49 protein-coding genes are annotated in these 56,828 nt (G+C 68.5%); 23 read left to right on the top strand and 26 right to left on the bottom strand.

Annotated elements, in window-relative coordinates:
* The coding region (locus VF612_RS08095) for an exodeoxyribonuclease VII large subunit (RefSeq protein ID WP_408659347.1) at positions 1 to 496 on the bottom strand (496 nt) is incomplete at its 3' end.
* On the bottom strand, positions 493 to 1,290 hold the full coding sequence (locus VF612_RS08090) for a hypothetical protein (RefSeq protein WP_408659346.1): 798 nt from the start codon (positions 1,288 to 1,290) through the stop codon (positions 493 to 495). The genes VF612_RS08095 and VF612_RS08090, both read right to left, overlap by 4 nt.
* Positions 1,291 to 1,398: 108 nt before the next feature.
* Here VF612_RS08090 and VF612_RS08085 point away from each other — a divergent pair, with 108 nt between their 5' ends.
* A complete protein-coding gene (locus tag VF612_RS08085) occupies positions 1,399 to 2,382 on the top strand; it encodes a 4-hydroxy-3-methylbut-2-enyl diphosphate reductase (RefSeq protein WP_408659345.1) in 984 nt (327 codons plus the stop codon).
* Positions 2,383 to 2,502: 120 nt separating this feature from the next.
* On the opposite strand, the gene VF612_RS08080 is transcribed toward VF612_RS08085, so the two are convergent.
* Both VF612_RS08080 and VF612_RS08075 read right to left on the bottom strand, forming a co-directional pair.
* The gene (locus VF612_RS08080; protein ID WP_408659344.1) at positions 2,503 to 3,021 is read right to left on the bottom strand and encodes a DUF6542 domain-containing protein; all 519 of its coding nucleotides are present in this window, start codon (positions 3,019 to 3,021) and stop codon (positions 2,503 to 2,505) included.
* A 5-nt stretch (positions 3,022 to 3,026) separates the two neighbouring features.
* The gene (locus VF612_RS08075) at positions 3,027 to 4,163 is read right to left on the bottom strand and encodes a DNA recombination protein RmuC (RefSeq protein ID WP_408659343.1); all 1,137 of its coding nucleotides are present in this window, start codon (positions 4,161 to 4,163) and stop codon (positions 3,027 to 3,029) included.
* Between the two features lie 152 nt (positions 4,164 to 4,315).
* On the opposite strand from VF612_RS08075, the gene ychF reads away from it, so the two are divergent.
* From ychF to VF612_RS08050, 5 genes are all read left to right on the top strand, one after another.
* Complete coding sequence (ychF, locus tag VF612_RS08070; protein ID WP_408659342.1) at positions 4,316 to 5,389, top strand: redox-regulated ATPase YchF; 1,074 nt, start codon at positions 4,316 to 4,318, stop codon at positions 5,387 to 5,389.
* Positions 5,390 to 5,537: 148 nt separating this feature from the next.
* A complete protein-coding gene (locus VF612_RS08065; protein WP_408659341.1) occupies positions 5,538 to 6,041 on the top strand; it encodes a DUF5336 domain-containing protein in 504 nt (167 codons plus the stop codon).
* A gap of 106 nt (positions 6,042 to 6,147) precedes the next feature.
* Positions 6,148 to 7,056: an MSMEG_6728 family protein gene (locus VF612_RS08060; RefSeq protein WP_408659340.1), complete on the top strand. Its 909-nt coding sequence runs from the start codon at positions 6,148 to 6,150 to the stop codon at positions 7,054 to 7,056.
* Between the two features lie 288 nt (positions 7,057 to 7,344).
* A complete protein-coding gene (locus VF612_RS08055) occupies positions 7,345 to 7,698 on the top strand; it encodes a histone-like nucleoid-structuring protein Lsr2 (protein ID WP_408659339.1) in 354 nt (117 codons plus the stop codon).
* 109 nt (positions 7,699 to 7,807) lie between these two features.
* Positions 7,808 to 8,164, top strand: coding sequence for a YciI family protein (locus VF612_RS08050; protein WP_408659338.1), 357 nt, complete (start codon positions 7,808 to 7,810; stop codon positions 8,162 to 8,164).
* 64 nt (positions 8,165 to 8,228) lie between these two features.
* On the opposite strand, the gene VF612_RS08045 is transcribed toward VF612_RS08050, so the two are convergent.
* Together VF612_RS08045 and VF612_RS08040 are read right to left on the bottom strand one after the other, a co-directional pair.
* Positions 8,229 to 8,705 (bottom strand): hypothetical protein, encoded by a 477-nt coding sequence (locus tag VF612_RS08045; RefSeq protein ID WP_408659337.1) that lies wholly within the window; start codon positions 8,703 to 8,705, stop codon positions 8,229 to 8,231.
* Positions 8,706 to 8,768: 63 nt separating this feature from the next.
* Entirely contained in the window at positions 8,769 to 9,221 is a 453-nt protein-coding gene (locus VF612_RS08040) for a nucleoside deaminase (RefSeq protein WP_408659336.1), read from the bottom strand.
* 179 nt (positions 9,222 to 9,400) lie between these two features.
* On the opposite strand from VF612_RS08040, the gene VF612_RS08035 reads away from it, so the two are divergent.
* The 4 genes from VF612_RS08035 to typA all read left to right on the top strand — a co-directional run bounded on the left by VF612_RS08035 (position 9,401) and on the right by typA (position 17,091).
* Positions 9,401 to 10,876, top strand: coding sequence for an MFS transporter (locus VF612_RS08035; RefSeq protein ID WP_408659335.1), 1,476 nt, complete (start codon positions 9,401 to 9,403; stop codon positions 10,874 to 10,876).
* Positions 10,877 to 11,211: 335 nt separating this feature from the next.
* Complete coding sequence (locus tag VF612_RS08030) at positions 11,212 to 14,469, top strand: S41 family peptidase (RefSeq protein ID WP_408659334.1); 3,258 nt, start codon at positions 11,212 to 11,214, stop codon at positions 14,467 to 14,469.
* Positions 14,470 to 14,553: 84 nt separating this feature from the next.
* On the top strand, positions 14,554 to 15,060 hold the full coding sequence (locus VF612_RS08025; RefSeq protein WP_408659333.1) for a hypothetical protein: 507 nt from the start codon (positions 14,554 to 14,556) through the stop codon (positions 15,058 to 15,060).
* A gap of 132 nt (positions 15,061 to 15,192) precedes the next feature.
* Positions 15,193 to 17,091: a translational GTPase TypA gene (typA, locus tag VF612_RS08020; protein ID WP_408659332.1), complete on the top strand. Its 1,899-nt coding sequence runs from the start codon at positions 15,193 to 15,195 to the stop codon at positions 17,089 to 17,091.
* Positions 17,092 to 17,169: 78 nt separating this feature from the next.
* Here typA and VF612_RS08015 read toward each other — a convergent pair whose 3' ends face one another.
* From VF612_RS08015 to VF612_RS07980, 8 genes are all read right to left on the bottom strand, one after another.
* Positions 17,170 to 17,832 (bottom strand): hypothetical protein, encoded by a 663-nt coding sequence (locus tag VF612_RS08015; protein ID WP_408659331.1) that lies wholly within the window; start codon positions 17,830 to 17,832, stop codon positions 17,170 to 17,172.
* Positions 17,833 to 17,954: 122 nt separating this feature from the next.
* The gene (locus VF612_RS08010; RefSeq protein WP_408659330.1) at positions 17,955 to 18,974 is read right to left on the bottom strand and encodes a TauD/TfdA family dioxygenase; all 1,020 of its coding nucleotides are present in this window, start codon (positions 18,972 to 18,974) and stop codon (positions 17,955 to 17,957) included.
* A 109-nt stretch (positions 18,975 to 19,083) separates the two neighbouring features.
* On the bottom strand, positions 19,084 to 20,454 hold the full coding sequence (locus VF612_RS08005) for a cation:proton antiporter (protein ID WP_408659329.1): 1,371 nt from the start codon (positions 20,452 to 20,454) through the stop codon (positions 19,084 to 19,086).
* On the bottom strand, positions 20,451 to 21,575 hold the full coding sequence (locus VF612_RS08000; RefSeq protein ID WP_408659328.1) for an NAD(P)/FAD-dependent oxidoreductase: 1,125 nt from the start codon (positions 21,573 to 21,575) through the stop codon (positions 20,451 to 20,453). The genes VF612_RS08005 and VF612_RS08000 overlap by 4 nt, the downstream gene beginning before the upstream one ends.
* Before the next feature lie 6 nt (positions 21,576 to 21,581).
* Entirely contained in the window at positions 21,582 to 23,225 is a 1,644-nt protein-coding gene (locus VF612_RS07995; RefSeq protein WP_408659327.1) for a class I tRNA ligase family protein, read from the bottom strand.
* Positions 23,222 to 23,599: a cupin domain-containing protein gene (locus VF612_RS07990; RefSeq protein WP_408659326.1), complete on the bottom strand. Its 378-nt coding sequence runs from the start codon at positions 23,597 to 23,599 to the stop codon at positions 23,222 to 23,224. The genes VF612_RS07995 and VF612_RS07990 overlap by 4 nt, the downstream gene beginning before the upstream one ends.
* A gap of 2 nt (positions 23,600 to 23,601) precedes the next feature.
* On the bottom strand, positions 23,602 to 24,927 hold the full coding sequence (locus tag VF612_RS07985; protein WP_408659325.1) for a SidA/IucD/PvdA family monooxygenase: 1,326 nt from the start codon (positions 24,925 to 24,927) through the stop codon (positions 23,602 to 23,604).
* Complete coding sequence (locus VF612_RS07980; protein ID WP_408659324.1) at positions 24,914 to 26,182, bottom strand: cytochrome P450 family protein; 1,269 nt, start codon at positions 26,180 to 26,182, stop codon at positions 24,914 to 24,916. Before VF612_RS07980 ends, VF612_RS07985 begins: the two co-directional genes overlap by 14 nt.
* Positions 26,183 to 26,633: 451 nt before the next feature.
* On the opposite strand from VF612_RS07980, the gene VF612_RS07975 reads away from it, so the two are divergent.
* Positions 26,634 to 27,977, top strand: a complete 1,344-nt coding sequence (locus VF612_RS07975) for an MFS transporter (RefSeq protein WP_408659323.1) — start codon at positions 26,634 to 26,636, stop codon at positions 27,975 to 27,977.
* Positions 27,978 to 28,145: 168 nt separating this feature from the next.
* On the opposite strand, the gene VF612_RS07970 is transcribed toward VF612_RS07975, so the two are convergent.
* From VF612_RS07970 to VF612_RS07915, 12 genes are all read right to left on the bottom strand, one after another.
* The gene (locus tag VF612_RS07970; protein WP_408659322.1) at positions 28,146 to 28,499 is read right to left on the bottom strand and encodes a hypothetical protein; all 354 of its coding nucleotides are present in this window, start codon (positions 28,497 to 28,499) and stop codon (positions 28,146 to 28,148) included.
* Between the two features lie 31 nt (positions 28,500 to 28,530).
* Positions 28,531 to 29,841: a SidA/IucD/PvdA family monooxygenase gene (locus VF612_RS07965; RefSeq protein WP_408659321.1), complete on the bottom strand. Its 1,311-nt coding sequence runs from the start codon at positions 29,839 to 29,841 to the stop codon at positions 28,531 to 28,533.
* A gap of 37 nt (positions 29,842 to 29,878) precedes the next feature.
* The gene (locus VF612_RS07960) at positions 29,879 to 31,165 is read right to left on the bottom strand and encodes an ATP-grasp domain-containing protein (protein WP_408659320.1); all 1,287 of its coding nucleotides are present in this window, start codon (positions 31,163 to 31,165) and stop codon (positions 29,879 to 29,881) included.
* Between the two features lie 128 nt (positions 31,166 to 31,293).
* Complete coding sequence (locus VF612_RS07955; RefSeq protein WP_408659319.1) at positions 31,294 to 32,643, bottom strand: glutamate synthase-related protein; 1,350 nt, start codon at positions 32,641 to 32,643, stop codon at positions 31,294 to 31,296.
* Positions 32,640 to 33,650 carry an asparagine synthetase A gene (locus VF612_RS07950; RefSeq protein WP_408659318.1) on the bottom strand — a complete coding sequence of 337 codons (1,011 nt, stop codon included), beginning with the start codon at positions 33,648 to 33,650 and terminating at the stop codon, positions 32,640 to 32,642. Before VF612_RS07950 ends, VF612_RS07955 begins: the two co-directional genes overlap by 4 nt.
* A complete protein-coding gene (locus tag VF612_RS07945; RefSeq protein ID WP_408659317.1) occupies positions 33,647 to 34,975 on the bottom strand; it encodes a methylaspartate mutase in 1,329 nt (442 codons plus the stop codon). The genes VF612_RS07950 and VF612_RS07945 overlap by 4 nt, the downstream gene beginning before the upstream one ends.
* Positions 34,972 to 35,457: a cobalamin B12-binding domain-containing protein gene (locus VF612_RS07940; protein ID WP_408659316.1), complete on the bottom strand. Its 486-nt coding sequence runs from the start codon at positions 35,455 to 35,457 to the stop codon at positions 34,972 to 34,974. The genes VF612_RS07945 and VF612_RS07940 overlap by 4 nt, the downstream gene beginning before the upstream one ends.
* Entirely contained in the window at positions 35,447 to 36,304 is an 858-nt protein-coding gene (gene ddaH / locus VF612_RS07935; protein ID WP_408659315.1) for a dimethylargininase, read from the bottom strand. Before ddaH ends, VF612_RS07940 begins: the two co-directional genes overlap by 11 nt.
* Positions 36,301 to 38,124 (bottom strand): ABC transporter substrate-binding protein, encoded by a 1,824-nt coding sequence (locus VF612_RS07930; RefSeq protein ID WP_408659314.1) that lies wholly within the window; start codon positions 38,122 to 38,124, stop codon positions 36,301 to 36,303. The genes ddaH and VF612_RS07930 overlap by 4 nt, the downstream gene beginning before the upstream one ends.
* Before the next feature lie 2 nt (positions 38,125 to 38,126).
* Positions 38,127 to 39,419, bottom strand: coding sequence for an ATP-grasp domain-containing protein (locus tag VF612_RS07925; RefSeq protein ID WP_408659313.1), 1,293 nt, complete (start codon positions 39,417 to 39,419; stop codon positions 38,127 to 38,129).
* Between the two features lie 62 nt (positions 39,420 to 39,481).
* Positions 39,482 to 40,990, bottom strand: a complete 1,509-nt coding sequence (locus VF612_RS07920; protein WP_408659312.1) for a PqqD family protein — start codon at positions 40,988 to 40,990, stop codon at positions 39,482 to 39,484.
* Between the two features lie 94 nt (positions 40,991 to 41,084).
* A complete protein-coding gene (locus tag VF612_RS07915; RefSeq protein WP_408659311.1) occupies positions 41,085 to 41,726 on the bottom strand; it encodes an RNA polymerase sigma factor in 642 nt (213 codons plus the stop codon).
* Positions 41,727 to 42,205: 479 nt separating this feature from the next.
* Here VF612_RS07915 and VF612_RS07910 point away from each other — a divergent pair, with 479 nt between their 5' ends.
* The 12 genes from VF612_RS07910 to VF612_RS07855 all read left to right on the top strand — a co-directional run.
* Complete coding sequence (locus VF612_RS07910) at positions 42,206 to 43,519, top strand: AfsR/SARP family transcriptional regulator (protein ID WP_408659310.1); 1,314 nt, start codon at positions 42,206 to 42,208, stop codon at positions 43,517 to 43,519.
* 117 nt (positions 43,520 to 43,636) lie between these two features.
* The gene (locus VF612_RS07905; protein ID WP_408659309.1) at positions 43,637 to 44,401 is read left to right on the top strand and encodes a carbon-nitrogen family hydrolase; all 765 of its coding nucleotides are present in this window, start codon (positions 43,637 to 43,639) and stop codon (positions 44,399 to 44,401) included.
* A 52-nt stretch (positions 44,402 to 44,453) separates the two neighbouring features.
* Positions 44,454 to 45,113, top strand: a complete 660-nt coding sequence (locus tag VF612_RS07900; RefSeq protein WP_408659308.1) for a (deoxy)nucleoside triphosphate pyrophosphohydrolase — start codon at positions 44,454 to 44,456, stop codon at positions 45,111 to 45,113.
* Positions 45,114 to 45,134: 21 nt separating this feature from the next.
* The gene (locus VF612_RS07895; RefSeq protein ID WP_408659307.1) at positions 45,135 to 46,112 is read left to right on the top strand and encodes an ABC transporter permease; all 978 of its coding nucleotides are present in this window, start codon (positions 45,135 to 45,137) and stop codon (positions 46,110 to 46,112) included.
* Positions 46,113 to 46,123: 11 nt separating this feature from the next.
* Positions 46,124 to 47,068 carry an ABC transporter permease gene (locus tag VF612_RS07890; RefSeq protein ID WP_408659306.1) on the top strand — a complete coding sequence of 315 codons (945 nt, stop codon included), beginning with the start codon at positions 46,124 to 46,126 and terminating at the stop codon, positions 47,066 to 47,068.
* On the top strand, positions 47,065 to 49,143 hold the full coding sequence (locus VF612_RS07885) for a dipeptide ABC transporter ATP-binding protein (RefSeq protein WP_408659305.1): 2,079 nt from the start codon (positions 47,065 to 47,067) through the stop codon (positions 49,141 to 49,143). Before VF612_RS07890 ends, VF612_RS07885 begins: the two co-directional genes overlap by 4 nt.
* Before the next feature lie 181 nt (positions 49,144 to 49,324).
* On the top strand, positions 49,325 to 51,013 hold the full coding sequence (locus VF612_RS07880; protein ID WP_408659304.1) for an ABC transporter family substrate-binding protein: 1,689 nt from the start codon (positions 49,325 to 49,327) through the stop codon (positions 51,011 to 51,013).
* A gap of 307 nt (positions 51,014 to 51,320) precedes the next feature.
* Positions 51,321 to 52,319 carry an ABC transporter permease gene (locus tag VF612_RS07875; RefSeq protein ID WP_408659303.1) on the top strand — a complete coding sequence of 333 codons (999 nt, stop codon included), beginning with the start codon at positions 51,321 to 51,323 and terminating at the stop codon, positions 52,317 to 52,319.
* A 116-nt stretch (positions 52,320 to 52,435) separates the two neighbouring features.
* Complete coding sequence (locus VF612_RS07870; RefSeq protein WP_408659302.1) at positions 52,436 to 54,250, top strand: ABC transporter substrate-binding protein; 1,815 nt, start codon at positions 52,436 to 52,438, stop codon at positions 54,248 to 54,250.
* A gap of 104 nt (positions 54,251 to 54,354) precedes the next feature.
* Entirely contained in the window at positions 54,355 to 55,362 is a 1,008-nt protein-coding gene (locus tag VF612_RS07865; protein WP_408659301.1) for an ABC transporter permease, read from the top strand.
* A 16-nt stretch (positions 55,363 to 55,378) separates the two neighbouring features.
* Complete coding sequence (locus tag VF612_RS07860) at positions 55,379 to 56,452, top strand: ABC transporter ATP-binding protein (protein WP_408659300.1); 1,074 nt, start codon at positions 55,379 to 55,381, stop codon at positions 56,450 to 56,452.
* A 23-nt stretch (positions 56,453 to 56,475) separates the two neighbouring features.
* Positions 56,476 to 56,828 (top strand): ATP-binding cassette domain-containing protein (locus tag VF612_RS07855; protein WP_408659299.1); only part of this gene is annotated, 353 nt, incomplete at its 3' end.

Genomic DNA, 56,828 nt, shown 5'->3' with positions numbered 1-56,828 from the left:
GCCAGCGTCGACGTGCGTTCTCCACCACATCCCGTTCGGCGGCGCTGGCACGTCCGGTGATCAGGCCGATCGTCCGGGGCAGGAACGGCAACCGCTTCTTGCGGTGAGCCGCGAACAGCCCCTCAGCGGCCAGCAGCTGCTTCAGCCGCTCGATCCGGGCCAGCAGCTCGCCCAGCCCGACCTGCCGGATCTCGGTCGCCCGCAGGCTCAAGGCGCCGCGCTCGGCGTAGAAGTCCGGCCGCGCCCGCATCACTACCCGGGTGCCCTCGACGAGCGGCTCGACCAGCACCGACCGGTGACAGGTCACCTGGATGGAGATGTTGGCATCGACGTCGCGCAGCGTGAGGAAGTGCGTCGAGACGCCAGGACGGCGGACGAACTGGGCGACCTGGCCCTCGACCCAGACCTCCCCGAGCCGGCCGATCCAGTCCGAGATGGCCTGGCTGATCCGCCGTAACGGCAGCGGCGCTTCAGGACTGGACTCGAGCTTGCTCACTCGTCGTCGGCAGCCGCTTCGTGCGCTTGCAGGATCTCAGCGGCCATGGTGGCCGGGTTGGGCGTCGCGGAGGGCTTGGCCTTCTTGGCCGCCACCTCCAGCGGCTCGTGATCAGGACCCTTGCGCCCGCCGCGCTTGGCCGCCTTGGCCGGACCAGCCTTGGCCGGACCCGCCTTGGCCGGGGCCTTCTTGGCCGGCGGCGCCTTCCGGGCGCCGGCCTTGGCCGGGGGAGCCGCCGGCAGATCGGGCGCCGACACGGCTTCGGCCAGGCCAGCCGGTGGCGGGGTCGGGCCGGCATCGCTCGGCGGGGTCGCCGTGACGTCGGATTCGGTGTCGGGTGTGCCGAAGCCGGCTGCTGACGGGCTGGAATCGAGGTAGGACTCCAGAGCCGCGGCGGCCTCCGGCTGGGTGCCGCCGACCGCGTCCCAACGGCCCTTGCCCTCGTCGTCCCCCGCTCCTTCGGCGAAGCCGGTGTTGTCGTAGTCGATCAGGTCGAAGGCCGCCTTCGGAGTCTGTGCGTCATCGCCCGTGGCGGGCAGGTCCTCGTCGAAGGTCGCCCAGCTGGGAGGCTCGGTCGAGCTGCCCCGCAACTGGCTGAGAACCTCATCACCTCGGGCGGCCAGCGTCGCGATGTGCTGCTGCACCTTCAGCGACGCCTGCATGGCGCTGGATACCGCCATCAACGGCACCGTGGTGACGGCCTGGGGGAGCGTCTCGGGAAGCTTGCGCGCCTCGTCCACGGCGGTGGCGGCAAGGCCCAGAGCGGCTCGGATCGGGGTCGGGATATTCGGCATACCTCCAGCCTGCACCACCGCACGGCGGTACGCGAGCGTGGCGCCCCGGTGATGAGCGCAACGGCGAATCGTGCCGAGCGGTCCGCGCCGGTCCGTAGGATTGGGCCCATGTCCGACGCCGCGTCCTCGCCCGTGCCCGCCAAGCGGGTCCTGCTGGCCAAACCCCGGGGGTACTGCGCTGGTGTCGACCGCGCCGTGCAGACGGTCGAGCAGGCCCTGGATCACTATGGCGCGCCGGTGTACGTCCGCAAGCAGATCGTGCACAACCTTCACGTGGTGCGTTCGCTGGAGGCACGCGGAGCGATCTTCGTGGAGGAGACCGACGAGGTTCCCGAGGGCTCGATCGTGGTGTTCTCCGCGCACGGGGTCGCCCCTACGGTGCACGCCGAGGCGGCCGAGCGAAACCTGCGCGCGATCGACGCGACCTGCCCGCTGGTCACCAAGGTGCATCACGAGGCCCGCCGCTTCGCCGCCGAGGACTACGACATCGTGCTGATCGGTCACGAGGGGCACGAGGAGGTGGTCGGCACGACGGGCGAGGCGCCCGACAACATCACCCTGGTGGACGGCCCCGCCGATGTGGCCGCCGTCGAGGTCCGCGACCCCGAGCGGGTGGTGTGGCTCTCCCAGACCACCCTGTCGGTCGACGAGACGATGGAGACGGTGGCCGCGCTGCAGCAGAAGTTCCCGCTGTTGCAGTCACCGCCGAGCGACGACATCTGCTATGCCACCCAGAACCGGCAGGCCGCGGTGAAAGCGATCGCGCCGCAGGTGGAGCTCTTCCTGGTGGTGGGCTCGGCGAACTCCTCCAACTCGGTGCGGATGGTCGAGGTCGCCCAGGCCGCCGGCGCTCAGCAGGCCTACCTGGTCGACAGCGCCGAGGAGATCCAGCCGGAGTGGCTCACCGGGGTGAGCACCGTCGGGCTGTCCTCGGGGGCGTCGGTGCCTGAGGTGCTGGTGCGTGAGGTGGCCGAGTGGCTGGCCGCCCGCGGGTGGACCGATCTGGTCGAGGTGGCCCACACCGAGGAACGGCTGGTCTTCGCGCTGCCCCAGGAGTTGCGCCGCGACCTCAAGCTCGCCGCCAAGAAGTAGCTCGTCGCCGAGATGTAGCTAGCCGCCGAGAGGTGGCAGCTCGCCGCCAAGGAGCAGCCGGGCGCCAAGGAGCAGCCGGGCGCCGAGGAGCAGCCGGCCGCCAAGGAGCAGCCGGCCGGGCTAGCGCCGCGCCATCAGCCGGATGCCGGCGACGACCAGCACGACTGCGGTGGCCCCAGCGATGGCCGGAAAGCCGTAGACGATCCAGTTGGTGGCGGCGTCGATCAGCTTGCCGCGGTTGTGCAGGCCGCCGGTGCGCACATAGAGCAGGCTGGCCGAGGCAGCGAAGTACACCAGCGGCGGTGCGATCACCACGGGGAACATCTGGCTGCGCCGGACCACCAGGATCGCGATCAGCGAGGCGAACACCAGGCTGTAGTTGAACACGCCCCTGATCGAGCTGCCGCTGAGCGAGTCGATCAGGCCACCGACCCCGGCGATGGCGATCAAGAGCAGGACCGCGAGCCAGCCCGGCAGGCCGGCTTCGCGCCGCTTCCGCTGAGGCGCCCGGCCGTCGGCCGGAGACCCACCGCTCGACCCGGAGCCAGCTACGGGCTCGACGTACGGACGCTGCCCGGCGAGGCGCTGGGAGGCCTCTGGCGGGTCCGGCACGTAGGTCGATCCATTCGCGGGTGGCACGAGCCTTACGGTACCCGGCTCATCAACTCCTCGGCTGTCAACGTCCGGGTGACTGCCAGGATCTGCTCGGTCTCGGCCAGCTCGCCGTCGGAGGCGGCATCGATCACCGACAATTCGGCCAGCCGCCGGGCGCTGACCAGCACCCGGCCCTCCAGGGCGCCGACCGTGCTGTTGAAGCTGCCCACCGCGGCGTTGAGCGATCGACCCAGCTTGTCCAGGTGCGAGCCCATGCCGGCCAGCCGCTGGTAGAGCTCGCGGCCGAGCCGGCTGACCTCGGCGGTGTTGTGGGCCAGCGCCTGCTGACGCCAGGTGTAGCCGACCGTGCGCAGCAGGGCCACCAGGGTGGTCGGAGTCGCCAGGATGACGTTGCGGCCGAACGCGTGTTCCAGCAACGCCGGATCCTCGCGCAGCGCGGCGTCGAGGAACGCGTCCGCCGGGATGAAGCACACCACGAACTCCGGCGACGGGTCGAACCGGTTCCAGTACGCCTTGGCGCCCAAATCATCGACGTGCCGGCGCAGCTGCCGGGCATGGGCTTTCAGCCGCGCCGCCCGGGTGAACTCATCGCGGGCCTCCATCGCTTCCAGGTAGCCCGCGAAGGACACCTTCGAATCCACGACGATGTGCTTGCCGTCGACCAGGTTGACCACCAGATCCGGGCGCAGCGCGCCGTCGTTGGCCGGCGTGCCCGGGGAGGTGGGCTGGACCAGGTAGTCGACGTGCTCCACCAGGCCGGCCAGCTCCACCGCGCGCTCCAGCTGCAGCTCGCCCCACCGGCCGCGCACCTGGGGAGCGCGCAGCGCGGTCACCAACTGCGCGGTCTCGGTGCGCAGCCCGTCGGAGGACAGCCGCATCGCCGACAGGTGCTCATCCAGGGCTGCGGTCGCGGTGAGCCGGTCCCGTTCGGCGCTGTGCAGCTGGGCCTGCACCTGGTGCAGGGCATCCCGGATCGGGCTCACCAGCGCCTCGATCGAGTGCTGGCGCTCGGCCAGGTCACCGGCCGCTGCGCCCCGGGCGGCGTCCAGCCGCGCCTGGGACAGCTCCGACAGCGCGCGCCGGGCGCGGCCGTGCCAGTAGCCGGCGGCGGCGCCGAAGGCCGCGCCGACCAGAAGGCCGAGCAGCAGGAAAGCCAATGCGGTCATGGACCCATGTTGATCGGTGCCCCTGACAGTTTCGGCGCGGCGCGCGGGGCCACAGCGCAGGCGCCAGCCCGTCAGGTGGCGGCGCATCGGCATGGTGGCCAGACGTCCAGCGCGGTCAGGTGGCCCGGCGCCGCGCCGTAGACTGCACGCCCGTGGCCCTCACTATCGGGATCGTCGGACTCCCCAACGTCGGAAAGTCGACGCTGTTCAATGCGCTGACCCGCAACAACGTGCTGGCCGCCAACTACCCCTTCGCCACCATCGAGCCCAACGTCGGGGTGGTCGGCGTTCCCGACGCGCGGCTGGAGGTGCTGGCCAAGGTCTTCTCCTCGGCCCGGATGGTGCCCGCCACGGTGAGCTTCGTCGACATCGCCGGCATCGTCCGCGGCGCGTCGGAGGGAGCGGGGCTGGGCAACAAGTTCCTGGCCAACATCCGCGAGGCCGATGCGATCTGCCAGGTCATCCGGGCGTTCACCGATCCGGACGTGGTGCATGTCGACGGCAAGGTGTCACCGGCCGACGACATCGAGACCATCAACACCGAGCTGATCCTGGCCGACCTGCAGACCATCGAGAAGGCGTTGCCGCGGCTGGAGAAGGAAGCCCGGACGGCCAAGGACAAGCTGCCCGTCGTGGCGGCGGTGAAAGCGGCGCGGGAGGTGCTCGACGCCGGCCGCACCGTCTTCGCCGCGGGCCTGGACCTGCAGCCGCTGCGAGAGTTGCACCTGATGACGGCCAAGCCGTTCCTGTACGTGTTCAACGTCGATCCGGGTGAGCTGGCGAACGCCGGCTTCCTGGCGTCGCTGCGCGAGCTGGTGGCGCCGGCCGAAGCGGTGTTCCTGGACGCCAAGACCGAGGCCGAGCTGACCGAGCTGGAGCCCGACGAGGCGCTGGAATTGCTGCAGTCGATGGGGGTGGACGAGTCGGGCTTGGACAAGCTGGCAAGGATCGGCTTCAGCACCCTCGGCCTGCAGACCTACCTCACCGCAGGGCCGAAGGAAGCACGCGCCTGGACGATTCCCAAGGGCGCCACCGCGCCACAGGCCGCCGGGGTCATTCACACCGACTTCGAGAGAGGATTCATCAAGGCTGAGGTGGTGTCCTTCGACGAGCTGGTCGCCGCCGGGTCGATGGCCGAGGCCAAAGCGCGCGGCAAGGTGCGCATCGAGGGCAAGGATTACGTGATGGCCGACGGCGACGTGGTGGAATTCCGCTTCAACGTCTAAGGCGTGTCAACGTCTGTATGCATCGCGCCAGCGTGTCCGGACGGTGAACAGCAACGAATGAAGGGCGCGCCTCCCCCGCTATTTCGGCTTCTGAGATACTACTAGAACAAGGCCAAGCAGGCCCACGGTGATGATGAGAGGTTCAGCGATGTCTGCCAATGACTCCACGTCGAGAAACACCAGTTCCACAGCGCAGCGTGAGCGCATGCTGTCCATGGTTGCCGGCGCCCTCGGCATCCTGATGTTCATCTGGGGCTTTCTGAAGTGGCTCGAGTTCGGGGAGGGTGACGAGTCGCGCACGTACTCCGGCTACGCCTTCCAGATGCCCACCACGGCCATCATCGGGTTTTCGCTCGCAGCCGGCCTCGTCGCCCTTCTCGGCGCCACCGAGCGCCGCCGTGGCCGCGGCGTTCCCAGCGCCATCCCCACCGCCCTGGCCGCTACCAGCCTGTTGCTCGCGGTAGGTGTCTACCTCGGCAAGGGCAGCATCAGCAACGGTGTGGGTGACGAGGTGGGTGTCCAGATCGGACTGATCCTCGGCCTGCTCACCGCACTTCTGCAGACCGTGGTCCTGGGCATGGGCCTGGCCAGCCGCCACGACGAGGGCGACGATTACGACCGTGGCACCGCGACCGGTGGGGGTCGTCGGTAAGTCGCACCGCAGCATCAGCAGGGGCCACCTTCCAACCGGAAGGTGGCCCCTGCTGCATCCCTGAGGCTTCGCGGGCCGGCTTGGTCGCGTCAGGCACTCTGGAAAGATGCAGACGTTCCTGCCTTACCCAGGCTTCCTGGCCTCGGCTCAGGTGCTGGATCGCCAGCGGCTGGGCAAGCAGCGAGTGGAAACCCTGCAGATCCTGCGGGCTCTGGAATTGCCTGATTACGGTTGGCAGAACCATCCGGTGGTGCGAATGTGGCGCGGACGCACCCCCGCGCTGGTGCGATACGGGCTTGATTGCGTACGGGTCTGGATCGGCCGCGGCCATGGCGATTCGACCGCCGAGCAGATTGCGGAGTTCGCGCCGTGGGTTCGCGAACTCAGCCAGGACGACCTGCGACGCGAGTTCCTGCTGCCGGCGTGGCTGGGGGATGAGCGGCTGCATCGCTCGCACCGAAGCCAGTTGATCGGCAAGGACCCGGAGTTCTACCGGCCGTTGTTTCCCGAGACTCCAGAAGGCCTCGACTACTTCTGGCCCGAGCCGGACGATGTGACAGCGGCGCCGGACGCGGCATCGCATCGCTTCCTGTGGGTGTTGCGCCCGGAGTCCGAGCACGCCCTGGGCCGAGCGGTGCTCACCGGCGTGGTCGGATTCGGGATGGCTGCCGGCGTATCGGTCGACGCCTCCGCCGGAGACCTGGCAGCGCTGCGCGAGCTGCAGGTCAGCCCGTCCCGGCGGCCGTCGCGGGCTTTGCGGGCACTGGCCGAATTCGTCGATGCGGTGCAGACCGGCGATCACATCGGGGTATTGGTGTCCGGCGGCCAGTCGCTCCTCATCGGTCGGGTAACCGGGGCTTATACCTTCGCGCCGCGCGATACCGCTGGTTTGATGCACCGGCGCACCGTCGAGTGGCAACAGATTCTGCCGCGCTCTGCGATGCCGCGGCCAGCTGCTTTGCAGGATGTGCGACCGCTATTTCCGGTGGCCTGGAACCCCGAGCTCGCGCATTGATGCCGTATCCGCACAAGGCCCCGCCACAATACCGGGGCATTGCAGGTGTATACACCCCGGTGCAGGTCTTTGCCCGAGCCGGGGCTGCTTCACCTATCTGCGCTGATCCCGTTTGCCCCTCACGGCAGAGGAGGAACGGTGATGTGGCGCGACGTGCGGGAACCAGCACGCGCGGTCATCAACGGGACGGACTCTTCCGAGAATCAGAGCAACTATGGGTCAATCCCCTCTAAAAGGACGACCGGGCAAAAGAATTGTCGCCCGAGTTTGACTGCATAGTGGATCATCATGGAACATGCGTTCATGGCAAAGACAGTGGTTACCACAGATGACATCGACGGCTCTCCCAACGCAGAGACCGTGACCTTCAGTTTCGACGGCCGCAGCTTTGAGATTGATTTGAGCAAGAAGAGCCGCGCCGCGCTGGAGAAGGCGCTGAAGCCGTATATCGACGCGGGCCGGTCGGTCGGTGGCCGCACCACCCGTAGCAGCGGAGGCGGCGGCGGCCGGGGCCGTAGCCGTCGGTCCGGTTCGGTGGACCTCGCCGCCGTGCGGGCCTGGGCGGCCGAGAACGGGATCGCGGTATCCGACCGCGGCCGCATCAGCGGCAGCGTCCTGGAGCAGTACCAAGCCGCCCAGTAGGTAACGACTGGCCCGGCGAGATTCTCGCTGCGGTGTCGATCCGGCCTTGGCCTGTTCGTTGTCTGGGTAGAGGATCGGTGAGGCCGGTTCCTGCTCAGAGGAGAATGCGATGAAGCAGTACCTGATGTCGGTGCACATGGTCGAGGGTGCGCAAGTGCCGTCGCCGGAGGTCATCGGGCAGATGTACGCCGATGTCGATGAGTTCAACGCCAAGCTGCAGGCCGAAGGCGCCTGGGTGTTCGCGGGCGGGTTGCACCCGGCCGACACGGCCACCGTGGTGCGCATCCAGGACGGTGAGCTGCTGACCACCGACGGCCCGTTCGCCGAGACCAAGGAACAGCTCGGCGGGTTCTGGGTCATCAAGGCGCCCGACCTGGATGCCGCGCTGACCTGGGCGGCGGACGCGACCAGGGCCTGCCAAGCGCCGGTCGAGGTCAGGCCCTTCCAGGACGAAGCCGCGGACTAGCGCCGGCAGGCGAAGATCCGCCGTCGCCGGCGTCGCGTACCGGGTGCCGTCCGAAGCGGCCCGATCAGTCGTCCTGGGCGGCCCGGAGCGTCTCGACGTCCCGAGCGGCCTGCTGGCCGGCCCAGACCATCGCCCCGACCAGCGCGCCGCCGAGCACCCCCCAGACCGCTCCTATCCCGCAGTTGGGAAGTACCGGCTCATCGGTGCGCATCAGCGCCACCAGGGCGCCCGAGATCAGACCCCAGATCCCGAACCCGACCGCCCAGCCACCGACCTCGCGCACGGCGGTCACCGTCCGCACCATGGTGGCCGGCAGGAACCCGTTGACCAGCCCGACCCGGGGTCCCACGTCGAACGGCGGGGCCTTCCAGAACCACGCTCCCGTCACGATGAAAGCCACGAACACCACCACCGGACGCGGCGGAAGCTCGCGGGTCAGCGTTGCCAGCGCGACGAAGAATCCCAGGATCAACCGGATAGCCGAGATCTGGGGCGTTCGCGGCTGAGCATCGTTCACCGTTTCCAGCTCTGCCTCATTCACGGCGCCCCCTCGCCAGGCATGTTACTGGGCACCGGGCCAGTGACCGGCGCGACTCCTCCGGCCTCAGTCCACTCCGATGTCCTCGTTCCAGAGCTCCGGACGGGCGGCGATGAACTCGGTCATCAGCCGCACGCACTCCGGATCATCGAGCAGCAGCACCTCGACGCCGTTCTCGGCGAGCCAGTCGTGGCCGCCGTAGAACGTCCGGGCCTCGCCGATCACCAGCCGCGAGATGCCGAACTGGCGGATCAGCCCGCTGCAGTACCAGCACGGCGACAGCGTGGTGACCATGGTGGTTCCGCGGTAGGAGGCCTGCCGGCCGGCATTGCGGAAGGCCGCGGTTTCGCCGTGCATCGACGGGTCATCGTCCTGCACCCGGCGGTTTCGGCCCCGCCCGAGCACCTGGCCGTCACGGCCGAACAGGGCGCCGCCGATCGGGATGCCGCCCTCGGCCAGGCCCAGCCTGGCCTCCTCCAGCGCGATCGCCAACCATGCCTGCGGATCGAAGCTCGTCATCGCAGAAGACCTCATCGACTAGGACGGTAGTACCCACCGACCGGAATTTTCCGGCGGTTGCCCGGCGTTTCACCGCGCGTACGCCGGCGCACGCCCGGAGTCGTCGCCGTCCGGCTACCGATAGGCTCGGACGACTAGGCGGAGCTTCTGCTCCGCTTTGTGTATTGGAGTTTCCGCTGATGTCGTCTGACGCGCGTCGCGCGCGCTACCAACTCACCTTCGTCGTCCTGGCGGTCGGGGTCAGCACCTTCTCGCTGCTCCAGTCGCTGGTCTCGCCGGTGCTGGCGCTGCTGCAGCACAACCTGCACACCAACCAGGGCACGGTGACCTGGGTGCTGACCGCCTACCTGCTGTCGGCATCGGTGTGCACCCCGATCCTTGGCCGGATCGGCGACATGATCGGCAAGAAGAAGGTGCTGGTCGCCGTGCTGGCCACCCTGGCGCTCGGCTCGGTCCTGGCGGCGCTGGCCACCTCGATCACGGTGATGATCATCGCCCGGGTCATCCAGGGCGTCGGCGGCGGTCTGATTCCGCTCGCCTTCGGCATCATCCGCGACGAGTTTCCGCGCGAGAAGGTGCCCGGCGCGGTGGGCGCGATAGCGGCGTTGCTGGCCGTCGGCGGCGGGCTCGGGCTGGTGCTGGCCGGACCGATCGTCGATCTGCTCGACTACCACTGGCTGTTCTGGATTCCCGCTGGGGCAATGGTCGCAGCGGCGATCGCCACCCATTACGTGGTGCCGGAAAGTCGGGTCCGCACCCCCGGCAGGATCAGCTGGCTGGCTGCGGTCCTGCTGTCGGCCTGGCTGGTCGCGCTGCTGGTCGCCGTCAGCCAGGCGCCGGCCTGGGGCTGGGCGTCGGTGACGGTGCTCGGGCTGCTGGCCGCTTCGGTACTGCTGGCAGCGAGCTGGGTCGCGGTCGAACTGCGGTCCCGGCAGCCACTGATCGATATGCGGATGATGCGGATCCCGTCGGTGTGGACCACCAATCTGGTCGGGTTCCTCTTCGGCGTCGGGATGTACTCGATCTTCGCCTTCCTGCCGGAGTTCCTGCAGGCGCCGTCCTCGGTCGGGTACGGCTTCAGCGCCAGCATCACCGCTTCAGGCTTGATCCTGCTGCCGATGTCGGCCTCGATGTTCGGATTCGGGGTGTTCTCCGGCCGGCTGGCAACCCGGTTCACCGCCAAGGCGGTGCTGGTGTTCGGCTCGGCGCTGAGCGTGGCGCCGCTGCTGATTCTGGCGTTTGCCCATGGCCATATCTGGCAGATCACCGTTGCCACATTCCTGCTGGGCGCCGGCTTCGGGCTGGCCTTCTCGGCGATGTCGAACATCATCGTCGACTCGGTGCCCAGCAGTCAGACCGGTGTGGCCAGCGGGATGAACGCCAATATCCGCACCATCGGCGGCTCGGTCGGCGCCGCGGTGATGGCCAGCGTGGTCACCTCCGGAACGCTTGCCGGCGGCCTGCCGACGGAGGCCAGTTATACGGCCGGGTTTGCCCTGCTGGCCGGCGCGCTGCTGCTTGCCGCCTTGGCCGGCCTGCTCATCCCACCGCTGCGCGGCCTTCGCGATCCCCACCAACAGGAACAGGCGGCGATGTCGCATCCGGAGCTGGCGATCGTGGCCGGCGGCACCGTGGTCGGCAACGACCCGGAGTAGGCCGAGCCCGGGCCCGTGTGCCGAGGCGCTGGTGACCCTGGCCGCGGCGGTGCCTGACCGTTGACACACCTATCCGCACCGCGGGTAGCACCTTCAGCCAACGGACGGTTGTCGCGACCCTGGTCCTTGCCCAGTCCGGCCAGAGCAGAACCATCCAAGCGACGGCCACTGTCGAGAGGGTCAGGTCTTGCATCAACGGCTGCTAGAGACTCCCTCTGGCTGTGCGCCGGGTCAGTCCGGCCCCAGGTCGCCAGGCGCTTCATGCCGTCCCATTTTTCGCTGGCGGCGTAGCGCCGTGCTGGAATCCTGTCGGCGGCCGTCACTAAGGTCGATCCATGACTGCTGCCCCGGGTTATCTGAGATTTCCGCACATCCGCGGTGATCAGCTCGTCTTCGTCGCCGACAACGACGTCTGGCTGGCCCCTGCCGACGGTGGCCAGGCCCGGCGGCTGACCGCCGAAGGAACGCCGGTGGCGCGGCCGAGGCTGTCAGCCGACGGCACGCTGCTTGCCTGGGTCTCACGCCGCCACGGCGAGCCCGAGGTCTTTCTGGTCCCGGTGGCCGGCGGCACACCCCGGCAGCTCACCTTCTTCGGCCATGGCAGCACCGCCCTGCTGGGCTTCGGGCCGGATGGCAGGGTGCTGGTGGCCTCCGCCGGCTCGCAGCCGTTTCGCAGTTTCTGGTGGGCCTACGCCATCGATGTCAGCGAGGGGGCCGACCCGACCCCGCAGCGGCTGCCGTACGGGCCGGTGACGTCGGTGGCCATCGGTGATCCGGCGGTGGTGGTGGGCACCGGGTATCTCCGCGATTACGCCCACTGGAAGCGCTACCGAGGCGGCACGGCCGGACGGTTGTGGCTGGATGCCAGCGGCGGCGCGGGGGAGTTCAGTGAGCTGCTGGCCGACCTGGCCGGCCCCAAGATCGCGCCCACCTGGACCGGTGGGCGGCTGGCCTTCCTGGGCGATTTCGAAGGCCACGGCAACGTGTACTCGGTGGCTGCCGACGGTTCGGACCTGCGCCGGCACACCGATCACGACACCTTCTACGCCCGGCACCTGAGCGGTGACGGCAGCCGGCTGGTGTACCAGCACGCCGGCCAGGTCTGGCGGCTGGACACGCTGGAGCCCGATTCCCAGCCGCGCCGGCTTGACATCGAACTCAGCGGCAGCCGGTCGTTGCGGGCAGTCACCCCGGTGAAGGCCGCCGAGCACCTCGGTGACCTCGCTGTCGACGTCACCGGCCGGGCCAGCGCGATCGAGATCCGCGGCAACATCGTCTGGCTGACCCATCGCAACGGGCCGGCCCGGGTGGTGGCAGCCACGGCCGGGGTGCGGCACCGGCTGCCTGTGGTGTTGGGCGATGCCGACGACTCCGGGCAGCCGATGGTGGCCTACGTCAGCGATGCCGAGGGCGAGGACGCGATCGAGGTCACCGGGGCCGACGGCCACGTGCGGCGGTTCGGCGCGGGCAAGCTGGGCCGGGTCCTGGAGTTGGTGGCCAGCCCCGACGGCGCCACCTTGGCCGCGGCCACCCACGACGGCAGGCTGCTGGCGATCGCGACAGGCGACGAGACGATCACCGAACTGGAGGCGAACCCCCATGGCGAGCCGAGCCATCTGACGTTCTCCCCGGATTCCCGCTGGCTGGCGTACTCCGCGGCCGAAGGCACCGGTGGCAGGCTGCGCAGCATCCGGGTGGTGGAGCTGACCACCGGCCAGATCACCGCCGTCACCTCACACCGGTTCCTCGATACCGATCCCGCCTTCAGCCTGGACGGCAAGTACCTGGCGTTCCTCTCCGCGCGCACGTTCGACCCGGTCTATGACGCCCATGTCTTCGACCTGGCGTTCCCGCTGGCCATCCGGCCCTACCTCGTCACGCTGGCAGCGGGCACCCCGTCTCCGTTCGATCCGGAGCTGCGCGGCCAGGGCGATGAGGACGCCGCCGACGGCGGGTCCGGCGAGGGCCAGCCCGGGGACAGCGCGAGCAGGGTGGGCGCGGCGCAGCCGATCACCGTCGACCTGGCCGGCCTGGCCGAGCGGGTGGTCCCGTTTCCGGTCGCGGCCGGCCGGCTGGCGGACCTGCGGGCGGCCAAGGACGGTCTGGTCTGGACCGACAGCCCGGTCGCCGGTGAGCTGGGGGAGTCCCGCAACCCCGACGACGACATCCGGCCCTCGCTGCAGCGCTGGGACTTCTGCAAGCGCAAGCGGGTGGAGCTGGCGGCCCGGGTGGATGACTTCGCGGTGTCGGGCGACGGCAGCAAGCTGGTTCTCCGGGACGCCAAGGCGCTCAACCTGGTCCCCGCCGACCGCAAACCTGCCGAGGACGGCGAGGACACCGTCGCGATCGACCTGGACCGGGTTCGGCTGACGGTCGACCCGACGACCGAATGGCGCCAGATGGTGGACGAGACCGGCCGGTTGATGCGCGATCACTACTGGATCGAGGACATGGCCGGCATCGACTGGGAGGCCCAGGTGGCCAAGTACCGGCCGCTGGTGGACCAGCTCGGCAGCCGGGACGACCTGTCTGACCTGCTGTGGGAGATCAACGGCGAAACCGGCTCCTCGCACGCCTACGAGAAACCGCCGTCCGGGGATGCCGATCCGGTGCTGGCTCCGGCGTTCCTGGGCGCCGATCTCGACCGGGATGAGCAGGGCCGCTGGCGGATCGCCCGGATCATCGTCGGCGACAACTCCTCCCGGGAAGCTCGCTCCCCGCTGACCGCGCCAGGCGTGGCCGCCCGGCCCGGTGAGCTGATCCTCGCTGTCAACGGACGTCCGGTGGGAGCGGCCGGCCCCGCGGAGCTGCTTCTGGGCACCGCGAACAAGCCGGTGGAGTTGCGGCTGTTCCGCGACGGCGTGGAGCGATCGGTGGTGCTACGACCGCTGGCCGAGGAGACCGAGCTGCGCTACCTCGACTGGGTGGCCAGCCGGCGGGCCGCGGTGCACCGGGCCAGCGAGGGCCGCATCGGCTACGTGCACGTGCCCGACATGGTCTCCAGTGGCTGGGCGGCCTTTCACCGTGACCTGCGGGTGGAGATGGCTCGGGACGCGCTGCTGGTCGACACCCGGGACAACAGCGGCGGCCACACCTCCGAGCTGGTCATCGAGAAGCTGGCACGGCGGGTGTTGGGCTGGTCGACCGGACGGCACAGTGCCAGCTTCTCCTACCCGTACAGCGCGCCGCGGGGACCGCTGGTGTCGCTGGCCAACGAGTGGTCGGGTTCGGACGGCGACATCGTCAACGCCGCCTTCCAGTCCCTGAAGCTCGGGCCGGTGATCGGCACCCGGACCTGGGGTGGGGTGATCGGCATCGACGGCCGCTACAAGCTGGTCGACGGAACCGAGGTCACCCAGCCCCGGTACGCCTTCTGGTTCGAGACGTACGGCTGGGGCGTGGAGAACCACGGCGTCGACCCCGACATCGTGGTGGAGCTGCCGCCGCATGTCTGGGGTCAGGGGCTCGATCCGCAGCTGCAGGCCGGTATCGACCACCTGCTCGCCGAGCTGGAGAGCCGGCCGGCGCCGCCCCGCCCGGATCCGGCCCAACGTCCCTCACGCCGGGCCCCGGAGTTGCCGCCGCGACCCTGACCGCAGCGGCCGGTGACGCCCCCGCGCCGCAGATCGCGCTGACGGATGTCAGCCGGCCGCTGAGCAGATGTGATGATGTGCGGGATGTCAGCCGACCAGTCCGTCGAGCCGAGCAGGCCGTCCCGGACTACCGACCCGCTCGCCGAACCCCCCGGCGAGCTGGTCCCGATGTCGTTTCCCGGCGCCCGGCGGGTCGCCGGCTGGCTGTTCTGGGTGGTGTTCCCCGCGCTCTGCCTGGCGGCCATCGCGCTGGCGGTGTTCAACATCGCCGTGCATATCGGAGACCGTCCGACCGGCATCCGGGGCAGCTTCGTGGTGAGCCCGCGCACCTGCGTGCAGGGAATCTGCTCCTTCGGCGGGTTGTTCACCAGTGACGACGGCAGCATCAAGAACCTGCCGTTGCTCGGTGATCCCCGCTGGCATTCGGAGGACGTGCACCATGTGGTGTATGACCCGGGCAGTGTCGAGGTGACCGCCCTGCCCGGTCACTGGGACCCGACGCCGTCGGTGATCGCGGCGCTCGGAGGTGTGACCTACCTGGGTCTGGTGGGTTCCTTGGTGCGCGGCGCCCGCCGGGATCGGGAACACTAGAGACGCCACCCGCACCAGAAAGCAGCACCGCACGAGGCGCGACGGCACGAACGGCGCCGCCCTGCAAGCCGCCGCGGTCGCGCCCGGGACCAGCCCGCCGCGCGGAATGTCGCGGCCGACGAGAGAAGAGTAATGTCCGACCACAGCGCTGCCCAGCACGGCAACGATGCCGTCCGTTCCTCGATCCGCAACGTCGCGATCGTCGCGCACGTCGACCATGGCAAGACCACCCTGGTCGATGCGATGTTGTGGCAGACCGGCGCCTTCGGCGCGCACGAGCACATCGACGAGCGGGCGATGGACTCCAACGACCTCGAGCGCGAAAAAGGCATCACGATCCTGGCCAAGAACACCGCGGTCAACTACGTCTCGCCCGAGGGCGAGAAGATGATCATCAACATCATCGACACCCCGGGGCACGCCGACTTCGGTGGCGAGGTCGAGCGCGGCCTGTCCATGGTCGACGGCATCGTCCTGCTGGTCGACGCCTCCGAGGGGCCGCTGCCGCAGACCCGGTTCGTGCTGCGCAAGGCCCTGGACGCCAAGTTGCCGGTGATCCTGGTGATCAACAAGGTGGACCGGCCGGACGCCCGGATCGCCGAGGTCATCGACGAGACCTACGAGCTGTTCCTGGACCTCGACGCCACCGAGGACCAGATCGACTTCCCGATCGTCTACGCCTGCGCCCGGGACGGCAAGGCGTCGCTGGACCGGCCCGAAGACGGCACGGTGCCCAAGTCCGACGACCTCCAGCCGCTGTTCAGCACCATCCTCAACACCATCCCGGCGCCGTCCTACCGGACCGGCGCGCCGCTGCAGGCACACGTCACCAACCTGGACGCCTCGCCGTTCCTGGGCCGGATCGCGCTCTGCCGGGTGTTCCAGGGCGCCATCCGCAAGGGTCAGCAGGTCGCCTGGTGTCGGCACGACGGCACCATCTCGCAGGTCAAGATCACCGAGCTGCTGATGACCGAGGCGCTGGAGCGCAAGCCGGCCGAGACCGCGGGCCCGGGTGACATCATCGCGATCGCGGGCATCCCCGACATCATGATCGGCGACACGCTGGCCGATCTGGACGACCCGGTGCCGCTGCCGCTGATCACCGTGGACGAGCCGGCCATCTCGATGACGATCGGCACCAACACCTCGCCGCTGGCCGGCCGGGTCAAGGGATCGAAGGTCACCGCCCGCTTGGTCAAGGACCGGCTGGACCGGGAGCTGGTCGGCAACGTCTCGCTGCGGATCCTGCCGACCGAGCGTCCGGACGCCTGGGAGGTGCAGGGACGCGGCGAGCTCGCGCTGGCGATCCTGGTGGAGCAGATGCGCCGGGAAGGCTTCGAGCTGACCGTCGGCAAGCCTCAGGTGGTCACCAAGGTGATCGGCGGCAAGGTGCACGAGCCGGTGGAGCGGCTGACGGTGGACGCGCCGGAGGAGTACCTGGGCGCCATCACCCAGCTGCTGGCGGTGCGCAAGGGCCGGATGGAGACCATGACAAACCATGGCACCGGCTGGGTCCGGATGGAGTTCCTGGTGCCCTCGCGCGGCCTGATCGGCTTCCGGACCGAGTTCCTGACCGACACCCGCGGCACCGGGATCGTGCACCACGTCTTCGAGAAGTACGAGCCGTGGTTCGGCGAGCTGCGCACCCGCGGGTCCGGCTCGCTGGTCGCCGACCGGCCCGGTGTCACCACCCCGTTCGCGATGATCAACCTGCAGGAGCGCGGCACCCTGTTCGTCGAGCCGTCCACCGAGGTGTACGAGGGCATGCTGGTCGGGGAGAACTCCCGCGCCGACGACATGGACGTCAACATCACCAAGGAGAAGAAGCTCACCAACATGCGCTCCTCGACCTCGGATGAGTTCCAGCACCTGGTGCCGCCGCGCCGGCTGTCGCTGGAACAGTCGCTGGAGTTCTGCCGTGAGGACGAGTGCGTCGAGGTCACCCCGGAGACGGTGCGGATCCGCAAGGTGATCCTGTCCCAGCAGGAGCGCCAGCGCCAGCGCGGCACCCGATTCAAGGCCAGCCAGTAGCGCTGCGCCACTGGGCGGCCTGACCTCCCGCTGATCGTTCCCGGAACGCGGGAGGCCGGCCGCACACCGGCGGAGGGATTACAGGTCGGGGCCCTGCGCCCGCAGCTTGTCGACCTCTGCCATCGCCTGGCGCAGGTTGGCCAGCCACTCATCGGTGTGCTGGCCCACCAGGTTGACCGCCCAGGACAGCGCCTCTGATCTCGACCGGGCGACGCCGGCATCGACCAGGGTGTCGAGCACCTGGCGTTCGGGCTGGCGCAGCCGGGTCATCACCGGAACCGACAGGTGGGTGAACAGCACCCCGGTGTCGCCGATCTCAGCTCCCCAGGACACCTTGCGCCCGTAGCGAGCCTCGGCCTCAGCCGCGATCTTCATACGCTCGGTCCGGGTGTCCTCCCGGAACCGGCTGATCCGGCCGGCGGCAGCCGCATCGCTCGGGGCGTCCGCGCCCTCGGCGACCGGCGGCAGCTCGCCGGTCACGATGATCTCCTCACGGTCCACACTGACCGATGCCTGGCCGACGAACCAGTCCGAGGGCAGCCGGCCGGCGAACCAGTCCGGGGCGTCATCGGCCGGCGGCAGCTCGGCATGCTGCCAGCCGCCGGGACGGCCGAATCCACCGCGGTGGCCGCCCCGGCGTGGGCCGGCGCCGGGTCCGCGATGACCGCGACCGCGCGGTCCTGCTCCTTGTTCGGACTCCTGCCCAGCATCGGCCTGGGAGCGTTCTTCCTCAGCGCTCATTCCGCACCTCCGTACTTACATCAACGTGATAATTACATGATTACACGCTGACGAAGAGTACGACAAGGAGTTTCATCCTGCGGTGGGCGGCCACCAGGAATGGGTGGGACGGCGAGCAGGACTCAGACGTTGAGGGCCAGCACGTTGCTGCCTGCCGCATAGTCGGTGTCGACGATGCGCCCGTCCCCTGGCCGGTGGACCCGGCTGCGCGACAGATCCTTGGTGATGAAGGTGCGCAGCAGCCAGCGATCCTCGCCGTTGCCGTGATAGCGGAAGGAGCTCCGGCCGTGGAAGGCGTCGTGGTTGTCGATCAGCAGCAGGTCACCGGCCTCCAGCCGGGTGTCGATCACCGCCTCCGAGGCGACCGCGTACAGCGTGTCCAGGGCGGCCTGCGCCTCGGCGTCCAGGCCCCTGGTCTCGGCGAAGTCGCAGCGGATCCGCGGCCGCTTCGGATCACCGTCCAGCACCCGCACCGGGCCGATCAGGATCGGGTCGGTGAGTCCGGACCCGCGCAGGAACGAGCCGTCGACGGTGGTGTAGAAGCGGAGCTCGCTCAGAACTTCCAGGATGCGGGAATCCAGCAGCGGCAACAGCACGCTGGTCGGGGCGAGCACCGTGCGCGCGATGCGCTCGGGATCCGGTCGCAGGCATAGCAAGCCGATCACGTCGGCCCGGTACTCGGTGAACACCGTCTCGCAGTGCAGCTCCAGCAGGGCCCGACTGGAGATCGACTGCTGGGTGTCCTCGAAGCCTGCGACCGGCAGGATGTCCTGGATGATCTGACCGGCGAGCTCCGGCTGGAAACCGAACTGCTCGCCCACCAGCGCGGACGCCAGGCTGAACACCCGAGCCGCCGGCAGCCGGATGCCCCGGCCGTAGTCGGCATGATCAGGCGTCGGCGGCAGCGGGTCGACCGGCAGGTTGCGGATCAGCATGCCACCGGAGGGGTCGCCGTTGCGGCGGAAGTTCAGGGCCGCCCGCCGGATCCGCTCGGGCAGCCTGGAGCTGAGCAGCTGCGCGGTCATGACGAACTGCTCGGTGTCGGTCACCGGGTCCAAGCCCGCCAATTCCTCGGCCAGCAGCCGGAAGGCGTCCTGCTCTTCCTCGTTGAGACAGACCTGGGTCGGGAAGATGTCACTCATGAACTGCTCCAGCTCGTCGGTTTTGCCTTGCGCGGACAGGAATTTCTCCATTGAGGAGAGCGGTGCGGAGGGGTGGTTGGATACACCTTGTCTGCTGGCGACATCGAAATCAGTCGCCAGTGACGGAGGAAGCTCGATGAGGAGGGCCGGCCCAGCGGGTGTGCTCGAGTTCGCGGATCCGCTCCTCCGCGGTGTGATCCAGCCCTGCCATCGATCGCCGCAACAGCGGTGGCGCCATCACCGAGGTCACCACGGCGACCAGCACGATGATCGTGTAGGTGGCGGTGCTGATCACGCCGAGCCGAAGCCCGGCCATGGCGACGACGACCTCGACCACGCCCCTGGCATTCATCCCGGCGCCCAGCGCGAATCCCTCGCGGGCCGAGAGCCGGGACAGCCGGGCGCCGAGATAGGCGCCGGCGAACTTGCCGAGCACCGCCACACTCAGCACGATCAGCGCTGTCAGCAGCACCGTGCCATGAGCCAGCGAAGCCAGATCCATCCGCAGGCCCGCAGTGGCCAGGAAGACCGGCGCCCCGACCCACAGCACGAACGTCCGCAGTGGCGCCAGCCGGGCAGGATCGAGAACCTGCCGTACCTGGGTCGCGCTCAGCAGCATGCCGGCGACGAAGGCGCCGAACGCGGGCTCGAGCCCCAGCGCCTGGGTGGTGGCGGCCCCGGCGATGATCAGGACGACCGCGCTGGCCACTGCGGGACCGGTATCGGAGCTGCGGCCCGCCAGCGTGAACAGCACCCGGGCCACCGGGCGGCCGATGACCGCTACCGCGATCAGGAAGGCGATGATCTCGGCGACGGTCAGAGCGATCCGCCAGCCGTGCACGCCGCCGAGCGCCATCGCCGACACCACTGACAGCAGGCACCAGCCGACGGCGTCGTCGACAGCGCCCGCAGCCAGGGTCAACTGGCCGATGTCGCGGTGCAGCAGCTTCATGTCCAGCAGCGTCTTGGCGATCACCGGAATCGCGCTGACACACATGGCCACGCCCAGGAAGCAGGCGAAGGTCGCCCTGTCGGTGTTCCCGGATCTCAGCGTGGCCGGCAGCAGCCAACCCAGCAGGACCCCGAGGCCGAGCGGAATCAGCAAGCCGCACAGGCTGATCCTGACCGCGGTGCCGCCCCGCCGGCGAATCATGCCCAGATCGACGTGCATTCCGGAAAGGCCGACGAGCAGCAGCACGCCGACCTGGGCCACCGCGTTGACCATGTTCGCCTGCGGCGCGCTCGTGGGGAACAGCCAGTGCCACAATCCGGGTGCCAGGTGGCCGAGCAGGGACGGGCCGACCAGCACTCCGGTCAGCAGCTCGCCCACCACCGCGGGCAGTCCTACCCGAGCCGCCAGCCGTCCCAGGATCACCGCGAGGCCGAGCAGCGCGCAGAGCTGGATCAGGAAGACCAGCAGGTCGTGGCCGGCCGGCTGCGGAAGTGGAGAGAAGCCGGCGGCCAGGACGTGCGAGCTCATGTCGCGCCTCTGCGATCGCCCGTCAGTTGCCGAGGTAGGTCGATCGACTCCAGGCCGGTCTGCCGCGGCGGGTCTCCCAGCGCCCGGTCGGCGAGCGCCCGGGCCAGCACCGGAGCGAACTTGAACGACATCCCCCCGCAGGCGGCGAAGGCCCATACCCCGTCGGCAAGGCGCACCAGCAGCGGTCCCTGGCCGGCCTCGTCGGTGAGGTAGTAGCCCTCTGTCGCACCGGTCACCGCGGCCGGCTCGAAGGCGGTCAGCAGGGAGGCGAACCGGCGAACCAGGTGGGTGCGCCAGGTGCCGGGGGTCTGGCGATCGGTCAGCTCCGCCACCGTGCGGCACGCGCTGGCCGCGCTCAGACGCACCGGCGTGCCGGCCACCGGTGGCATCAACCACGCGTCGCCGGTGCTGCCGAGCCCCAGGACGGCCGGCGATCTCGACCACGCGGTGGGGAACCAGCTCGGCGAGTAGGACAGCATCGTCTGGCGTTTCAAGGTCAAGCTCGCTCCGAGCGCGGCCGGCAACAGGGCACGCGACCATGGCCCGGCCGCTACCACGACGCTGTCCGCGGTCAGGACGCGCCCGTCGGCGAGTTCGACCGACGCGGACTCGGTCACCTTGGTGACCCGGCGGGGGGAATGGAGGCGGACGGCCGGATGGCCGCGCAGCCAGCGAGCCGCCGACAGCAGCGCCTGATCAGCCAGCACGGCGCCGGCGGCCGGCTCCAGGACGGCGTTCTGTCCCGGCCTGACCCGCAGCTGCGGATACCGCGCGGACAGGTCCCGGCCCGACAGCGCGCGGACGGGCACCCCGGTTCCGGCCAGCAACGCCAGGTCGGCCTCGATGTCCGTAGCCAGGGTGAGCACTCCGGTGCGGTGGTAGAAGCGCCCGCCCAATCGGCGCTCGATCTCCACCCAGGCCTCGTGCAGGCCGGCCGCCGCGATCGACAGCAGCGGATCGCCCCGGTGCAGCGTCCGGATCACCCGGTGCTGGTCGTAGGAGGTGGCTGCCGTGGACGGGATACCCGCCTGCTCCACCAGGTCGACCTCAGCGCCCGCGCGAACACATTCCACGGCGGTGAGCAGGCCGATCACACCGCCGCCGACCACCACGACCCGCATGCCGGCTCACCTGCTCGCCGGGGAGATCGCCTCGTCCGCCGCGGTGAGCGACAGCAGCGGCGGAACGAACGGGGTGACCTCGCTGACCTCGAACGCACCCGGCGCCAGCACCCCGTCGAAGCCGCCGGCGGCGCGGGCCGCGGCGGCCAGGTCGATCAGGATCGGAGCGCTCAGCGCGATCAGCGCGCGGACCTGCAGGATGAGATCGCCCCACCCGGCCGGCTCCTCGTCGAATCCGCGCCCGTCGAGGCCGGTCGCCAGCCTGCTCAACCGGGCGATCTGGCTGAGGATCGTGTCGGCGCACCGGTTCAGGCTGTAGTTGGGCATCTCGTAGTGGAAGTCGAAGCGTGCCAGCATGGTCGCCGCCATCGCCCGTCCCGCGTCCGACACCGGCAGCACCACCGAGCCGGCGGCGTTCGCAGCAGCCTTCGCCAGCGCCTCGGCCAGCCGGTTCCACGGCTCGACCAGCCGCTCACGAGCGACCTTGTCCAGGCCGGCCCTGCTGAAGGTGGTCCGCTGGTACTCCGGCGCGGTCAGTGCCAGGTACAGCCGAACCGGATCGCGCGCCACCTCCGCGAGCAGCTCTTGCACCGAGAGGACGTGCCGCTTGCTGGTGGAGAACTTCTCGCTCTCCAGCTCGTAGAACTCGTTCGTCAGGACCCACTCCGGCCGGATGTAGGTGTCCCCGTGGGCCATCAGCAGCGCCATGTGGGTGAGGGCGAAGAAGTAGGCGTTGTCGAAGCCGAGGAAGTGCACGATCCGCGTGTTCTCCTCGGGCAGCCACAGCTGGCCGGGCGTGGTGTCGCGCCCCAGTTGCGCCGCGGCGTAGGAGGAGGTGTACATGCCAGCGGGGATCAGCTCCAGCCAGGCGTTGAGCACCTGGCCGGGAGTCTCGGGGAACGGCGCCGGCATTCCCCAGCTCAGCGGGTAGGTGATCGGCAGGTCCTGCAGTGGACGGGACAGGACGTCGCGGACCATCTGCACCAGGTGCGGGCGCCAGTAGGAGGACCACTGCTCGTGGTAGGCAGTCAGCTGCTCGCGGTATTCCTCCATCGGCAGCACCAGGATCGTGGTCTCCCGGAGGGTCGGCACGTCCTGCGGATCGATGGTGGAGCGCGGGTTGAGCAGCTGGTCGAAGTTGTTCGGATGGCAGCACGTCTCGCACAGGCCACCGCGGCAGGTCGCGAGGCAGACCGGGCACTCGCCCTCGATCAGCCCCTCGACCAGGAACTCTCCGGTGCGCTCCAGGTAGGGCATCTGCACGGTCTTCAGCCGGAACTTGCCAGCCGCGTGCAGCGCCCGGAAGTAGTCCTCGACGGTGGCCTGGTAGGTCTGGTCGAACGGCCCGAACCCGTCGACCGAGATGCCGATCGCGCTCAGCGCCTCGCGGATCAGTTCGGTGGAGGTGCGGCACAGCTCCGCCGGCTCGACACCGAGCCGGCGGGCGGAGGCCACCACGAAGGTCTGGCTGTCATCTGTGCCGGTCGTGAAGATCACCCCGCGGCCGCGGGCGCGCTGGTAGCGCGCGTAGACGTCACCGGCCAGGTACGGGCCGGCGATGTGGCCCAGGTGCATGCCGCCGTTCGGGGTCGGGTTGGGGCCGAGGACCAGTACCGGTCGGTCGTCCTCGGCAGGGCGCGGCGGCCTCACGCCTGGGTCTTCGCGCGGTTCTGGGCGAGGAAGCGCTCAGACATCTCCTCGTCCCACCACACGCTGTAGAACATGAACTCCTGATCGCCGTCGTTCAGCAGGCGATGCCGCTTGCCGGGCTGGAAGAACGCGACATCACCGGCAGCGAAGGGGGTTTCGTCCCCGTCGCATTCGATGACCGCCGAGCCCCGTACCGCGATGAAGATCTCGTGCTCGTGGTGGGAGTGCAGCGTCGACCGGGTTCGTGGCATGGCCAGCGCCCAGGAGCTCTCGAACGGAGCGTTCAGCACTGCCCAGGGCTGCAGCCGTTGGGTGTGGAGCCCGTACTCGTACAGGAGATTGTCATGCTGGAGATGGACGATGTCGACTGCCATGGTTACCTTCCCGCAAGGTGTTCGAGGGTGGTTGGCCCGTGCGTGGCGGCTCTGCCGTTACTGGCGTTCATGGCCGCCCGATGGTTGATCAGGTCGAGCGTGATGTCCCTGGCCCGGTGGGCCAGAACGCTGAGGAGCGAGTCGCCGATGCCGTGGGTCGCTTCATTGATTCCCTGCAGGTAGCAGGCGGCCTCGGCCGGCTCGTCGATCACCAGCCGGTAGCCGCGAGTCACCTCGATGCTGGCCAGCCCGATCGCGTTGGCCAGGCCCTGGACCAGCCTCGGCGGACGCCAGTCGAACCCGGTGCCCAGGAACACCAGATCCCGGCGCAACTCCGTCACCGCGCTCGTCCTGCGATCGGTCAGCTCCAGGACAACCTCGCCGTCCTCCTCGCGAGCTGCGGTGATCTCGGTCATCGTGATCAGCCGGCGGTCCTGGCGCTGGTCGAGGCGGTCGCGGTAGAAGTCGGTGTACAGCCGCTGGAGCATCGCAGGCGTCATGCAGGAGTAGTTGGTCTTGTACAGCTCCTGCCGGATCAGCGCCCGCCCCGTCGCCGGGGTGGCGAAGAACTCATCGACGTAGGACGGGTAGTAGAGCTCGTTGGTGAACTTGCTGGACGGATCCGCAGTCGGCCCGATCGAGCGCATCACCCAGGCCACGTCGCTGTCGGGCAGATCCTCCCGCAGCGCCCGGAACACCTCGGCCGCGCTCTGCGAGCTTCCGATCAGCGCGAGGCGGTACGGCAGTTGCTTCTGCAGCTCGGCGATCCCGGGCCGGTACCGGGTGCTGTGGATGATCCGGTTCGGTGGCAGGGCTGCCAGCGCCGGCGGGATATTCGGATCCCGGCCGGTTGCCAGCACCAGATAGCGGCTGGAGATCGTGGAGCCGTCGGCGAGCGTGGTCGTCCAGCCGGTCAGCGCGCCCGAGTCTGACCGGGACGGCGCGATGCCGACGCACTCGCGGCCCAGCTCCAGCCGCACCCTGGTGAGCGAGTCGGCCACCCAGTTCAGATACGCCGAGATCTCCAGCCGGTACGGGCTCTGCTGGCCCAGGTTGATGAAGTCGTCCAGCCGGCCGGTGGACCTCAGGAAGTTGAGAAAGGTGAATCGGCTGCGCGGATTGCGCAGCGTCACCAAGTCCTTGAGGAAGGAGACCTGGCTCTTGGCCCACGGCAGCAGCAGGCCCGACTGCCATTCGATCGTGGGATTGCGGTCGATGATCAGGGCGTTGTCGGCGAGGTCGGGCGCCAGCTCCTCCAGCGCCACGGCGAGCCCGAGATTGGACGGCCCGGCTCCTATCGCGAGCAGTTCTACCTCATGCGTGGTCATCGGCGTCTCCGTTCGGCGACAGGTGGACCGGCAGCGCCAGGAGGCCGCGCAGCAGGGCGTTGCTGTCGCGGCGCAGCTGCTCGGGTTCCACCGCCAGCCGCAACCGGGGATAGCGGGTGATCAGCCGGCCCAGCGCTATCTCGATCTGCATCTTGGCCAGCGGCACCCCGATGCAGTAATGCAGGCCGTGGCCGAAGGCCATGCTGCCGACCGGACGGCGACCCAGGTCGAGCCGGTCGGCATCGGCGAAGTGGCTGCTGTCGCGGTTGGCCGAGTGCCAGGACAGCGCCAGGATCTCCCCGGCCGGAATGACCGAGCCGCCGATCGGGATATCGGCCGTGGTGAACCGGAACGTGCCCACCCCCGAGGGGCCGTCGAAGCGCAACAGCTCGTCCACGGCTGCCGGCAGCAGGCCGGGGTCGGCGTGCAGCCTGGCCAACTCGGCCGGATACGTCAGCAGGTTCGCCACGGCGTTGCCGATCGAGTAGATGGTGGTGATGTGACCCGCCACCGCCAGCACGAAGATCATCGAGACCAGTTCGTTCTGGGTGAGCCGATCACCGCCGTCGCTGGCCAGGACCAGCTCGCTGATCAGGTCGTCGCAGGGCTTCGCCCGCTTGCTGTCGATCAGCGCGTTGGCGTAATCGACCATCAGCTGCGAGGCGCGGGCGACCTCGTCCGGGTCCTGCCCGGCGCCGACCAGCTTGAGCGACCACTGCCTGAAGTTCTCGCGGTCCGCCTCTGCCATTCCGCACAGGTCGCAGATGATGGTGAGCGGCAGCCGAACCGCGAACTCCTCGATGAGATCTGCCTCGGCCCGCCCGTCCATGGCGTCGAGCAACTGGTCGACCACCTGCTCGATGCGGGGCCGCAGCCGCTCCACCCGCTGGCCGGTGAAGGCCTTGCTGACCAGGGCGCGCAACCTCGTGTGCCTCGGCGGGTCGCTGTTGAGCATGTGACCCGCCAGGTCGTCATCGAAGCCGGGACCGGCGCCTTCCTGGCTCTCGGGCTGGACGGCCATCCCCGAATGCCGGGCGAACAGCTCGTTCATCCGGCGGCCGTCCTTGCTCACCCGCGAGTCGTTGACCAGTGCCCGTACCTCGTCGTAGCCGGTGACCAGCCAGACCTTGGCGCCATGGGCCCAGACGACCTCATGCACCGGACCCTTTTCCCGGTATAGCTTCAAGATGCTGTAGGGATCCTGCATGAAGTCGGCGGGGACCCGCTCGACGAAATCCAAGGATTCGGATTTCACAGTATTGATGCTCCTCGCCGCAGCTGGCAGCCGCCTCGTCCGGACCGCTGCAATCACAAGAGCTTGCGAGCGAAGGCAGTTGATACAACACAGACCGGTAGGTTCCAGGTAGCTTCGGCGGACCTGTGTGCGGTTGTGGCCAGAAGGCTTCGGGCTCGAAGAGGTATCGACGGAGCTATCGGGCCGTTCTTGTGGAGAAGGGCATTCACGGGTCTATGCGATCGGGATGGCCCAGCTATTCCTGGTGATCGGCACCTTGTTGTGGACGCTGTCGGAGACCACCGGCTGATCAGGTGGCTGGCTGCTGCGACACCACCACCTGGACCTGTATCAACACCAACTGCCGGGGCGCTCTGGTAGGGAACGGCATATCCGCACGGCGGAGGCGGGTGCGGGTGGCGATCTTGCCGCTGCCTCACTGACCTTCGATTCTCCGGACAGGCGGATATCCATGGGTAGCAAACTCACCGACGATCTCACTGAGGACGAGCGACCGGGCCGGACGGGCGTCCTCGCCACCTGGCGGGAGACCTCCGGGCAGGCGAAGGCGTTGCTGGCCGGCGTGTTCGTCAGCAAGCTCGCCGGTTTCATTCAGATCTTCCTGGTGCTGTTCCTCACCTCTCGCGGGTTCTCCTCCGGCCAAGCCGGCCTGGCCCTGGGCCTCTACGGCGCCGGAGCGGTAGTGGGCACCTTCGTCGGCGGATCGATGAGCGATCGGCTCAGTGCGCGCACGGCAACCGTCATCAGCATGCTGGGGTCGGCGCTGCTGATCGTGTCCATCATCTACCTCGACCAGTACCTGCTCCTGCTGCTTGCCGTGCTGCTGGTGAGCGCCGTCGGCCAGCTCTACCGTCCGGCCGCGCAATCGCTGATCACCGAGCTCACCCCGCCCAACCGGCTGGTGATGGTGACCGCGATGTACCGGTTGAGCTTGAACCTGGGGACCACGGCCGCGCCACTGATCGGCGTGGCGCTGGTCTCGGTGTCCTACGACCTGCTGTTCTGGGCTGAGGCGCTGGCCGCACTGATCTACTGCTTGATAGCACTGCGGTTCCTGCCACGCGGCAGCGGGCAGGCCGACCCGGCTGCCGAGACCGCCGGAGCCGAGCCCCCCGGAGCCGAGACCGTCGAGGCCCAGCAGGCCGGCGAGCCTGCCCTGGACAAGAAGTCCCGCTCGGGTTACCTGGCGTTGCTCGAGGACTGGCGGTATGTGACCTTCCTGTTCGCGTTCCTGCTGCTGTGCGCGGTCTATGTCCAGTACACCGCGGTGCTGCCGCTGGCCATCATCGAGGCCGGGCTGAGTACCTGGTGGTACGGCGCTGTCATCACGATCAACGGCGCCCTCGTGGTGACCTGCGAGGTGGTGGCCACCAGGTTCGTCCAGACCTGGCCGCTGCGACTGACGCAGCTGAGCGGATTCGCGCTTCTGGCAGTCGGCTACAGCATCTACGCGATCGACTTGATCCCGGTCCTGCTCATCGTCGGCACGCTGGTGTGGACGCTGTCGGAGATCATCGGCGCGCCGACCATCTGGGCCTACCCGGGCATGGTCGCTCCCGCCAGACTGCGGGGCCGGTACTTCGGCGCCATGCAGAGCATGTACGGACTCGGCTCTACCGTCGGCCCGATCGTGGGAATCCTGTTGTTCGAGCATCTTGGCCAGCAGTTCTTCCTGTGGGCGGCGGCGGTGATGGTGCTGGCCACGGTCATCGGCCGGATCGGCATGCGCGATTCCGTGGAGGAGCATGCGACCGAGCCGGTCGATGAGCCGATTCTCACCGAGCCCACCCCCTGACCCGTCCTATCTTCACGCCCCGCAGGCCACCCACGGCACGTTGCCGAAAGGCCCGAGGGCCTCGAGGCCCTAGAACGCTGAGGCTTGAGGGCCGAGCGCGCACCGCCGCCCCAGCGCCGATCACGGATGCTGGGGCGGCGGACTCATGCCGTACGGCATAAGGTCTTGCTACTCGACGTGATTGGGCATTCCGTGCGGCAGCTCCTCCAGGATGGAGATGCCGCTGTCGGCGCCGTCCCCGAAGCGCTCCCAGTGCTCGGTCAGCCGGATCCGGCCATCGGTCAATACCTGTGGCACGCTGCGGCAGATACCGGTGACGGGCTCGCCACTGGCCAGCACCATGCAGTACGCGAACCGCAACCCCCCGTCCGGCGCGCTGGTGCCGGCGAGTGAGCCGCGGCGGACCTCGCCGCCGGAGAACTCTGCCCAGATCAGGTCCTGCTGCTGGTGGTAATCAGCGACGACGGCGGGGCCAGGAGCCGCGGGCGCCGGGCTGAACCGCCGGCCGTCATAGTTGATCATGTCGCTCCTCATCGTGCGGCGCTGCTGCGGCTCAGTGGCGGCTGTCGGAGCCCACCGGCTCCTTCACAAGGTGTCGGCTGCCGATCGGGTCGCGGTCGGCCAGGATGTCCTGAACGGTGGCGGCGGTGCGGTGTGCCATCACGCTGAACAGGGAATCGCCGACGCCGTGGGTGTCCTCGTTCATCCCGTGCAGATAGCAGGCAGCCTCGGACGGCTCGTCGAGCAGCAGCCGGTACCGGCGGCTCACGGTCGCCCCGGGTAGCTGCAGCGCGGCGGTGAAGTTCTTGACCACGGCAGGCATCCCGCGCACGAATCCGGTTCCCAGGAACACCAGGTCGCGCTCCAGCCGGGTGATCTCCCCGGTGGTCCGGTCCGCCAGCTCCAGCACCACCCCGTCCTCGGTCTCGACGGCGCCGACGAGGTCGGACATGGTGATCATGCGGGTCCGGTCCTGGCCGGTGAGCTGGCCCAGGTACCGGTCGGAGTACAGGTTGCGCAGCAGCTCGGGCTCGACTCCGGAGTAGTTGGTGCGGTGCATCTCCCGCCGGATCTCTTCCCGGCCTTCGGGGGAGGCGCCGTACACGGTGTCGACGAAGGACGGGTAGTAGCGCTCGTTGCTGAACGGGCTCGATTGCAGGGCGCTCGGACTGAGGGAGCGCATCACCCACGCGATCTCGGCGTTGGGCAGGTCCTGCTGCAGCGCGCAGAACATCTCTGCCGCGCTCTGGGCTCCGCCGAGCACGGCGACCCGGTGCGGCAGCTCACGCTCCACTCCTGCCATCCGGAAGGTGTAGCGGTTGCTGTGCACGACCCGCTCCGGCGACAGCCCGACCAGGGCCGGGGGGATGTGCGGGTCGCGTCCGGTCGCGATCACCAGGTAGCGGCTGGAGATCGTCGAGCCATCGGCCAGCCGGCACAACCAGCCCACCAGAGTGCCGACGGAGTCACGGCGTGGCTCCAGCCCCACCGACTCGCAGCCCAGCTCCACCCGCACCTTGGTGAGCGATTTCGCTACCCAGGCGAGGTATTCGGAGATCTCGCTGCGGTACGGCCAGACATTGCCCAGGTTGATGAAGTCGTCCAACCGGCCCTGGGAGTGCAGGAAGTTGATGAAGGAGAACTCGCTGCACGGATTGCGCAGCGTCACCAGGTCCTTGAGGAAGGAGATCTGGCTGGTCGCCCACGGCAGGAGCAATCCCTGCTGCCACACCACCGCCTCGGACCGGTCGATGAGCAAGGAGTTCTCGGCGAGATCCGGTGCCAGCTCCTCCAACGCCACCGCGAGGGCGAGGTTGGAGGGCCCGGCGCCGATGGCAAGCAGTTCGACGTCCTGGTGCGTCATGTGTTCTCCCTTGTGCGGGTGGGGCGGACGATGGCGATCACCACGGCCGGCCCTGGAACGGCTCGGCCTGATCGAGCGGCTCGTAGCGAAGCTGGACCAGCGCGGCCGCCCGGTCGAGCGCCGCCTCGCATTCGGCCCGGGTGGGCGCGAGAGCCAGTACATAGGCATGTCGGCACAGGTGGGTGCTCGGCGGCAGCCGGAGCTCGGTGCCGGGCGGCACGATCGCCCGGGCCTCCAACAGGCTGTCCACCGTGGCGGGATCGGGCACCGATACCTCCAGCACCCGGCAGTCCTGCGGGGGATAGAGGAACCTGATCCCGGCGCACTGCCGGGTGGTCGCCTCGAGGCTGGGCGGCGCGCCGGCCGCGATCTGAGCGGCCAGCAATCCCGGGTCGATGCCGGTGGCGAGCTTGCCCAGATAGGGAATCATGTCGCCACCGAGGCGGGCGTTGACCTCGATGATCACCGGGCCGCGGCTGGTCAGGCGGACCTCGGTGTGCGTCACGCCGTCGTGCACGCCCAGCACCCGGTGTGCCTCGGCGAGCAAGGCGCGCAGCGCCGGATCGGCCGCCAGCGGGTCGGCGGCATCGACCAGATGACCGACCTCCTCGAAGTACGGAGGAGCCCCCAGCTGCTTGCGGGCCAGGCAGAACGGCCGGTACTCCCCGCCGAACACCGCGCCGTCGATGCTGATCTCGGCGCCGTCGACGAGCTCCTCTATCAGCACGCCGTCCTCGTAGACCGGTGGGCCGGCCCGGCGGGCCCGCTCGGCCACCCCGAACGCTGCCCTGAGGCTGTCCGGGCTGTCGGCCTGCGCGACGCCCACACTCGCGCCCATCCCTCGTGGCTTGACCACCACCGGGTAGCCGATTCGGGCAGCCGCCTCGATCGCCTCGTCGAGGCCGTGCACCAGGGCGTACTGCGGCTGGGCGATCCCCGCCTGGGTGAGCACGGCACGGCTGCGCGACTTGTCCCGGCAATTCTGCGCGCCGCTGACCGACAGGCCACGCAACCCCAGGTGCTGGGCGATCTCCGCGGTCGCCGTCACGAGCAGTTCCTCATAGGTCAGCACGCCGGCCACCTTGTGGTCCTGGGCCACCTGCAGCGCGGCGTCGATCAGGCCCTGCTGGTCGGCGACCACCCGTTGCCGATCGAGCAGGCCGACCACGCTGCTGCCGACGAGGTAGGGCCGCTGCCAGCTGGCCGGCCGCTCGTCGATGAGCCAGAGCGGCAAGTGCCGGGTGAACCCCTGCAACAGGTATTCCCGGTAAGGGCGCCATCCGCTGCCGATCAGCAGCACCAGGCCATCATCGTTGCCGGTCATGTTCCACTCCTTCGACTCGCTGCCTCTTCGCCTCCGGGGCCTGCCCTGGCGGCGTGTACGCCGTGGTGGCCGGACCGCAGGAGGATCGTCACCGCTCATCCAGGTCAGGCCGTCGAGGATCACGTAGCTCACCGTGGCTCGAACCCACCGTCCGGTGACCACACGTCCTCGCCCGACAGCGCCGCGACGCAGTACTTGCCGAGCGCGCTGAACAGCATCCGCAGCTCCAGCGCAAGGCACTCGACGAGGTTCACCAGCCCGCACATCGGGTCGGCGTCGACGGCTATCAGCGCTGCCCGGCCGAGGCCGGCGGCGCTGGCTCCGAGCGCCAGGCTCTTGGTGACCCGGCTGCCCTCCCACATCCGCCCCGACACCAGCAGGCAGCCCTCGGGAGCTCCGATCCGGCGCAGGCATTCCCCCAGCGGCAGCCCGACGTGCTCCAGGAAGGCGGTCGGCGCCCAGCCGGTGCCGCCTTCGGCGCCGTCCACCGTCACCGCGTCCGCGCCGGCCTGCCAGGCCACCACCGCAGCCGCCCGCACGTCCCGGGACGGTGGCAGCTTCACCCAGATCCGGGCTCGGGGAAAGTTGTTGCGCATCAGGCGGACCTGCTGCCGCAGGATCTCCTCGGTGAACGTGCCGGGGCTGCAGCACCGCAGCACGGTTCGATCCGGCTGGGCGGCCCGCTGGCCGCCGACGCCGTCAGCAGCAGAACCGCCGCCATCGTCGAGGAGCTCGTAGCCGGCGGCGCCGTCGACCGCGCTGGCGGCGCCGACCGGGACCATGGTGTACGAGTCGGCCAGCCGGGCGGCTGACACCGGGTCGAGCAGGGTCATGCCGCCGAGCCCGGGCTTGGCGCCCTGGCCCACCTTGAGCTCGAAGGCCAACCGGCCGGTCTCCAGCAGGTGATGGGCGTTCGGGTCGCTGTAGACCAGGTTCCAGACCTCGGCGTCGGCGTCCTCGGTGCTCTGCTGCACCACCACGCCGCCATAGCCGTCCAGCGCGCCGTCGGCGTAGGCGCGGATGCGGGCCAGCATCGAGCCCTCGGCATCCTCCTCGTCGCGGCCGAAACCGTTCACCCGCAGCACATTCTCGCCGACCACCATCGGAATGCCGAGCCAGCCCGCCTGCCTGCTGGCAGCCAGGCCCAGGTCGACGCTGGCCACCTTGGTCGAGCCGAACGCGGACAGGTACAGCGGAAGGGCCGATCGGAACCCGCCGATCGTGGTGCTCAGATCCACGTCCCGGAAGGTGGGTTCACGGCCCAGTTCGATCAGCTTGTCCAGCCGGTGCGGTACGAAGACCGGCGGCACCAGCCGGAGGTCCTCCAGCCAGTCGGTCAGCCGTCCGTTGTCGGCCGGGGTCTGACCGAACAGCGCGCGCCCGTACTCCTCCGAATCGGCGAATGCCGCCGGTGCGCCGGTCCGGGCCCGGGCCCGCACCGCCGCTTCGGGGAAGGTCGAGGCACGCAGGTGGCTCACGGAGCCACCACGCCCGGAATCTTCGGGTAGGCGCAGGCCTGCCATACCGCGTCCAGGCCTGCGATGTAACGGGTCAACCGCTCGACGCCGATGCCGAAGCCGGCGCTGGCCGGAATGCCCTCGCGCACCATCTCCAGGTACCAGGCATACTTCGCCGGGTTCTCCCCGGTCTCGCGCATGCGGGCGATGATCGCGGCGTAGTCGTGCTCGCGCTCGCTGCCGCTGCACAGCTCGCCGTAGCCCTCGGCGGCGATCAGGTCGAAGTTGCGCAGGAAACCGGGCCGCTGCGGATTCTCCCGGTCGTAGAAGCCGCGCGAGCCTTTGGGGTAGTCGGTGACGAAGAACGGCCTGCTCTCCAGCCGGGACAGCATCGCCTCGCCGGCCCAGTCGATCTCGCCATCGGGATTCTGCGGATGGCCGAGCTCGCGCAGCGTGGCCACGGCATCGGTGTGGGTCCGGCGTCCGAACGGCCCGGCGGACAGCTGTGCCAGCGTCTGGATGTCGCGCCCGAGCCGCTCGAACTCCTCGGCCACGTCGGCAAGCACCTTCGTCGTGACATAGCCGACCAGGTCCTCGACGAGGCGCATGACCTGATCCCGGGACGCTCCGGCCATCTCCACGTCGATCTGGTGGAACTCTGCCAGGTGCCGGCTGGTCACGGTGGTGTCCAACGGCTCCAGGCGCACGTTCGGAGCGATGCAGTAGATCTTGTCGAACATGGTGAGTGAGGCCTGCTTGTACAGGATGGCGCTGGTCATCAGCTTGTAGCGATGGCCGTAGTAGTCGATGTCGACCTGCTTGGCGCCCCGGGCTCCCGGGTCGGTGACCGGCCCCAAGATGGGCAGCAGGACCTCGGTGAAACCGTGCTGGGACAGGAAGCTCCGGGTCGCTGCCAGCATCCGGGACTGGATCGTGAGCACCGCCGAGGTCACCGGCGAGGACAGGTGCTCCCGAGTGCTGCCCGGCGTCGCGGGCTCTCTGGTCGGAACAGCGGACAACTGAGTCATCGGCGTAGTTCTCCTGGGTTCGGCCCGGGTGCTGACAGCGCCCGGGACGTTGGGAGCTCCAGCCGGCCGGCTTCGTCGAACTTGCGCTCGACGAAGGACAGCGCGGCCAGCAGCCCGGCGGCGGTGAGTTCGGTGGATCCGGGTGGACGGAGTGTTTCGGCGATCGGCATCGAGCCGATCCGTGACCAGTGCAGCCAACCGGAGCTGTCGAGGTAGCTGCGGGACCGGCCGGCGTTGTCGGGATGCAGGCAATACGGAACGTCGAGGTACCCGCGCCGGAATGCCTTGACCAGCGCCTGGCCGATGTCGGCATCGAGGTTCAGCACCGCCTCGACCAGAGCGTGCGCCTCGGCGTAGATACCGGTGTCGCCGGGCTTGCCGGGAGCCTCCGCCAGCCGTTCCTCGGCGGCCGCCGTCGCCGCCGCTTCCAAGGCGGACACGTTCTCGGCGATGGAGGGAATCCGGTGTGCCTCGGCTGCGGTCTTGACGATCAGCCGCGCCGCGCCGGTCCGCACCGCCAGCCGGGCCGCCTCGGCGAGCAGCCCGTCGGCGCCGGCGGGGGTCCGCGGATACACCCCCATGTAGGCGTACAGGACGATGTGCGAGTCGGCGTCGGGCATCAGCTCGGCCGCCAGCCGGTGCAGCGCCAGCACCGCTTCCCGATCCTGCTCGGCATTGGTCTGCTGGGCGTAGCTGAGTGAGACGCTGTGCACGCCGTGCTGGCGGAAGAACAGGCATTCCAGGACGCTCAGCGCGACCAGCAGGCCCGGTGGGCACAGCTGGCCCAGCATGCAGCCGCCGAAGCTCTCCAGGTGCGGTTCCACGCCCGTGCCGCTCAGGCAGGCCAGCAGATCGCAGCTGCGGGCCCAGTTCGCGGTCGCGGTCACCAGCGGCATCCGGCTGTAGGGAAGGCAGTAGGAGACCGGCCCGCCCTCGGTCGCGTGCAGGCCGGCGGCCATCAACGCGGCCACGATCGGCTCCGGGCACGGCGAGCCGTGCCGGATCTGCACCGGGAAGTCAGGGCTCATCACGCCCGCCAGCACCCCGGTGGTGGTGGCCAGGTCGTGCGCGACCAACGGGTAGCCGTTGAGCTCCATGCCCAGCGCGACGGCCTCGGCTGCTTCGGCGCTGGCGCCGATCCGGGTGTAGCTGTCCAGGGTGATGGTGCCGACCGTGGTGGCCGCTGCGCTGCGGGTGGCCAGCAGCCCCTTGCGCATGGTCTGCGGGTTGCTCATCCCCATCCGCGGCTGGACGACCAGCCGGCCGGCCTGGTGGGCCCGTGCGACGACGTCACCGAAGGACAGCGTCGCGGCAGCGACGGTCACAGACGTCGCCCGGCCCGCACCAGCGCCGGCAACGAGCGCAGCGCCGCGGTGTCCGCGCCGTCCTCGTAGACCGCGTCATAGCCGGCCAGGCGGAGCTGGGCGCTGTTGTCCAGCCCCGCCGGCCCGGTGATGCCGAGCTTGCCGCCAATGACCACCGGCAGCTCCGCCAGTTCCGCGCGTTGCCTGAGCTGGCCGATCAGCAGCGTGCCGTCGCGCATCCCGTGGCCGTTGACCGTGCTGACCACCAGGAGGTCCGGACGCGAACGCAGGCACTCGGTGACCACCTCGTCGGCGGGCACGCACGGCCCCAGGTTGCGCACCTGGTGGCCGAGCTCCTCCAGCGCCAGCTGCAGGAACACCAGGTTCCAGGTGTGGGAGTCCGAGACCACGGTGGTCACCACGATCGACAGCCCGCCGGAACCCGGACGGGGCAGCAGCGCGGTCGGCCGTGGCTGGAGAACCCCCGCCGGCTCAGCGGCCATGCCCGCGCGGAACCTTTCCGTCCGGGGCGCTGCTGGCAGGCCCCAGTTCCAGGGTGCAGCACTTCACGCCGCCTCCGCCGCGAAGCAGTTCCGAGACGTCCGCGGTGATCGGCTCGAAGCCGTGCTCGCGCAGCTGCGCGGCCAGGCTGGTCGCTCCGGCGGGCAGCACCACGTGGCGTCCGTCGGAGACCGCGTTCAGTCCGAACACCGCAGCGTCCTGGGCGTTGGCGATGATGGCATCGGGGAACAGCTCGCGCAGGACCTGCTGGCTGTCCGGCGCGAAGGCGGCGGGGTAGTACATGATCGTCTGCTCGTCCAGCACCGCCAGCGCGGTGTCCAGGTGATAGAAGTCGGCCTGAACCAGGTTCAGCCCGACCACCCGACGCTGGAAGAAGGCCTCGGTCTCGGCGTGCGAGGCCCGCTCGCTGCGGAACCCGCGACCGGCCAGCAGCAGGTCGCCGATGGCGAGGAAGTCCCCCTGGCCCTCGTTGACACAGTCGGCCTGGCGGACGTCGAACGGGCGGGCATCGAACCAGTCGAGGTAGGCCGGCGCCTCGGCCACCCGCTCCTCGTGCCGGAACCGCGCGACCAGGACGCGGCCGTCCAGGACCGTCGCGCCATTGGCGGAGTACACCATGTCGGGCAGCCCGGGCAGCGGCGCGATCAGCTCCACCTGGTGGCCCAGCTCGACGAACACGTCGTAGATCCGCTGCCACTGCAGGTACGCCAGCCGCTGGTCGACCGGTTTGCTCGGATCCATCCAGGGGTTGATGCAGTACACGACGTCGAAGTAGGTGGGCGGGCACATCAGGTACCGCCGGCTGGTGGCCACGCGGGAGGCGCTCATCGGGCGCCTGCCACGGTGTCGTTGACGTAGTACCAGTTCTCCGGATTGATCATCCCGTACGGGTTAATCGGCTCCACCCCCTGTAGGTTGTTGGCAATCTCGAGCAATCGCAGCGGAAAGCCAGGCGTCCAGATCGCCGGCACCTGCTCGGCGAGGTAGTTGTGGTACTCGGCCAGCGCGCTGGGGTCATCGCTGAGCACGCTGCGCTCGATCAGCTCGTCGGCCTTCGGATCGCTGTATTCGGCCCAGTTGCTGCCGGCGCCGGTCTTGAACAGCAACTCCCCGGTGGGGTATCCGTAGAACACCCACCCCCCGTTCCAGGAGTTCAGCTCCCACCTGACGTGACCGGCCCCGCCCTCGGTGTGGTCCTCGGACACCATGACCGAGCCGTAGATGGGCTCCAGGCGCAACTCGATGCCGGCCTTGGCCGCATCGGTCTGCAGCTGTTGCATCAACCGGGTCAGGGCTGGTTTGCCCTTCACGTACCGCAGGCCGAACGACAACGGGGCGCCGGACTCGATGCCCTCGCCGGCGCAGCCGGGACCCGTGCCGGGCCGGACGCAGGTCGCCGGTGTGGTGCTGACGTCCCAGCCGTTGTCGGCCAGCAGGCTTCGCGCGCGGTCGACGTCGAACGGCCACGGAATCCTCGGCTCGGCCCCGGGCACCGGCTCGCCACGCAGCGGCGGGACCGGACCGTCGATCCGGTGGGCGTAGCCGTGGAAGATGTCCCGGATAGCCGAATCCTGATCCAGGCACGACTGCAGCGCCTGGCGGAAGTAGGCCTGCCGGAAGATCCGGCCGGCCATCCCGGCGTTCGCGAAGTTCATCGGCATGTAGCGGACGCAGTACACATCCTGCGGAACCAGCCGGTAGTGCTCCTGCAGTGGGTTGACGCCACCTTCGAGCAGGCTGTCGTCCAGGCCGAACGGCAGGAAACCGACCTGAATCCCGCCCGGCGCGTCCGGGCCGGCCTGCAGTTGGGTGAACAGCGCCTCCTCCGAGGGCACCGGCACCTGCCGGAACTCGTCCAGGTACGGCTTGTTCGGGCCGGAGTAGTGCTCGTTGGGAACGAAGCTCACCGTGCCGTCCGGCTCGAACGACGCCAGCCGCCACGGCCCGTTGACCACGCTCCACACCGGGCTGCTCGGCCACCCGGTGCGGAACTGGTTGTCCTCGGAGGTCCACTCGCCGTTCTGCGAGACCAGGTACTCGTACACGGCCGGGATGTCGGCGACGTCGGTCGAGGCATTGGCGGGCGCGTCGTCTGCGGTGCGGTCCCAGGCCTTGGGCATCGGGGTGATGAGGCTGAGCTGGTTCATCAGCAGCCAGGTCCGCGAGTACTCCCGGTCGAAGACGAAGCGGACCGTGTCCTGCGCGATCTTCTCGTAGGAGAGGAGATTGTCAGGGAAGAGGCCGGGCACGTACTTGCCGTACCGCGGGCCCTTCACCACCAGCATGTTCACCCAGAACAGGACGTTGTCGGCGCAGACGGTCTCGCCGTTGGACCACTTCCAGGGCTTCAGCCTGACCGTGACGGTCCGCCCGTCCGCCCCCCATTCCGGCAGCTCGGCGAGGCTGAGCTCGGGGTCGACCTCCGGCTTGCCGTCCCGGCCCAGCCAGTACAGCGGGCGGTACATCAGCGCCTGGAACTCGTACAGATTCCGGATTCCGATCCGCTCCGGGGGAGTGAACGGAAAGATGGTCGCGGGCGGGAATCCGGGCTGGCCGGCCCATGCGACACTGCCGCCCCGGACCGGCGCCGGGCCGTCCGCCGCCTCGGCGGCTTGCGCGACCTTGGCCACCATCGTGGACACTTCCATTGCTACCCCTCGCTGTTGGTGTGATCAGTAGCCGCGACGAGCTCGCCTGCCCGGTCGGATACCCGTACGTCGATCTGTTCTGCCAGTTCGCGCGCCGCCTGGATGGCGTCGTCGAAGGACTCCCCGGTGGTGCACAGGAAGCCGAGAATGTTGTTGCCCTCCGGTGGTCTGCGGATCACGTCACCGGGCTTTGCCGTGATCTTGAAGAAGAAGACCCGGTCGGAGTGGGTGACCGTGTCGGGCACGGTGATCTCCTCGATCCGGCCGGGAGCGCTGATGAGGCAGGTGCCGGCGGTGTGCACGCCGGTGGGCCGGTAGTGGCTCACGTTCGGGCGTACCCCACGGGCCACGTCGATCAGGACCTCGATCGGGGAGTAGCCGGCGCTGATCCTGGCGAAGTAGTCCAGGCCGCCGCCTCCCGGCCGGACCGCGATCTCCAGCAGGTGCGGCGTTCCCCGGTGGAAGCGCACCTCGGCATGCATGACGCTGCGACGGATTCCCTGGGCGCGGGCGGCCGCCGTGATGACGCGGTGGACGGCTGCGAGCTGGTCGGCATCAAGCGACGTCGGCGCGTGGTGCACGTCGTCATCGAAGGTGTCGCCCTCGACCGTGATCCGGTCGACGACCGAGCCCAGATAGACCTCGCCATCCCAGGCCAGCGCCTCGGTGAGGAACTCCGGCCCCTCCAGGAAGGACTCCACCATCAGGCCGTGCGGCCCGAGGTCCAAGCCCTCGGGCTCCATCCGGTACCACGGCATTCGGGCGATGCCCTCGGTCGCCTGGGCGAAGCGCTCGGCCAGCGCCTCCGGGCCATCCACCCGGAAGACGAAGTTGCTCGCGGCGCCCAGGGTTGGCTTGAGGATCACCGGATACCCGAACTCCTCGGCCGCCTCGAGCGCCACCGTGACGTCGGGGGCGAACCGGTACCGCGGCCGGGGCACCCCTGCGCGCTCGTGCGCTTGGCGCATCAACAGCTTGTTGCGGCTGGTGCGGGCGGCCTCGACCCCGATGCCGGGCAGGCCGGTTGCCTCGGCGACCGCGGCAACCGTCACGACCGCGGATTCGGAGAAGGTCAGCACGCCGTCGAAGTGCTCCTCGGCATGCCAGGCCCGCGCGGCGGCGATGATGGCATCGACGTGCTTGGAGCCCACGATCCGGTAGCGCTCGGGCGGCCAGTAGTCCGGTTCTCCCAGTCCGTTCAGGACGAACAGGTCGCACCCGAAGTCCTGGATCTGACGGTAGCGGGACTGGTAGTACGTGGCATTCTGGACGGCTTCCAGCGCGAGCAGCTTCACCTTCGGTCTCCCTTCCGCCCGCTCGTCGGCGGCCCAGTCGTCCCACCGCGTCGGGCCCATGGCTAACGCCCGGAGATCTGTTCGAGGGCTGCTGGGCCCTGCTTGCTGAACCGGGTCGTGATCAGCGCCTTGTGCGGATCGCCGACCAGCACGGCGTCGATGGCGTCCGTTGCGCTGCCGGAACCCCGAAGCGAGCTGCGGTAGAGCACCCGCAGCTGCGAGAGCGAGAGACCGCTGATCCGGCAAAGCTCCCCGGCCAGCGGCTGCTCGTCGTCGGAGGACTCACCGGCCAGCAGGGCGGAGATGGCATCGACCTGATCGGCCAGCCCGGGGTGCTCCTGGTTCAGGAACCGCGAGAGCCCGGCGCCCTTCTCTGCGAAGGGCGAATACACCATGCACACGAGCTGCTCCTCGGTCAGGGCGAAGGTCTCGTGCGCATAGTCCTCAGCGGAGCGGCGCATCTGGTTCGTCGCGTCCGGGCCGGCGTAGCGAGTGCGCATCAGCTCGACGAGCTGGGGCGGGAAGTCCTTGCTCCGCATCAGCCCGAGCGCGAAGTCGACGTACTCCTGCATGCCCTCGGCGTAGGAGCGCTGGTACACCCGCTCGCACTTCAGACCCCGCAGGTGCGCCATCAACGCCGGATTGCCGCAGTCGGACTCGGTGAAGCTGAACGCGATGTCATGGAACTGGAAACCGAGGAAGCCGGTCAGCAGCTCCATGTGGTCGCCGGAGGCATATTCGGTGTCGTCGTAGATGGAGAAGAATCTCAGCCGCTCGGGCACGTCAGAACTGACCCGCCGCTCGGCGATCGCGTCGACGGCCTGGGGGCCGTGGATGTCGGCGAAGTACTCCTGCGCGATGCCGTCCACCGTGGAGAGCAACCGGCCCAAGCCGGTGCCGGTGGCCGCCCGGTCGGGATTCAGGCGGCGGGCCAGCCGGCCGACCCACAGGGTGTACTGGCGCTGCTCCTGCTGGGAGTCGCCGGTGATGATCAGATCGGCGCCGTCGCCGTAGGAGGCGGCCACCCCGAAGGCGTTGACGACGCTGAGGTTGCAGGCGTTGCAGAAGGTGGGCCGGCCGTCGGCGAAGGTGCGGTGCCCGGTCATCAGGATGTCGAGCCGGTTGCGGGTGACGACCGACTCGCGCTGCGGCGAATCCACGTCGAAGATGCTGACCTCGGCGCCGTCGATCAGCAGCAGCTCACAATCCGGATCGCCGGGCAACCCGAGCGCCCGGTATCCGCGATCGATATTCTCCATTACCGCTCGGGGCATTCCGGCATGGCGATTGGTGGCCACCCGCATCCGGAAGGTCGACCCATGGGCCTGCAGCAGCAGAAGCTGCATGGTCCGGACGAATGCCAGCGTGTACGAGCTGTCCTTGCCGCCGCCGTAGGCCACCATGACCAGGTTGCGCTCCAGCTGATCCTGATGTGGCAGCGCGGCCCGGAGCCGGGCGCTGCAGCGGGCCGCAGCTGCCAGGTTCGCCGCCGGCAGGGCAGTCTGAAGGCCCCGCAGAGCGTGCTCGCGCAGCTGTGCGACCTCGGCCGGATCCGCCTCGATTACTGCCATGCGGCGCCCCTTCGACTGGCTGGACTGGTGGGGGGAAATAAGTGGAAGTCAGGCGGATTGCTCATGATCACAACGGATTAGAGCGACCGGACAGTCAGCGCTGATACAACCAAGCGCATGCTGCGAGTTCGGGCGTATCCCGCAGCGTCCGCAGCGCGCGCATCCGCATCGGGCCGATGCTGCCGACCGGCAAGCCCAGCGCCGCGGCCACCTCGCCGTAGCTCGGGCAGGTGTCTGACATCAGCAACCGGATGAGCCGCTGCTGGAGCGGTGGCAGCCGGGTCAGGGCCTCCTCCAGCACCGGCTCGTAGTCGCCGTCCACCGGGTACACATCCGTCGCGGCCGTCGGGAACCGCTCGCCGTGCTCGGTAGCCGGATCAGCGCACAACAGGTACCGCTTTCCGCTGATCGCCACCCGCAGGCTCTCCCGCCGGGCCGTGGCGGTCAGCCAGGCCGGCAAGCTTTCGGGGTCGCGGATCTGGTGGCCGCGTTCCCACAGCCTGATCCAGGTCTGTTGCACGACCTCGGCAGCGTCACTGTCATTGAGGCCGACCTTGCGGGCGGTGTATAGAAGCAACCTTCCGTAGCGCCTGCTCAGCTCGTTCCAGGCGGCCGGGTCTTCATCGTGGGCGCAGGCTCGCTGCAGCAGGGTCTCCAGTGAGTGCCCCACGACGGCCGGTGCGGCGCCGGTTACCTGCCTGCGGGGGGCGGAGGTGACAAGGGCGCTGGCCGTCATGGCGCCGTCCTTCCTGTTCGCGACAGCGATCGATGCGGTCGTCCTGCAGATGGGCAGGCGCGACCGCGGAGGTCTATGGGGTCAGTGCGGACTTTCGGTTCTGTGCAGTCGGCTGGACACCTGTGCAGTCACCGACCGCTCAGACCGTGCCAATCCCTGGATGCAATCTGTCGACATTCCGTCGACAATCCATCGACAGTGCGGCCGAATGCGCCTCGCAGTGGAGGTATTGGCTGGTTTTTCAGCAACAATTACTCGACAACGCCCGAAGCAGCTGTATATGTAGGGTGACTCGGTTTAAATCGCGTGTTTCTAAGTTAAGGTGCAACAACGCTGCCTGCCCGTCGATCTACCGTGCGTGGTATCGACGTGATGCCGGAGCAAATCGATCGTGGATTCCGCCAGACGGGCACGCCTTTGGGGGTGCCCGGTCTGCCGGACGCCCCGTACGGACCCGGGTCGTGCCCGGCGGGAGAAACATGCAGATTAAAGATTCTTGGGATGATTTCGACTTCCGCGCGAGCGGCTCCGATGTGACCTTTGGTGTGCTGGGACCGTTGGAGGTTCGGGCCAGCGATGGCCTGGTGCACGTAGGAGGCCCGCAGATACGGGCCCTGCTGGCGCTGCTCCTGGTTCGGCCGGGCCACGTGATGAGCCTGTCGACACTGGTTGCGAGCCTGTGGTCCAGCGATGCCCCGCCGTCGGCTGAGCGAACGGCCCGGACCTACATGTCGCGGCTGCGCCTGGCGCTGGCGCCGCTGGCCGGCCGGACAGCAGCCGGCCCGCTTATTGTGACCACGCCACCGGGATACCTGTTGCGCGCCGATCCGATGTCGGTCGATGCGTCGCTGTTCGAGCAATTGGCGCTCGCGGGGCGGCGAGCATTGACCCGAAATGATCCGCAGACTGCTCGCTCTCACCTGCGCAATGCGTTGCGATTGTGGCGTGGTGACGCGTACGCGGAGTTTGCCGATGTTCCGGTGCTTCGCGCCGAGGCCAGCCGGTTGGAGGAGTTGCGGCTGAGCGCCGTGGAAAACCGGTTGCAGTCAGAACTGAATATCGGGCTCGGGCCTGATCTGGTTGCCGAACTGGACGGCTTGGTCACGGCTCATCCGTTGCGGGAGCGGTTGTGGGTGCAGTACCTGACCGCCCTGTACCGCTCCGGGCGCCAGGCCGAAGCCCTGTCGGCCTACCAGCGAGCGCGGGCCCTGCTGGCCGACGAGCTCGGCCTGGAGCCTTCGGTGGAGTTGGTCGACACCCACCGGAGGATCCTGGCCCAGGACCCGAAGCTGCTGCCGGAGCTGGCCGGCGCCCTGGCCGCGCCGGCCGTCCTGCTGGCGACCGGGCCCGGGCCGGGCGGCCGCGGCAGCGACCTGGCCGGCCGACCTGAGCGGGGGTGGGCTGCGTCCCGGCAGGATGTGGAACCGGAGTGGGAGGCCCGCCTTCAGCCGAATCTGCCCGGAGCCGAAACCGAGCTGCCCGCCGACCGCGCGATGGACTCGCAGCCGATCCGGCGCTGGATCGCGACCGAGCAGGGACGGCGCCGCTGGAGGATGCCGGCGGGCTGGTCACGGCGGGTGCCCGCCAGGGTGCGTCCGGTGCTCGACGCGATCGCCGACGTGCTGGCCCGGCCGCGAGTCCGCGCGGCGGCCGCCCGGGTGGGCCGCCTGCTGGCGTGGCTCGGCCGCGCAGCCGCCCGGCTCACCTCGGCGCTGCCGCCCCGGATGCGCGGATGGCGGGACGGGAACACCGTGGAGTCGCGCCCGGGGTTCTCGCAACGCTCCCAGGGATGAGCGCGCAACGCTCCCAGGGATGAGCGCGCATCCCTCCCCAGGGATGGGGGTGGAGCCGACCGGCCGATCTGCCGGATGGGTCTCGGCAAGCCGGGCCGGATCAGGGATGATGGTCCGATGAAGGTTGCTGCGATCCAACATGACATCGTCTGGGAAGACGGCCCGGCCACCCAGGCCCGGCTCGAGCCGCTGGTAGCACAGGCCGCAGCTGGCGGAGCCAAATTGATCGTGCTGTCGGAGATGTATGCCACCGGCTTCTCGATGCGGCAGGAGCAGATCGCCGAAACGCCCGGCGGCCCGAACGAGCGCTTCCTCATCGAGCAGGCCGAGCGGCACGGCGTCTGGGTGATCGGCTCGATCGCCCAGTGGAGCGGGCCGGACGGCGATCCGCTGGCCGCCAACGTCGCTGTCCTGGCCGGGCCGTCCGGCCAGCTGGAGCGATACGACAAGATCCACCCGTTCAGTTATGCCGGAGAGCACGAGCACTACCGGGCCGGCAAGGACTTCCTGACCGTCGACGTCGCCGGTCTGCGGGTCAGCGTCTTCATCTGCTACGACCTGCGCTTCGCCGACGAGGTCTGGGCGCTGGCCGACGACACCGATCTCTACGTCGTGGTGGCCAACTGGCCGCAACCGCGCTACGAACACTGGCGCACGCTGCTGCGGGCCCGGGCCATCGAGAACCAGGCCTACGTGCTCGGCTGCAACCGGGTAGGTGAGGCCGACCGGCTCAGCTACCGCGGCGACTCGGCGATCATCGACCCGATGGGCCAGACGCTGGCCGAGGCCAGCCACGTGGAGACCGTCCTGATAGCCGAGGTGGATCCCGGGCAGGTACGCCAGGTTCGCGAGCGCTTCCCGTTCCTGGCCGACCGCCGATGACCCGCGCCCGGTGACCCGACGCCAGCCGCCGGCCGGCGGGCGGGTCCTGCGGGTGGCCGAGCTCATCGACGCCGACGCCGGGGACGTGCGGCGGCTGGCGGCTGCGTTGCCGGACCGGGTCAGCGCCTCCATCGCCGAACTGTCGGCGGGCACCCTGCTCACCCTGGAGATCCGGCTGCCCTGGTGGGACCGCCGGCGGCGCTCCAGCGTCCTGGCCGGACTGGAGCACACCCTGCGCGATATCGAGAGGCAGGCCCACCGGCGGACCGTGGTGGCAGCAGCCCTGATCGACGGCGACCGGCTGCTGATCGCGCAGCGCGCGCACCCGCCCGCCCTGGCCGGTCAGTGGGAGTTCCCCGGCGGCAAGGTCGAGCGGGGGGAGACCGCGCGGGCAGCCTTGGTCCGCGAGTGCAGCGAAGAGTTAGGCTGCCAGGTCATGATCGATCAGGAGATCGGGCGTCAGTCGCTGGACGACGGGGCGCTGTTCATCCTGTTCCAGGCGAGCCTGGCGCCCGGGTCTGCGGACCCCGCGGCGCTGGAGCATCGTCAGATCCGCTGGGCCGAAGCGACGGAGCTCGCCCAGCTGGACTGGGTTGCGACAAATCGGAAATACGTTACCGACGTGACAGGACGGTTACAGATGTCGACTACAGTCGGCGGCGCTCGAAAAGCACGGCCGAACGCCACGCTGCCCCGCCGCAGGAACAACTGATACCCGCTCAGGGACGGACAGATGCTCAAGTTCATCGCTCGCCGGTTCGTGAACTACCTGGTCCTGGTGTTCATTGCGACCAGCCTGGCCTACATCCTCGGTTCGTTGACCCTTGACCCGCGGGCCCGCTACGAGGGCCGCAACCCGCCGATCTCCGAAGCCTCCCTGCACGCCACCTTGCAGGAGCGCAATGCCGACCCCTCGACCCCGGTGCTCACCCGCTACCGCAACTGGATCAGCGGCGTGGTGCAGGGCGACTTCGGCAAGCAGATCGTCGGCGAGGACCTGGTGTCGAACGAGATCAAGCGCCGCGCCGGGGTGAGCCTGCGACTGCTGCTGCTGGGCACCATCTTCGGAGCGGTCGGCGGCGTGCTGGTCGGTGTGCTCGGCGCCGTCCGGCAACGAAAACCGGTGGACGTCGGCTCGACCGTGGCCTCCTACGTCCTGCTGGCCTCGCCCACGGTCGTGGTGATCGTCGTGGTCCAGACCATCTTCGTCTGGATCTATCACAAGGGCGGTCCGCTGATCCCGGCCACCGGTGAGTACAACTCCAACCTGGACGGCATTGCCTTCTGGACCGACCGGGCGAAACGGCTGATCATGCCGACGATGGTGCTGGCGGGATTCGGCATCTCCTTCTTCAGCCGGTACCAGCGCAGCGCGATGCTCGATGTGCTGGGCAGCGACTTCCTGCGGACCGCGCGTGCCAAGGGCCTCACCCGGCAGCAGGCGCTGTTCAAGCACGGTGTGCGCACCGCGCTGATCCCGATCGTGACCTTCTTCGCGTACTCCTTCGGGCTGCTGCTCACCGGCGCCACCTTCACCGAGAAGCTCTTCGGCTGGCACGGTATGGGGGAGTACCTGATCAACTCGGTGCAGTCCCACGACGTCAACGCGGTAGCCGCGGTGGCCTGTTTCACGGCGGTGCTGGTGCTGTTCTCCGGCTTGCTGTCCGACATCCTGTACGCGGCCCTCGATCCGCGCGTCCGGTCGAAGTAGGAGCGTGTCCCATGTCGATGTCACCTCAGGAGATCTTCGAGGTCGCCTCGCCGGCGGTGGCCGAGCCCGATGCCACCGACCAGCGGGTCGCCGCCGGCCAGCCGATCACCCGCGGCCGGCTGATCCTGCGGCGGTTCCTCCGGCAGAAGTCCGGGCTGGCGGCGCTGGTGGTGCTGGTGCTGATCTTCCTGCTGGCCTACCTCGGGCCGTACCTGACCCAGTGGAAGTTCGACGAGTTCGACCAGGCCACCATCCTCAGCGGTCCTGACGGCAGCCACTTCATGGGGGTGGACGAGGTCGGCCGGGACGTCTACGCCCGGACCTTGAAGGGCCTGCAGAAGTCCCTGGTGATCGGCCTGGTGGCAGCCCTGGTCACCACCACCATCGCGGCCCTGGCCGGCTCGCTGGCCGGTTACTTCGGCAAGTTCGTCGATACCGGGGTGGTCTGGGTCATCGACCTGCTGCTGGTGCTGCCCGGGTTCCTGATCCTGGCGATCCTGAGCCCGGTGCTGGCCGGCAAGACCTGGCTGTGGCTGGTGGTGCTGCTGTCGCTGTTCGGGTGGATGGTCACCGGCCGGGTGGTCCGGGGGATGGCGATGAGCCTGCGGGAGCGCGACTACGTGCACGCCGCCAAGTTCATGGGTGTGCCGTCGATGACCATCATCAAGCGGCACCTGCTGCCCAACATGGCCTCGCTGCTGATCGTCGACGTCACCATCAACGTCGGCGGCATCATCCTGGCCGAGACCGGGCTCAGCTTCTTCGGCTTCGGCGTCCAGCCCCCGGACGTCTCGCTGGGCACCGTGCTCAGCGACGCCCAGCCACTGGCGACGACCTATCCGCATGTGTTCATGTTCGGCGCCGGTCTGCTGGTGCTCACCGTGCTGTGCGTGAGCGTGATCGGTGACGCCCTGCGGGACGCGATCGACCCCTCCTCAGGATCGAGCAGACTGTGACCCTCAGCAAGACCCCCCTTCTCGAGGTCTCGGACCTCACCGTCAGCTTCGGCAGCGAGTCCGGCCCGGTGCGGGCCGTCCGCGGCGTGTCCTACTCGGTCCAGCCGGGGGAGACGCTGGCCATCGTCGGTGAGTCCGGCTCCGGCAAGTCGGTCAGCTCGCTGGCGGTGATGGGCCTGCTGCCCTCCAGCGCGGTCATCACCGGCTCCATCAGGTTCAAGGGCACCGAGCTGCTCGGCCTCAACGACCGCAAGCTCTCCAAGATCCGCGGGTCCGGCATATCCATGGTGTTCCAGGACCCGCTGTCGGCGCTGACGCCGGTGTACACCATCGGCGACCAGATCGCCGAGGCGGTGCGGATCCACCAGGACGTCTCCAATGCCAAGGCGAACGAGCGTGCGGTGGAGCTGCTGGATCTGGTCGGCATCCCGAACGCGCGGTTGCGGGCCAGCTCGTTCCCGCACGAGTTCTCCGGTGGCATGCGCCAGCGCGCGATGATCGCGATGGCGATCGCCAACGACCCGGACCTGATCATCGCCGATGAGCCCACCACCGCCCTGGACGTCACCATCCAGGCGCAGGTGCTCGACGTGCTGCAGAAGGCCAAGGAGGTCACCAACGCCGCCACCGTGCTGATCACCCACGACCTCGGGGTGGTGGCGGGCTTCGCCGACCGGGTGATGGTCATGTACGCCGGCAAGGCGGTGGAGCTGGCGTCCGTGGACGACATCTTCTACCACCCGCGGATGCCGTACACGATGGGCCTGCTGGGCTCGATACCGCGGATGGACGTGGAGGAGAAGGAGCCGCTGATCCCGATCGAGGGCACCCCGCCGTCGCTGGTCAACCTGCCCTCCGGATGCCCGTTCCGGACGCGCTGCCCGATCGCGGTGGAGGTCTGCCGCACCACCGAGCCGCCGCTGGACCCGACCGACCGGCCGGCGCACCACGCCGCCTGCCACCGCAGCCTGGAGATCGCGCAGCGCCAGTGGAGCGCTGCCGACGTGTTCGTCCGGCCCGAGCTGCCGGCCCCGGACGGCGTCCTGCTCACGCCGCGGGAGGACCGGCAGGTGGTGCTGACCCTCGACGACCTGCACCGGGCCTTCCCGATCCGCAAGGGCGCGGTGATCCGCCGCACGGTCGGCAGTGTGCGAGCGGTGGACGGGGTGAGCCTGGACATCCGGCAGGGCGAGACGCTGGGTCTGGTCGGCGAATCCGGCTGCGGCAAGACCACCACGATCATGGAGATCATGAACCTGCTCAAGCCGCAGCGGGGCAAGATCGTGGTGTTGGGCAAGGAGACCGACAACCTCAAGGGCGCCGACCGCCGCAAGATGCGGGCGGATCTGTCGATCGTCTTCCAGGACCCGATGGCCTCGCTGGACCCCCGGATGCCGATCGGCGACATCCTCGCCGAGCCGATGTGGGTGCAGAAGATCCCGGACGACCGGATCAAGGCCCGGACGGCGGAGCTGCTGGAGATGGTGGGGCTGGCTCCCGAACATGCCAGCCGGTACCCGGCCGAGTTCTCCGGCGGCCAGCGGCAGCGGATCGGGATCGCCCGGGCGCTGGCCCTGGACCCCAAGGTGATCGTGCTGGACGAGCCGGTCTCGGCGCTGGACGTCTCGATCCAGGCCGGCGTGATCAACCTGCTGGACGCGCTCAAGATCAAGATGGGGCTCAGCTACCTGTTCGTGGCCCACGACCTGTCGGTGGTACGGCACATCGCCGACCGGGTGGCGGTGATGTACCTGGGCCGGATCGTCGAGATCGGCACCACCCGCGAGATCTTCTCCGCGCCCTCCCATCCCTACACCCAGGCGCTGCTGTCGGCGATCCCGTTGCCCGACCCCGTCAAGGAACGCAGCCGGACCCGGATCCTGCTGTCGGGGGACCTGCCGAGCCCGGCCGACGTGCCCAGCGGCTGCCGGTTCTCCAGCCGTTGCTTCGTCTTCGCCGAGCAGCTCAGCGCCGAGGAACGGGCCACCTGCAAGGGCGTCGATCCCGGGCTCTACGAGCTCGGCAGCGACCATCGGGCAGCCTGCCATTTCGCCAAGGTGCGCGAGGTTGTGTGACACCACTGAACGGTGTCAGCAGCAATTTTAAGGGTTCGGTTTCCTATCCGATCGGTACCGATTCGGCAACGACTCTAGCCGCGAGCGGTTTGAGTGCGTAGCAAGTAGCTGTCAACGCGACGTTTTTTTGCTGCTCTGCAAACCCCCGTGCAGCAAGTTTGAATACTCCTGAGGAGGAAGTGTGAGGGTGTTAGGCAAGGTAGGGCTCGCGACAGTGGTCGCGGCGTCCCTGGCTCTAACGGCCTGTGGCGGCTCGAAGGATTCGGGCGGCAGCAGCGGCGACAAGACATCGGACAAGAAGGCCCAAGCGAAGTCCACCCTGAACGACATCAACGCGGTGGACTACGACCAGGTGCCCGCTGGTGGCACGCTGCGCTGGCCCATCGACAGCTACCCGGCGAACTTCAACCTCAACCAGATCGACGGCAACGAGTTCAACACCAGCCGGTTGATCACCTCCACCCTGCCGATCGTGTGGCACTTCGACGCCGGCAGCAAGCCGACGCTCAACAGCGATGTCGTGGACAAGGCCGAGCAGACCTCGACCAGCCCGCAGACGCTGGAGTACCACATCAACCCCAAGGCCGTGTGGAGTGATGGCACGCCCATCACCTACAAGGACTTCGCTGGCCTGTGGAAGGCGCACAACGGCAGCAACAAGGCCTACAAGGTCGCCTCCACCAACGGCTACGAGCAGATCCAGAGCGTCGAGAAGGGCGCCACCGACCAGGACGTCAAGGTGGTCTTCAAGGCCCCGTACCCGGACTGGAAGGCGCTGTTCAGCCCGCTGACCCCGGCCAGCCTCAACGACAGCCCGGCCGCCTACAACACCGCCTGGGTCAACGGCCCGACCGTCTCGGGTGGCCCGTTCAAGATCAGCACCCTGGACAAGACCGCCAAGACGATCACCGTCGTGCACAACGACAAGTGGTGGGGCAAGGCGCCGAAGCTGGACAAGATCCAGTTCATCGTCCTGGACCAGGCCGCGCAGGCCAAGGCGCTGCAGTCCGACCAGATCGACTTCGTCGAGATCGGCTCCAGCGTGGCGACCTACGCCACCGTCAAGGCAACCCCGGGTGTGTCGATCCACAAGGCCGGTGGCCCCAACTGGCGGCACATCGACATCGGCAGCAGCGGCCCGCTGGCTGACGTGAAGGTGCGCCAGGCGGTCTCGCTGGCGATCGACCGGGCCGGCGACGCCAAGACCATGCTGAGCCCGCTCGACTGGCCGGCCACCGTGCTGGACAGCCACATCTGGATGAACAACCAGAGCCAGTACAAGTCCACCTGCGGTGACTTCTGCAAGCGGGACGTGGCCAAGGCCGGCAGCCTGCTCGAGTCGGCCGGCTACACGAAGGGCTCCGACGGCATCTACGCCAAGGCCGGCAAGCCGCTGAACCTGAACTTCGTCATCCCGAACGGGGTCAAGACCTCGGCCGACGAGTCCGCCCTGCAGCAGAAGGCGCTGAAGGACGCCGGCATCAAGGTCACCATCAAGTCGGTGCCGTCGGACCCGTTCTTCTCCGACTACGTGCTGGTCGGCAAGTTCGACCTGACGATCTTCAGCTGGATCGGCACGCCGTTCCCGGTGTCCTCGGCTCAGTCGATCTACACCTCCACCGGTGGCCAGAACTACGCCAAGATCGGCTCGCCCGAGATCGACGCGCTGTACAAGCAGGCGGTCTCCGAGCTCGACCCGAACAAGGCCACCGAGCTGACCTACCAGATCGACCAGAAGGTGTGGGAGGTCGGCCACTCGGTGCCGCTCTACCAGCGTCCGGACCTGGTGGCCACCAAGTCCAACATGGTGAACTTCGGATCCTTCGGCTTCGCCGATGTGGTGTACGAGAGCATCGGTTTCAAGAAGTAGCACTGCTCGTAAGATTCGTATTAAGTAAAGAGCTCAAACGGTAGTCGATTCGCACGCACCAGGCTTCGGCCCAGTGCGAGTTGCCCCGAACGGCGGGGGTCTGCAATAACGATTCGTGCAGATCCCCGCCTTCGGGGACCGTTGGCCTGTGGGGTCGGCTAAGGTCCCAAACCGCTGGTTACCCTTCGGTCACGATCTGTCCGACGGGCCGCACTTGTTGCCCTGGCGTTACCCAGAACGCCTAACGTTCGCCGCTGGCGAGACTTGCTATCGCAGGTCCGCGGAACCGAAGGAGGCCTGCTGCTCGATGTCGATGTCTCAACCAAGTGATCTGGACGTCGCTGCTCCCGATCTCGCGACCCCGCAGGACGAGCAAGCGATCCAGGGCCGCTCGCTGCGCCAGATCGCCTGGCGGCGGCTCAAGCACGACAAGATCGCAATGGCCGGCGGAGCGGGCATCATCTTCATGACGCTGGTGGCGGTCTTCGCCTCGCTGATCAACAATCTGTTGGGCCACCAGCCCAGTGATCGCAACACCCATCTCACCGACATCGACACCACCATGCCCGTGGGCCGCTTGAGCGGCATGTCCAGCGAACATTGGCTGGGCGTCCAGCCGGTCGACGGGCAGGACATCCTGGCCCGGCTGATCGCCGGTTCGCGCACCTCGCTGATGATCTCGGTATCGGCGATGGCGCTGTCGCTGACCCTCGGCCTGACCATCGGCATCGTCTCCGGGTACTACCGGGGAACCATCGACGCCGTGGTGGCGCGGATCCTGGACGTCCTGCTGGCCTTCCCCGTCCTGCTGTTCGCCATCGCCCTGCTGGCCATCTTCAACCAGTCGCCATCGTTCCTGGGAATGTCGGGCCAGACGCTGAACTTCGCGGTGGTCATCTTCGTGCTGGGCTTCTTCGGCTTCGCCTATCTCGCCCGCATCGTGCGCGGCCAGGTGCTCTCGCTGCGTGAGAAGGAGTTCGTCGACGCCGCCCGCAGCCTGGGCGCCAGCGACTGGCGGATCATCACCCGGGAGATCCTGCCGAACCTGATGGGACCGGTTCTGGTGTGGGTGACGCTGACCATCCCCAGCTACATCCTGGGCGAGGCCGGCCTGTCCTTCCTGGGGGTCGGTGTGCAGCCGCCGACCGCGTCGTGGGGCCAGATGCTGTCCGTCGCGGGCAACTTCTTCCAGAACGATCCGATGTTCCTGATGTGGCCCGGGCTCATCCTGTTCCTCACCGTGCTGTCCTTCAATCTCTTCGGCGACGGCTTGCGCGACGCGCTGGACCCGAAGTCAACCCGTTGACGCGTGCGCGTCAACTCTGAGTCGCCCTCGCGTGCGAGGGGTTTCAAAACCGGCATCAGCCGGGCCGGCCGATCTGGCCGGCGGTAGTTCCGATCGCCTAGGAGGGTGAAGAACCAATGCAACGAAACAGTAAGGTCGCGATGGCGGTCGGGTTGACCGCCGCCGCGACCATGGTGATGACCGCATGTGGGGGCAGTGAGGGCGGTGGTGGTGGAAGCAGCACCTCTCCCAAGCCCGGCTCCAGCAACGCGCAGGGCAGCGACCAGTCGCTGCAGGCTGCCTTCAACGCAGCGACCATCGGCTTCGTCAACAAGTCCGACAAGAAGGGCGGCAGCCTGAACCTGGTCGCCACCGGTGACTGTGACGCGTGGGATCCCGCTAACACCTACTACGGCTGGTGCTGGAACATGCAGCGGCTGTTCACCCGCACGCTGGTCGGCTACTCCTCGACCCCGGGCGCCAACAACGTCAAGATCGAGCCCGACCTGGCCCAGGGGCTCGGGGAGCACAACGCCGACTTCACCGAGTGGACCTACAAGCTGAAGACCGGTGTGAAGTGGGAGGACGGCTCGACCGTCACCAGCAAGCAGGTCAAGTACGGCCTGGAGCGGGTATTCGCCACCGACCTGTTCAGCAACGGCCCCTCTTCGTACTACCTGTGCCTGCTGGCCAAGTGCGACGCCGAGGGCAACCCACCGTTCGCCGGCCCGTACAAGGACAAGGGCAAGGGCCTGGACAGCATCACCACCCCGGACGACACCACCATCAAGTTCAAGCTGCAGACGTCGACCCCGGACTTCGACTTCCTGATGAGCCTCCCGGCGTCGGCCCCGGTGCCGCTGACCGAGAACGGCGCCAACAGCGGGTCTAAGTACACGCTGCACCCGATGTCCAACGGCCCGTACAAGTTCCAGAGCTACACCCCGGAGCAGAAGATCGTCTGGGTCCGCAACGACCAGTACGACCAGTCGACCGACAAGATCCGCAAGCCGCTGGTCGACAAGATCACGTTGAACATCAGCACCAACGCCGATGACAACGACAAGCAGCTGCAGGCCGGCACCGCCGACTTCCAGGCTGACGGCGGCGTGCAGACCGCGTTCCAGACCAACATCATCAACAACCCGGAGCTGAAGAAGAACGCCGACAACCCGGTGTCCTCCTACGTCCGGTACTTCTCGGTCTTCCCGTCCACCATCCCGGACGTCCACTGCCGTCGCGCGATCTTCTACGCGATGAACAAGGTGGACCTGCAGCGGGCCCGTGGTGGCACATACGGTGGCGACATCGCTCACACGATGGCGCAGCCGACCGTTCCCGGTCACGACCCGAAGGCTGACCCGTACCCCAGCGGTCCGGACAACACCGGTGACCTGGCCAAGGCCAAGGAGGAGCTGCAGGCTTGCGGCAAGCCCAACGGCTTCGCCACCAAGATGGCCTACGTGAACGCGGGCAAGGGCCCGGCGGTCTTCGCCGCGGCGCAGTCGGCGCTGGCTCGGGTCGGGATCAAGATCACCGGCGCTGTGCACGCGCAGTCCGGTTACTACGGTGGCTACATCGGCAAGCCCGAGACGGTCAAGAGCGTGGGCATCGGTATCGCCCAGGCCGGCTGGGGCGCTGACTACCCGACCGGTGGCGGTTTCTGGACCTCGATCGTGGCCAGCTACGCGCCTCCCGGTGGCGGTAACTACACCGTGATCAAGGACAAGATGATCGATGACCTGCTGGCTGAGGCTTCCAAGACCACCGGCCGGCACGACGATCTGTTCAAGAAGCTCGACGCCCGCGTCATGGAGCTCGCGGTCGACCTGCCGTTCATCTACGACAAGACGCTCTACTACCGCAACCCCCGGTTGACCAACGTGCGTAACAACTTCGCACTCGGTTCGTACTACGACGCCGTCAACGTCGGCGTCAGCGACGGCAAGTAACGTCTGTTCGCGATTCAGGCGAGCTAGGTTCGACTGACTAGAGAGGTGGCAGTGTCGGTGGCCGGCCCGGGCGTTTCCGGGTCGGCCACCGACACGCAAACGCGATGATCAGATATGTCATTCGCCGCTCAATCGGCGGCCTGCTGGTGCTCGTCGTGACGAGCTTCGTCACCTTCTTCATCTTCCAGGTGGGGCCCAAGATCGCGAACGTCTCACCCGCCCTCTTCTATGTCGGCAAGATTCCGCCCACGGAGGCCGGCCAGAAGCTGATCGAGCATCGCTTCGGGTTCGACCTCCCGCTGTGGAAGCAGTACTTCAACTGGGCCGGCGGCATCATCTTCGGCCGCGACCTCGGCGACGACACCGGCGCGGTCGTGCACTGTGACAAGCCGTGCCTGGGCTACTCCTTCCGGCAGCAGCTCCCGGTCAGCAGCATGATCTGGAGGGCCCTGCCGATCGAGCTCAGCCTCGCGATCGGGGCGGCCATCCTCTGGCTGATCGGTGGCCTGACGATCGGATCGATCTCGGCGCTCAAGCGTGGTTCGCTGTTCGACCGGGCCGCGATGACCATGGCGCTGGCCGCCGTCTCGTTGCCGATCTTCTTCACCGGGCCGATCCTGCTGCTGGTCTTCAAGTACAAACTGGCATGGCTACCCAATACCAACTACGCGCCGTTGACCAAGGATCCGGCCCAATGGCTCAAATCGATGATCCTCCCGTGGATGGCGCTGGCCTTCATCTTCGCCGCGCTGTATGCCCGGCTGACCCGGGCGAACATGCTCGAGACCATGAGCGAGGACTACGTCCGGACCGCGCGGGCGAAGGGCCTGGGCAGAGGCACCGTGGTCATCAAGCACGGCCTGCGCGCCGCGCTCACCCCGATCGTGACGATCTTCGGCCTGGACCTGGGCCAGCTGGTCGGAAGCGCGGTCATCACCGAGTCGGTGTTCAACCTGCAAGGTCTGGGGCTGATCAGCATCCGGGCCATCAACAGCCAGGACCTGCCGGTCATCCTGGGCGTTACCATCGTGGCCTCGTTCGCGGTCGTGCTGGCCAACATCCTCGTCGATATCGGATATGCCTTCATCGATCCGCGCGTGAGCTACAGCTAGAGACCGGAGACCATCTGTGACAGCCCAGCCACTCGTCCGACTCGACAAGCCAGAAGTCGGCGACGCGTTCCTGTCGGTACGCGACCTGCGGGTTCATTTCCCGACCGCGGACGGTCTGGTCAAGGGCGTCGACGGCCTGTCCTTCGACGTCCGCCGCGGGGAGATCCTGGGCATCGTCGGCGAATCCGGCTCGGGCAAGTCGGTCACCTCGCAGGCCATCCTCGGCCTGCACAAGGGATCCCAGGCCCGGATCACCGGTGAGATCTGGCTCGACGGAACCGAGCTGGTCGGCGCCACCGAGGAACAGATGCGCTCGCTGCGCGGCGACAAGATGTCGATGATCTTCCAGGACCCGCTGTCGGCGATGCACCCGTTCTACCGGGTCGGCGCCCAGATCTCCGAGGCGTACCTGGTGCACAACAAGGTGTCCAAGGCGGTCGCGAAGAAGCGCTCGATCGAGATGCTGGACCGGGTCGGCATCCCCAATCCGGACAAGCGGTTCAACGACTACCCGCACCAGTTCTCCGGAGGCATGCGGCAGCGGGCCATGATCGCGATGTCGCTGGTGTGCGACCCGAAGCTGCTGATCGCCGACGAGCCGACCACCGCCCTCGACGTCACGGTGCAGGCGCAGATCCTGGACCTGATGAAGGATCTGCAGAAGGAGTTCAACTCCGCGATCATCCTGATCACCCACGACCTCGGAGTGGTGGCCGAGACCTGCGACCACGTCGTGGTGATGTACGGCGGCCAGTGCGTGGAGACCGGCTCGGTGAACGACCTGTTCTACGAGCCGGAGATGCCCTACTCCTGGGGCCTGCTGACCTCGATGCCCCGGATGGACCGCACCCGGCAGGATCGGCTGCAACCGATCCCCGGCCAGCCGCCCTCGCTCATCCAGGTGCCCAAGGGCTGCGTGTTCAACCCCCGCTGCAGGTTCACCGACCACGTGCCCGGCCGGCGCTGCTTCACCGAGCGTCCGGAGCTGCTGCCCACCTCAGGCGGCTCGCCGGGGCACGCGCTGCGCTGCCACATCGAGCCGGACGAGCGGCGCCGGCTGTGGGCCACCGACATCCAGCCCACGCTGTAGCCGACGAGGAGAAGCCACCACCCATGAGCACAGCTACCCGCCCGGACGAGGCTGATACCCCCATCGCCCCCGCGGCCGATGATGCCGACGCGCTGCTGCGGGTCAATCAGATGAGCAAGCACTTCCCGATCAAGCAGGGCATCCTCATCCAGCGCCAGGTCGGCGCGGTGAAGGCCGTCGACGGCGTGTCCTTCGCCGTCCGGGCCGGTGAGACGCTCGGCCTGGTCGGCGAGTCCGGCTGCGGCAAGTCCACCACCGGCCGGGTGGTGGCGAAGCTGCTCGACCCCACGGCGGGCGAGATCTACTTCGGTGGCCGGGACATCGCCAAGCTCAAGCGCGGCGAGATGCGCTCGCTGCGCACCGATATCCAGATGAT

This window comes from Jatrophihabitans sp. (genome assembly GCF_036388195.1).
GTDB lineage: Bacteria > Actinomycetota > Actinomycetes > Mycobacteriales > Jatrophihabitantaceae > Jatrophihabitans_A.
This window is presented reverse-complemented; position numbering and strand designations above follow the sequence as displayed.

Excerpts from the sequence above, each read along its gene's own strand:
- VF612_RS08090 (WP_408659346.1), bottom strand. The coding sequence starts at position 1,290 with ATGCCGAATATCCCGACCCCGATCCGAGCCGCTCTGGGCCTTGCCGCC.
- VF612_RS08085 (WP_408659345.1), top strand. The coding sequence starts at position 1,399 with ATGTCCGACGCCGCGTCCTCGCCCGTGCCCGCCAAGCGGGTCCTGCTG.
- VF612_RS08075 (WP_408659343.1), bottom strand. The coding sequence starts at position 4,163 with ATGACCGCATTGGCTTTCCTGCTGCTCGGCCTTCTGGTCGGCGCGGCC.
- VF612_RS08065 (WP_408659341.1), top strand. The coding sequence starts at position 5,538 with ATGTCTGCCAATGACTCCACGTCGAGAAACACCAGTTCCACAGCGCAG.
- VF612_RS08060 (WP_408659340.1), top strand. The coding sequence starts at position 6,148 with ATGCAGACGTTCCTGCCTTACCCAGGCTTCCTGGCCTCGGCTCAGGTG.
- VF612_RS08055 (WP_408659339.1), top strand. The coding sequence starts at position 7,345 with ATGGAACATGCGTTCATGGCAAAGACAGTGGTTACCACAGATGACATC.
- VF612_RS08050 (WP_408659338.1), top strand. The coding sequence starts at position 7,808 with ATGAAGCAGTACCTGATGTCGGTGCACATGGTCGAGGGTGCGCAAGTG.
- VF612_RS08040 (WP_408659336.1), bottom strand. The coding sequence starts at position 9,221 with ATGACGAGCTTCGATCCGCAGGCATGGTTGGCGATCGCGCTGGAGGAG.
- VF612_RS08035 (WP_408659335.1), top strand. The coding sequence starts at position 9,401 with ATGTCGTCTGACGCGCGTCGCGCGCGCTACCAACTCACCTTCGTCGTC.
- VF612_RS08030 (WP_408659334.1), top strand. The coding sequence starts at position 11,212 with ATGACTGCTGCCCCGGGTTATCTGAGATTTCCGCACATCCGCGGTGAT.
- VF612_RS08025 (WP_408659333.1), top strand. The coding sequence starts at position 14,554 with ATGTCAGCCGACCAGTCCGTCGAGCCGAGCAGGCCGTCCCGGACTACC.
- typA (WP_408659332.1), top strand. The coding sequence starts at position 15,193 with ATGTCCGACCACAGCGCTGCCCAGCACGGCAACGATGCCGTCCGTTCC.
- VF612_RS08015 (WP_408659331.1), bottom strand. The coding sequence starts at position 17,832 with ATGAGCGCTGAGGAAGAACGCTCCCAGGCCGATGCTGGGCAGGAGTCC.
- VF612_RS08010 (WP_408659330.1), bottom strand. The coding sequence starts at position 18,974 with ATGAGTGACATCTTCCCGACCCAGGTCTGTCTCAACGAGGAAGAGCAG.
- VF612_RS08005 (WP_408659329.1), bottom strand. The coding sequence starts at position 20,454 with ATGAGCTCGCACGTCCTGGCCGCCGGCTTCTCTCCACTTCCGCAGCCG.
- VF612_RS08000 (WP_408659328.1), bottom strand. The coding sequence starts at position 21,575 with ATGCGGGTCGTGGTGGTCGGCGGCGGTGTGATCGGCCTGCTCACCGCC.
- VF612_RS07990 (WP_408659326.1), bottom strand. The coding sequence starts at position 23,599 with ATGGCAGTCGACATCGTCCATCTCCAGCATGACAATCTCCTGTACGAG.
- VF612_RS07985 (WP_408659325.1), bottom strand. The coding sequence starts at position 24,927 with ATGACCACGCATGAGGTAGAACTGCTCGCGATAGGAGCCGGGCCGTCC.
- VF612_RS07975 (WP_408659323.1), top strand. The coding sequence starts at position 26,634 with ATGGGTAGCAAACTCACCGACGATCTCACTGAGGACGAGCGACCGGGC.
- VF612_RS07970 (WP_408659322.1), bottom strand. The coding sequence starts at position 28,499 with ATGATCAACTATGACGGCCGGCGGTTCAGCCCGGCGCCCGCGGCTCCT.
- VF612_RS07965 (WP_408659321.1), bottom strand. The coding sequence starts at position 29,841 with ATGACGCACCAGGACGTCGAACTGCTTGCCATCGGCGCCGGGCCCTCC.
- VF612_RS07960 (WP_408659320.1), bottom strand. The coding sequence starts at position 31,165 with ATGACCGGCAACGATGATGGCCTGGTGCTGCTGATCGGCAGCGGATGG.
- VF612_RS07950 (WP_408659318.1), bottom strand. The coding sequence starts at position 33,650 with ATGACTCAGTTGTCCGCTGTTCCGACCAGAGAGCCCGCGACGCCGGGC.
- VF612_RS07940 (WP_408659316.1), bottom strand. The coding sequence starts at position 35,457 with ATGGCCGCTGAGCCGGCGGGGGTTCTCCAGCCACGGCCGACCGCGCTG.
- ddaH (WP_408659315.1), bottom strand. The coding sequence starts at position 36,304 with ATGAGCGCCTCCCGCGTGGCCACCAGCCGGCGGTACCTGATGTGCCCG.
- VF612_RS07930 (WP_408659314.1), bottom strand. The coding sequence starts at position 38,124 with ATGGAAGTGTCCACGATGGTGGCCAAGGTCGCGCAAGCCGCCGAGGCG.
- VF612_RS07920 (WP_408659312.1), bottom strand. The coding sequence starts at position 40,990 with ATGGCAGTAATCGAGGCGGATCCGGCCGAGGTCGCACAGCTGCGCGAG.
- VF612_RS07915 (WP_408659311.1), bottom strand. The coding sequence starts at position 41,726 with ATGACGGCCAGCGCCCTTGTCACCTCCGCCCCCCGCAGGCAGGTAACC.
- VF612_RS07910 (WP_408659310.1), top strand. The coding sequence starts at position 42,206 with ATGCAGATTAAAGATTCTTGGGATGATTTCGACTTCCGCGCGAGCGGC.
- VF612_RS07905 (WP_408659309.1), top strand. The coding sequence starts at position 43,637 with ATGAAGGTTGCTGCGATCCAACATGACATCGTCTGGGAAGACGGCCCG.
- VF612_RS07895 (WP_408659307.1), top strand. The coding sequence starts at position 45,135 with ATGCTCAAGTTCATCGCTCGCCGGTTCGTGAACTACCTGGTCCTGGTG.
- VF612_RS07890 (WP_408659306.1), top strand. The coding sequence starts at position 46,124 with ATGTCGATGTCACCTCAGGAGATCTTCGAGGTCGCCTCGCCGGCGGTG.
- VF612_RS07875 (WP_408659303.1), top strand. The coding sequence starts at position 51,321 with ATGTCGATGTCTCAACCAAGTGATCTGGACGTCGCTGCTCCCGATCTC.
- VF612_RS07870 (WP_408659302.1), top strand. The coding sequence starts at position 52,436 with ATGCAACGAAACAGTAAGGTCGCGATGGCGGTCGGGTTGACCGCCGCC.
- VF612_RS07865 (WP_408659301.1), top strand. The coding sequence starts at position 54,355 with ATGATCAGATATGTCATTCGCCGCTCAATCGGCGGCCTGCTGGTGCTC.